Origin of the sequence: Glaciibacter kafniensis (assembly GCF_039538945.1) — a bacterium.
GTDB lineage: Bacteria > Actinomycetota > Actinomycetes > Actinomycetales > Microbacteriaceae > Cryobacterium > Cryobacterium kafniensis.
Window position 1 is genome coordinate 1 of record NZ_BAABCN010000009.1, and the last position, 57,671, is coordinate 57,671.

Annotated in this window: 50 protein-coding genes (1 of these 50 running past the window's edge); 39 read left to right on the top strand and 11 right to left on the bottom strand. The window is 65.1% G+C overall.

All coding sequences use genetic code 11. The features are described from left to right. Nucleotides 1–426 precede the first annotated feature (426 nt). Nucleotides 427–1,383 carry a type I pantothenate kinase gene (coaA, locus tag ABD791_RS14195; protein ID WP_345067888.1) on the bottom strand — a complete coding sequence of 319 codons (957 nt, stop codon included), beginning with the start codon at nt 1,381–1,383 and terminating at the stop codon, nt 427–429. A gap of 33 nt (nt 1,384–1,416) precedes the next feature. Here coaA and glmS point away from each other — a divergent pair, with 33 nt between their 5' ends. From glmS to ABD791_RS14245, 10 genes are all read left to right on the top strand, one after another. Further along, the gene (glmS, locus tag ABD791_RS14200; protein WP_345067889.1) at nt 1,417–3,267 is read left to right on the top strand and encodes a glutamine--fructose-6-phosphate transaminase (isomerizing); all 1,851 of its coding nucleotides are present in this window, start codon (nt 1,417–1,419) and stop codon (nt 3,265–3,267) included. Between the two features lie 19 nt (nt 3,268–3,286). Continuing rightward, nucleotides 3,287–3,643: a holo-ACP synthase gene (locus ABD791_RS14205; protein ID WP_345067891.1), complete on the top strand. Its 357-nt coding sequence runs from the start codon at nt 3,287–3,289 to the stop codon at nt 3,641–3,643. After that, the gene (gene alr, locus ABD791_RS14210; RefSeq protein ID WP_345067893.1) at nt 3,640–4,794 is read left to right on the top strand and encodes an alanine racemase; all 1,155 of its coding nucleotides are present in this window, start codon (nt 3,640–3,642) and stop codon (nt 4,792–4,794) included. Before ABD791_RS14205 ends, alr begins: the two co-directional genes overlap by 4 nt. Nucleotides 4,795–4,820: 26 nt before the next feature. After that, nucleotides 4,821–5,366: a tRNA (adenosine(37)-N6)-threonylcarbamoyltransferase complex ATPase subunit type 1 TsaE gene (gene tsaE, locus ABD791_RS14215; protein ID WP_425562257.1), complete on the top strand. Its 546-nt coding sequence runs from the start codon at nt 4,821–4,823 to the stop codon at nt 5,364–5,366. Between the two features lie 189 nt (nt 5,367–5,555). Further along, nucleotides 5,556–6,188 (top strand): tRNA (adenosine(37)-N6)-threonylcarbamoyltransferase complex dimerization subunit type 1 TsaB, encoded by a 633-nt coding sequence (gene tsaB, locus ABD791_RS14220; RefSeq protein ID WP_345067897.1) that lies wholly within the window; start codon nt 5,556–5,558, stop codon nt 6,186–6,188. After that, nucleotides 6,188–6,799 (top strand): ribosomal protein S18-alanine N-acetyltransferase, encoded by a 612-nt coding sequence (gene rimI, locus ABD791_RS14225; protein WP_345067899.1) that lies wholly within the window; start codon nt 6,188–6,190, stop codon nt 6,797–6,799. Before tsaB ends, rimI begins: the two co-directional genes overlap by 1 nt. Next, the gene (gene tsaD, locus ABD791_RS14230) at nt 6,796–7,911 is read left to right on the top strand and encodes a tRNA (adenosine(37)-N6)-threonylcarbamoyltransferase complex transferase subunit TsaD (protein ID WP_345067900.1); all 1,116 of its coding nucleotides are present in this window, start codon (nt 6,796–6,798) and stop codon (nt 7,909–7,911) included. Before rimI ends, tsaD begins: the two co-directional genes overlap by 4 nt. A 129-nt stretch (nt 7,912–8,040) precedes the next feature. Further along, nucleotides 8,041–8,496: a DUF4190 domain-containing protein gene (locus ABD791_RS14235; protein WP_345067902.1), complete on the top strand. Its 456-nt coding sequence runs from the start codon at nt 8,041–8,043 to the stop codon at nt 8,494–8,496. A gap of 55 nt (nt 8,497–8,551) precedes the next feature. Next, on the top strand, nt 8,552–9,436 hold the full coding sequence (locus tag ABD791_RS14240) for a DUF4190 domain-containing protein (RefSeq protein ID WP_345067904.1): 885 nt from the start codon (nt 8,552–8,554) through the stop codon (nt 9,434–9,436). 41 nt (nt 9,437–9,477) lie between these two features. Then, on the top strand, nt 9,478–9,894 hold the full coding sequence (locus tag ABD791_RS14245; RefSeq protein ID WP_345067906.1) for a hypothetical protein: 417 nt from the start codon (nt 9,478–9,480) through the stop codon (nt 9,892–9,894). Nucleotides 9,895–10,057: 163 nt separating this feature from the next. Here ABD791_RS14245 and ABD791_RS14250 read toward each other — a convergent pair whose 3' ends face one another. Then, complete coding sequence (locus ABD791_RS14250) at nt 10,058–11,245, bottom strand: class I SAM-dependent methyltransferase (RefSeq protein ID WP_345067908.1); 1,188 nt, start codon at nt 11,243–11,245, stop codon at nt 10,058–10,060. A gap of 284 nt (nt 11,246–11,529) precedes the next feature. On the opposite strand from ABD791_RS14250, the gene groES reads away from it, so the two are divergent. The 8 genes from groES to guaB all read left to right on the top strand — a co-directional run bounded on the left by groES (nt 11,530) and on the right by guaB (nt 19,923). Beyond that, on the top strand, nt 11,530–11,826 hold the full coding sequence (gene groES, locus ABD791_RS14255) for a co-chaperone GroES (protein ID WP_345067910.1): 297 nt from the start codon (nt 11,530–11,532) through the stop codon (nt 11,824–11,826). Between the two features lie 151 nt (nt 11,827–11,977). Then, nucleotides 11,978–12,928 carry an EamA family transporter RarD gene (gene rarD, locus ABD791_RS14260; protein ID WP_345067971.1) on the top strand — a complete coding sequence of 317 codons (951 nt, stop codon included), beginning with the start codon at nt 11,978–11,980 and terminating at the stop codon, nt 12,926–12,928. 245 nt (nt 12,929–13,173) lie between these two features. After that, nucleotides 13,174–14,400, top strand: a complete 1,227-nt coding sequence (locus ABD791_RS14265; protein WP_345067912.1) for a branched-chain amino acid ABC transporter substrate-binding protein — start codon at nt 13,174–13,176, stop codon at nt 14,398–14,400. 118 nt (nt 14,401–14,518) lie between these two features. Continuing rightward, a complete protein-coding gene (locus ABD791_RS14270) occupies nt 14,519–15,523 on the top strand; it encodes a branched-chain amino acid ABC transporter permease (protein ID WP_345067914.1) in 1,005 nt (334 codons plus the stop codon). Further along, nucleotides 15,520–16,722: a branched-chain amino acid ABC transporter permease gene (locus ABD791_RS14275; protein ID WP_345067916.1), complete on the top strand. Its 1,203-nt coding sequence runs from the start codon at nt 15,520–15,522 to the stop codon at nt 16,720–16,722. The genes ABD791_RS14270 and ABD791_RS14275 overlap by 4 nt, the downstream gene beginning before the upstream one ends. Further along, nucleotides 16,719–17,603, top strand: a complete 885-nt coding sequence (locus ABD791_RS14280; protein WP_345067917.1) for an ABC transporter ATP-binding protein — start codon at nt 16,719–16,721, stop codon at nt 17,601–17,603. Before ABD791_RS14275 ends, ABD791_RS14280 begins: the two co-directional genes overlap by 4 nt. Then, nucleotides 17,590–18,303: an ABC transporter ATP-binding protein gene (locus tag ABD791_RS14285; RefSeq protein WP_345067919.1), complete on the top strand. Its 714-nt coding sequence runs from the start codon at nt 17,590–17,592 to the stop codon at nt 18,301–18,303. The genes ABD791_RS14280 and ABD791_RS14285 overlap by 14 nt, the downstream gene beginning before the upstream one ends. Nucleotides 18,304–18,420: 117 nt before the next feature. Next, on the top strand, nt 18,421–19,923 hold the full coding sequence (gene guaB / locus ABD791_RS14290) for an IMP dehydrogenase (protein ID WP_345067921.1): 1,503 nt from the start codon (nt 18,421–18,423) through the stop codon (nt 19,921–19,923). Between the two features lie 260 nt (nt 19,924–20,183). Here the strand turns inward: guaB and ABD791_RS14295 are convergent, their stop codons facing one another. Further along, on the bottom strand, nt 20,184–21,326 hold the full coding sequence (locus ABD791_RS14295) for a MalY/PatB family protein (protein ID WP_345067923.1): 1,143 nt from the start codon (nt 21,324–21,326) through the stop codon (nt 20,184–20,186). 177 nt (nt 21,327–21,503) lie between these two features. On the opposite strand from ABD791_RS14295, the gene ABD791_RS14300 reads away from it, so the two are divergent. The 8 genes from ABD791_RS14300 (at nt 21,504) to guaA (ending at nt 33,220) form a co-directional block, all read left to right on the top strand. Next, nucleotides 21,504–22,622, top strand: a complete 1,119-nt coding sequence (locus tag ABD791_RS14300; protein WP_345067973.1) for a GuaB3 family IMP dehydrogenase-related protein — start codon at nt 21,504–21,506, stop codon at nt 22,620–22,622. Between the two features lie 41 nt (nt 22,623–22,663). Next, nucleotides 22,664–24,394: a glycerol-3-phosphate dehydrogenase/oxidase gene (locus ABD791_RS14305; protein WP_345067925.1), complete on the top strand. Its 1,731-nt coding sequence runs from the start codon at nt 22,664–22,666 to the stop codon at nt 24,392–24,394. 320 nt (nt 24,395–24,714) lie between these two features. After that, nucleotides 24,715–28,083 (top strand): InlB B-repeat-containing protein, encoded by a 3,369-nt coding sequence (locus ABD791_RS14310; protein WP_345067926.1) that lies wholly within the window; start codon nt 24,715–24,717, stop codon nt 28,081–28,083. 230 nt (nt 28,084–28,313) lie between these two features. Beyond that, nucleotides 28,314–28,841 carry a cation:proton antiporter regulatory subunit gene (locus tag ABD791_RS14315; RefSeq protein WP_345067928.1) on the top strand — a complete coding sequence of 176 codons (528 nt, stop codon included), beginning with the start codon at nt 28,314–28,316 and terminating at the stop codon, nt 28,839–28,841. A 4-nt stretch (nt 28,842–28,845) separates the two neighbouring features. Then, nucleotides 28,846–30,222, top strand: coding sequence for a cation:proton antiporter (locus ABD791_RS14320; protein ID WP_345067930.1), 1,377 nt, complete (start codon nt 28,846–28,848; stop codon nt 30,220–30,222). 5 nt (nt 30,223–30,227) lie between these two features. Further along, the gene (locus ABD791_RS14325) at nt 30,228–30,998 is read left to right on the top strand and encodes an SURF1 family protein (RefSeq protein ID WP_345067975.1); all 771 of its coding nucleotides are present in this window, start codon (nt 30,228–30,230) and stop codon (nt 30,996–30,998) included. A gap of 192 nt (nt 30,999–31,190) precedes the next feature. Next, a complete protein-coding gene (locus tag ABD791_RS14330) occupies nt 31,191–31,637 on the top strand; it encodes a DUF3817 domain-containing protein (protein ID WP_345067931.1) in 447 nt (148 codons plus the stop codon). 2 nt (nt 31,638–31,639) lie between these two features. Beyond that, entirely contained in the window at nt 31,640–33,220 is a 1,581-nt protein-coding gene (guaA, locus tag ABD791_RS14335; protein ID WP_345067976.1) for a glutamine-hydrolyzing GMP synthase, read from the top strand. 667 nt (nt 33,221–33,887) lie between these two features. Here guaA and ABD791_RS14340 read toward each other — a convergent pair. Next, a complete protein-coding gene (locus ABD791_RS14340; RefSeq protein ID WP_345067933.1) occupies nt 33,888–34,820 on the bottom strand; it encodes a LysR family transcriptional regulator in 933 nt (310 codons plus the stop codon). A gap of 169 nt (nt 34,821–34,989) precedes the next feature. Between ABD791_RS14340 and ABD791_RS14345 the strand changes: the two genes are divergently transcribed. Both ABD791_RS14345 and ABD791_RS14350 read left to right on the top strand, forming a co-directional pair. Next, nucleotides 34,990–36,072 carry a P1 family peptidase gene (locus ABD791_RS14345; RefSeq protein WP_345067935.1) on the top strand — a complete coding sequence of 361 codons (1,083 nt, stop codon included), beginning with the start codon at nt 34,990–34,992 and terminating at the stop codon, nt 36,070–36,072. A gap of 50 nt (nt 36,073–36,122) precedes the next feature. Next, the gene (locus ABD791_RS14350; RefSeq protein ID WP_345067937.1) at nt 36,123–37,481 is read left to right on the top strand and encodes a C1 family peptidase; all 1,359 of its coding nucleotides are present in this window, start codon (nt 36,123–36,125) and stop codon (nt 37,479–37,481) included. Between the two features lie 104 nt (nt 37,482–37,585). Here ABD791_RS14350 and ABD791_RS14355 read toward each other — a convergent pair whose 3' ends face one another. From ABD791_RS14355 to ABD791_RS14385, 7 genes are all read right to left on the bottom strand, one after another. After that, nucleotides 37,586–38,389: a serine hydrolase gene (locus ABD791_RS14355; RefSeq protein WP_345067939.1), complete on the bottom strand. Its 804-nt coding sequence runs from the start codon at nt 38,387–38,389 to the stop codon at nt 37,586–37,588. Nucleotides 38,390–38,394: 5 nt separating this feature from the next. Continuing rightward, nucleotides 38,395–39,228 (bottom strand): serine hydrolase, encoded by an 834-nt coding sequence (locus tag ABD791_RS14360; RefSeq protein WP_345067941.1) that lies wholly within the window; start codon nt 39,226–39,228, stop codon nt 38,395–38,397. Continuing rightward, a complete protein-coding gene (locus tag ABD791_RS14365) occupies nt 39,225–40,181 on the bottom strand; it encodes a S66 peptidase family protein (RefSeq protein ID WP_345067943.1) in 957 nt (318 codons plus the stop codon). Before ABD791_RS14365 ends, ABD791_RS14360 begins: the two co-directional genes overlap by 4 nt. Next, nucleotides 40,178–41,824 (bottom strand): ATP-binding cassette domain-containing protein, encoded by a 1,647-nt coding sequence (locus ABD791_RS14370; RefSeq protein WP_345067944.1) that lies wholly within the window; start codon nt 41,822–41,824, stop codon nt 40,178–40,180. The genes ABD791_RS14365 and ABD791_RS14370 overlap by 4 nt, the downstream gene beginning before the upstream one ends. 3 nt (nt 41,825–41,827) lie before the next feature. Then, nucleotides 41,828–42,751, bottom strand: coding sequence for an ABC transporter permease (locus ABD791_RS14375; protein WP_345067945.1), 924 nt, complete (start codon nt 42,749–42,751; stop codon nt 41,828–41,830). Further along, nucleotides 42,748–43,791, bottom strand: coding sequence for an ABC transporter permease (locus tag ABD791_RS14380; protein ID WP_345067947.1), 1,044 nt, complete (start codon nt 43,789–43,791; stop codon nt 42,748–42,750). The genes ABD791_RS14375 and ABD791_RS14380 overlap by 4 nt, the downstream gene beginning before the upstream one ends. Nucleotides 43,792–43,862: 71 nt before the next feature. After that, nucleotides 43,863–45,653: an ABC transporter substrate-binding protein gene (locus ABD791_RS14385; RefSeq protein ID WP_345067949.1), complete on the bottom strand. Its 1,791-nt coding sequence runs from the start codon at nt 45,651–45,653 to the stop codon at nt 43,863–43,865. Between the two features lie 598 nt (nt 45,654–46,251). On the opposite strand from ABD791_RS14385, the gene ABD791_RS14390 reads away from it, so the two are divergent. The 11 genes from ABD791_RS14390 to ABD791_RS14440 all read left to right on the top strand — a co-directional run. Next, nucleotides 46,252–46,956: a MurR/RpiR family transcriptional regulator gene (locus ABD791_RS14390; RefSeq protein WP_345067950.1), complete on the top strand. Its 705-nt coding sequence runs from the start codon at nt 46,252–46,254 to the stop codon at nt 46,954–46,956. Continuing rightward, nucleotides 46,953–48,062, top strand: coding sequence for a dipeptidase (locus ABD791_RS14395; protein WP_345067951.1), 1,110 nt, complete (start codon nt 46,953–46,955; stop codon nt 48,060–48,062). Before ABD791_RS14390 ends, ABD791_RS14395 begins: the two co-directional genes overlap by 4 nt. A gap of 2 nt (nt 48,063–48,064) precedes the next feature. Beyond that, nucleotides 48,065–48,787: a type 1 glutamine amidotransferase gene (locus ABD791_RS14400; protein ID WP_345067953.1), complete on the top strand. Its 723-nt coding sequence runs from the start codon at nt 48,065–48,067 to the stop codon at nt 48,785–48,787. A 44-nt stretch (nt 48,788–48,831) separates the two neighbouring features. Continuing rightward, a complete protein-coding gene (locus ABD791_RS14405; RefSeq protein WP_345067955.1) occupies nt 48,832–50,265 on the top strand; it encodes a serine hydrolase domain-containing protein in 1,434 nt (477 codons plus the stop codon). 157 nt (nt 50,266–50,422) lie between these two features. Continuing rightward, the gene (locus tag ABD791_RS14410; RefSeq protein WP_345067957.1) at nt 50,423–51,286 is read left to right on the top strand and encodes a hypothetical protein; all 864 of its coding nucleotides are present in this window, start codon (nt 50,423–50,425) and stop codon (nt 51,284–51,286) included. A 1-nt stretch (nt 51,287) separates the two neighbouring features. Beyond that, nucleotides 51,288–51,923 carry a MurR/RpiR family transcriptional regulator gene (locus tag ABD791_RS14415; RefSeq protein WP_345067959.1) on the top strand — a complete coding sequence of 212 codons (636 nt, stop codon included), beginning with the start codon at nt 51,288–51,290 and terminating at the stop codon, nt 51,921–51,923. Next, complete coding sequence (menC, locus tag ABD791_RS14420; RefSeq protein ID WP_345067961.1) at nt 51,923–53,035, top strand: o-succinylbenzoate synthase; 1,113 nt, start codon at nt 51,923–51,925, stop codon at nt 53,033–53,035. Before ABD791_RS14415 ends, menC begins: the two co-directional genes overlap by 1 nt. 8 nt (nt 53,036–53,043) lie before the next feature. Continuing rightward, nucleotides 53,044–54,531 carry a diaminopimelate decarboxylase gene (lysA, locus tag ABD791_RS14425; RefSeq protein WP_345067963.1) on the top strand — a complete coding sequence of 496 codons (1,488 nt, stop codon included), beginning with the start codon at nt 53,044–53,046 and terminating at the stop codon, nt 54,529–54,531. Nucleotides 54,532–54,551: 20 nt separating this feature from the next. Further along, the gene (locus tag ABD791_RS14430) at nt 54,552–55,367 is read left to right on the top strand and encodes a M55 family metallopeptidase (protein ID WP_345067965.1); all 816 of its coding nucleotides are present in this window, start codon (nt 54,552–54,554) and stop codon (nt 55,365–55,367) included. A gap of 21 nt (nt 55,368–55,388) precedes the next feature. After that, nucleotides 55,389–56,585, top strand: a complete 1,197-nt coding sequence (locus tag ABD791_RS14435) for a M20/M25/M40 family metallo-hydrolase (RefSeq protein WP_345067967.1) — start codon at nt 55,389–55,391, stop codon at nt 56,583–56,585. 210 nt (nt 56,586–56,795) lie between these two features. Then, nucleotides 56,796–57,671: part of a DUF222 domain-containing protein coding region (locus ABD791_RS14440; RefSeq protein ID WP_345067969.1), annotated on the top strand (this coding region is incomplete at its 3' end). Its footprint extends 195 nt past the window's final position; the window shows 876 of its 1,071 annotated nt.

Here is a 57,671-nt window from a genome sequence, read left to right on the forward strand (position 1 = left end):
GAGCTTCGACCTATGGCAGCATAGAAAATCTATCCACAGGACACTGACCGGAATCCCTGGGTCGGCCCAGGCTGGTTTGCTCGGCGTGTTGCAGAATCTCCTCCTTTACATGCTTTATGTACCGGTCAGGTAGACGGATGCCGGCGGTCGGGCCCGTCGGCCAGGTCACCGGGCTCGACCGACGGGTCCCAACAGGCTCGACCACCGAATTGGTGACGCGCGTGTGGGGTGCCGCTGCGCGCGTTGGGGCCAGCCAGCGCGGCGGCACCCGACCCGCGCCGCGGCCCTTCGACCAGCATTTGGAGATCGGCTCACGCGGTTTCGACAAGCTCGACCGACGGAACGAGACAAGCTCGACCAACGGAACGTGACAAGCTCGACCAACGGAACGAGTCAAGCTCGACCAACGGGTGCGAAGCAGTCGGCTCAGACCTTGCGCAGAAGCACCTTCGACACGGCGTGATCCGAGTCCTTACGCAGCACCAGGGTCGCGCGCGACCGGGTGGGGCGGATGTTGTGCAACAGGTTGGGCTCGTTGATGCGGCCCCAGATGTCTTGCGCTTTCGCTCTCGCCTCCTCCTCGCTGAGGGTGGAGTAGCGGTGGAAATAGGATTTCGGGTTGCTGAACGCCCCGCGCTGCAACTTCAAGAAGCGCTCTTCATACCACCGGGCGATGTCACGCGTGCGGGCGTCGACATAGACGGTGAAGTCGAAGAGGTCGCTGACGGCGAGGCCGTGCCCCTGCCCGGGAGGCTGGAGAACGTTCAGCCCTTCAACAATGAGCACATCGGGCTGGCGAACGACGATCTGGGCGTCGGGAACGATGTCGTAGCTGAGATGGGAGTAGAACGGTGAGCGCACCTCGGTGGCGCCGCTCTTGATCGCGCTGACGAAGCGCAGGAGCGCGCGGCGGTCATACGACTCCGGAAAGCCTTTGCGCTCCATGAGACCGCGCCGGGCCAGCTCGGCATTCGAGAACAGAAAACCGTCGGTGGTCACCAATTCGACCCGCGGGGTGTCTTCCCAGCGGGCGAGCAGCTCACGCAGCAGCCGGGCGATCGTCGACTTGCCGACGGCCACAGAACCGGCCACACCGATCACAAACGGCGTGCGCTGCGCCCGTTCGCCGAGAAAGTCGCTGGTCTGCCGGTGCAGCTGGCGGGCGCCGGCGGCATAGAGGTTCAGGAGGCGACTGACCGGGAGGTAGACATCCGTCACCTCGTCGAGGTTGAGCGGCTCACCCAGCCCGCGCAGCTGCACCAGCTCGGTCTCCTTGAGCGGGAGATGCGTGGTGGGGGCGAGGGCAGCCCAGTCGGCGCGGGACAACTCGACAAAGGGGGTCACGTGCGAGTGGTTCGCTGCGCTCGCACCCTGCTCGGACATTCCCCCAAGCTTAGTCCGACTAAAATCAAGCGCATGTGCGGAATCGTGGGATATGTCGGAGACAACAAGAGCATCGAGGTCCTGATGGGAGGACTGCGGCGCCTTGAGTACCGCGGCTACGACTCCGCAGGGATCGCCGTGATCGATGCCGCCGGTCGGCTGAACACCGCGAAGCGATCCGGCAAGCTCGTCGCTCTGACCAACGAATTGGCCGCCCATCCCATCAACGAGGGATCCACCGGCATCGGGCACACGCGCTGGGCGACCCACGGTGGGCCGACCGATCAGAACGCTCACCCGCACCTCGGTGACAACGGCAAGCTCGCGCTCATTCACAACGGCATCATCGAGAACTTCGCCCCGCTGCGCGATGAACTTCTCGCCGAAGGATTCACTTTCGCGAGCGAAACCGACACCGAGGTCGCCGCCGTGCTGCTCGGTCGTGAATACCAGCGCACCGGTGACCTGGGGGAGGCGTTCCGCGCCATCGTCGGTCGCCTCGACGGCGCCTTCACTCTTCTCGCCGTGCACCAGGACCAGCCGGGCGTCGTCGTCGGTGCCCGGCGCAACTCGCCGCTCGTGATCGGCCTCGGCGATGGCGAGAACTTCCTCGGCTCGGATGTCGCGGCGTTCGTCGAGTACACCCGTCGCGCTGTGGCGATCGGTCAAGACCAGATCGTCACCATCACCCCCGAGCTCGTGAGTGTCACGGACTTCGCCGGTGTGCCGGTCGAGGTCGAGGAATTCGAGATCGCGTGGGATGCCTCGGCCTCCGACAAGGGCGGCTGGTCAAGCTTCATGGCCAAGGAAGTCTCTGAGCAGCCCGACGCCGTGGCCAACACTCTCCGCGGGCGCATCGTCGACGGCGTCGTCGCGATTCCCGAACTGACGGCGTTCGGCGACGACGTGCTCGCCGGCATCAATCGCATCGTGATCGTCGCCTGCGGCACCGCGTCGTACGCCGGCCAGGTCGCGAAGTATGCGATCGAGAAGTGGGCGCGCGTGCCCGTCGACGTCGAACTCAGCCACGAGTTCCGCTACCGCGAGCCCATTCTCACCGACGACACCCTCGTCGTGTCGATCAGTCAGTCGGGCGAGACCATGGACACGCTGATGGCCGTCAAGTACGCCCGCGCCGAGGGCGCCAAGGCCATCTCGATCTGCAACACCCAGGGCGCGACGATTCCGCGCGAGTCGGATGCCGTCATCTACACACACGCCGGACCAGAGGTTGCGGTGGCGTCGACGAAGGCATTCGTCGCCCAGATCACGGCGCTCTACCTCTTCGCCTTGCACTTCGCCCGCGTGCGCGGAAGCTTGACCGTGGCAGAGCTGGCCGAACAGGCCGCCGAGCTGCAGGCGATCCCCGACAAAATCGCCACGGTGCTGCTGCAGGGTCCCGCGGTGAAACAGCTCGCCACCTGGATGAGCGACACGCGTGCCGTGCTCTTTCTGGGGCGTCACGTCGGCTTCCCGATCGCGCTCGAAGGCGCCTTGAAGCTCAAGGAGCTTGCCTACATCCACGCCGAGGGATTTGCCGCCGGCGAGCTCAAGCACGGTCCGATTGCCCTGATTGAACCGGGCCAACCCGTGTTCGTCGTGGTGCCGAGTCCGCGCGGATCCGCGCATCTGCACCCCAAGGTCGTCTCGAACATTCAGGAGATCCGTGCCCGCGGGGCGCGCATCATCGCCATCGCCGAGCTCGGGGATGCCGCGGTGCTGCCATTCGCCGACACCGTCATTCACATTCCGCTGGCCGCACCGTTGTTCGAGCCGCTGCTGGCCGTCGTGCCGCTGCAGCTTTTCGCGATGGAGCTCGCCGTGGCGAAGGGACTGGATGTCGACCAGCCGCGCAACCTCGCCAAATCAGTGACTGTCGAATAGTCGCGGTTTCGCGGATTCAATGATCAAGGGAATTGGCGTCGACATCGTCGACCTGGCGCGCTTCGCCCGCCAGGTCGAACGAACGCCGAAGCTCATCCCTCGCTTGTTCGCTGAGAGCGAACGCGGATTGTCGGTGAACTCCCTCGCCGCGCGGTTCGCAGCGAAAGAAGCGCTGATCAAAGCCCTCGGCGACAGCGCGGGTGTGTCGTGGCAAGACATGGAGATCGTTCCCGACGCGCTCGGCAACCCGGGCTTCGTGCTGCACGGCAGTGCCCAGGCCGTGCTCACCCGGCGGGGAATCACGAGTCTGCACCTCACGATGACCCACGATGCCGGGGTGGCGTGCGCCTTCGTTGTCGCAGAAGGAAGCGCATGACTCAGTTCAGAGAAGCGGTGGTCGATCTCGACGCCATCGCCGCAAACATCCGTCACCTAGCGCAGGTGGTGGGCGGGCCAGACGGCGGACCGCTGGTTCTTGCCGTGGTCAAGGCGAACGCCTACGGGCACGGCGCCGTTCCGGTGGCGCGCACCGCGTTGGCCGCCGGCGCACGCTGGCTCGGTGTTGCCGACATCCAGGAGGGGCTCGAGCTTCGTCGCGCCGCAATCGTTGCTCCGATTCTTGCGTGGCTGCACGGGCCCGACGCCGACTTCGCGGCTGCCATCGCGGCAGAGATCGACCTTGGCCTGTCGTCACTCGCGCAACTTGACCGGGCCGCCGATGCGGCAGCGCTACTCGGACGCAGCGCCGCCGTGCAGCTGAAGCTCGAGACCGGTCTCAGCCGCAACGGCGCAGCGCCGGACGAGTGGGCCGAGCTGTTCGCCCGTGCTGCGGTGCTCGAACGAGAAGGCCGTGTGCACGTGCGCGGAATCATGAGCCACCTCTCCAATACCTCTCCGGCCGACGACGCGGAGTCGATCGCATGCTTCGACAGAGGTATTGCCTCGGCCCGAGCGGCGGGACTGGCTCCGGAGCTCATTCACCTGGCCGCAACAGCCGGCGCTCTGCGCGTGCCCGAATCACGCTATTCGATGGTGCGACTGGGCATTGCAATCTACGGTCTCTCGCCCTTCGATGACGCCGACTCCAAAGACCTCGGACTCATCCCGGCGATGAGCGTACGCGGGCAGATCGCTGCGGTGCGCCGCGTGGCGGCCGGCGCAGGGGTGTCATACGACTACACCTGGCGGGCGCAGGTCGACTCGACGTTGGCTCTCGTTCCGCTCGGCTACGCCGACGGCATTCCCCGGCAGTCTTCGGGGCGAGCCGAGGTGCAGATGGGCACCTCGCGCTATCCGGTCGTTGGCCGGATCGCAATGGACCAGTTCGTCGTGAACCTCGGGCAGGACACGGCTGAGGTCGGCGACGAGGTCGTGCTGTTCGGGGACCCGGCCAGTGGCGTGCCGAGCGCCACCGACTGGGCGGATGCCGCACTCAGCGTGAACTACGAGATCGTCACCCGGATCGGCCATCGCGTCACGCGCAGCTACCGGGGCGGCCCCTCGACCGAGGTGGACGCACAACAGTGAAGCTGACGATCCCCGACGCCGAAGCGATGCACGCCTTCGGTCTTGACCTCGCCAGGGGACTGACCGCCGGCGATTTGATCGTGCTGACCGGCCCGCTCGGAGCAGGAAAAACCACCCTGACGCGCGGCCTCGGCGAGGGGCTCGGCGTGCGCGGCGCGGTCACCAGCCCGACCTTCGTGCTCGCCCGCACGCATCCGAGTCTCATCGGTGGCCCGCCCCTCGTGCACGTCGACGCGTACCGGCTGTCGAGCGCACTGGAGTTGGACGACCTCGACATCGATTTCGCCCACTCGATCGTCGTGATCGAGTGGGGGCGCGGTCTGCTCGACGGGATCACCGACTCGTGGCTCGACATCGAGATCGAACGTCCGCTGGGGGCATCGCAGGCAGTGCCGCCGACGGATGCGCCGCTCGGGGCCACCGCCACCGCCGCCGCCGCCGCCGCAGCGGCCGACGGCGCAATCGAGGTGCTCGACCTCGACGAGCCGCGCATCGTCACCATCACGGCTCACGGCCCCCGCTGGGTCGATGCCCCCGGTTTCGAGGTCTCGCACCCGTTGGCCCGGCCCTAGCGTCGTTTGCGCCCGCGAGCTGACGACGGCGCGCAGACGACGGCGCGCTGAACGCCGATACGCGGGTTGAAAACCGCTACGCCGGTTGAGTTGACGGGGCGTCGCGGTGTTCGACCCTCGTGGCGCCCGGCGCGACCTGGCGTGTGCACGCGCGGAGAGCATCCGTCAGAAACGAATAGGCTGAACACCGTGCTACTTGCCATTGATACCTCAGCCGGCACGAGCGTTGCCGTCGTCGACCGCGACCGTGGTGTGCTCGCCGAGCGCGGCATTCCCGACACTATGCGCCACGCCGAGGTCGTCGGAACACTGATCGACGAGTGCCTGCGCGAAGCGGGAGTCGCGGTGTCTGAACTGTCCGGTGTGGTCGGAGGCATGGGGCCTGGGCCCTTCACCGGGCTGCGAGTCGGCATCGCCACGGCGCGGGTCTTCGCCCTCGGAGCCGGCACACCGTTCGTGCCGCTTGTCAGCCACGACGCCATCGCCTACGGGCGCTACCAGGCGGGTGAAACGGGGCCGCTCGTCGTTGTCACGGATGCCCGCCGCCGCGAGGTCTACTGGTGTGTCTACAGCGGCGCCGACGACGCTGGACTGCCCCTGCGCATCGGGCAGCCTCACCTGGCTAAGCCGGCGGAACTGCTGGAGCCGACCTGGGAGTACATCGACGTGCCCCGCTTCGACGCCGCCACCGTTTCTGCCGGTGACCTGGGCATGGTCGCCGAGCTCTCGTGGGCGAGCGGTAAACCATTCGCGGCCGACGAACCGCTCTACTTGCGCTCGCCAGACGTCACCCTTTCTGCCGGTCCGAAACGAGTCAGCTGATGGTGTGGCAGCTGCGCCGCGCGACGGTTGACGACGTTGACGCCATCATGGTGCTCGAGACGGCGCTGTTCGAGAATGATGCCTGGTCGCCGACCATGATGGCCAGGGACATCGCCGACCCGAGTTGCTACTACCTCGTCGCGTTTCCGCCGGATGAACCGCACCGCATTGAGGCCTATGCCGGGCTGCTGGCCCCGAAGGGTGCCTCGCAGGGCGACATCCAGACCATTGGCGTGGCCGAGTCGGCGCGCGGCCAGGGGCTCGGTCGCACCCTGATGCAGGCTCTGATCACCGAGGCGCACAAACGCGGGTCCCGTGAGATCTTCTTGGAAGTGCGTGCCGACAATCCGACGGCGCAGCGCCTCTACCTCCGGCTCGGTTTCGAAGAACTCGGCGTGCGGCGCGGCTACTACCAACCCGACAACGTCGACGCGATCGTGATGCGCCTGCAGATACCGGAGCCGCGCACGCAGCTTGCCGAATCAGGCGCCGACGGCAATGCTGCGTCCTCCGCTGCAGCCGGCGCCGCAACCTCCGTTACAGATGACGCCGCATCCGTCACGAACTACAGCCCCAACTCCGACACTTCGACCCCAAAGGCATCAGCATGAATCGGGACAACCCGCTTGTTCTCGGCATCGAGAGTTCCTGCGACGAGACGGGCATCGGAATCGTGCGGGGAACAACCCTGCTCTCGAACACGATCGCCTCGTCGATGGACCAGCACGCCCGTTATGGGGGCGTCGTGCCTGAGGTCGCCGCGCGTGCACACCTCGAAGAGATGATCCCCTCGATCGAGGCGGCGGTCGCCGAAGCCGGCATCCGTCTCGCCGACCTCGACGCGATTGCGGTGACCAACGGCCCCGGCCTCGCCGGCGCGTTGATGGTCGGCGTCGGGGCGGCCAAGGCACTCGCCGTCGCGCTCGGCAAACCGATCTATGCCGTCAACCACCTGGTCGGTCACGTCGGCGCCGACCTTCTGCATGTTCCGGCGGCGGATGCCGCGCATCCCGATCAGAGCGCTCCGGCCGGTCCGGCGCTGGCCGGCTCCGAACCGCTCGAATACCCGACGATCGCTCTGCTGGTCTCCGGCGGGCATACCTCGTTGCTGCTCGTGCGTGACCTCGTTTCCGATGTCGAGCTGCTCGGCGAGACGATTGATGACGCGGCGGGCGAAGCGTTCGACAAGGTTGCCAGAGTGCTCGGCTTGCCCTATCCAGGTGGCCCGCAGATCGACCGGGTCGCCGTCGACGGAAACCCGAAAGCGATCAGGTTTCCGCGCGGGCTGAGCCTGCCGAAGGACATGGCGAAGCACCGCTACGACTTCTCGTTCTCCGGGCTCAAGACGGCCGTCGCCCGCTGGGTGGAAGCCCGCCAGGATGCCGGTGAAGAGGTTCCCATCGCAGACGTCGCCGCGAGTTTTCGTGAGGCGGTCGTCGATGTGCTGCTGACCAAAGCGGTCGCGGCCTGCCATGACCACGACGTGCCGCGCCTGCTGCTGGGAGGCGGCGTGATCGCGAACGCCCGATTGCGTGAGGTTGCCAAGCAACGCACGGATGCCGCCGGTATCGCGCTGCGCATCCCCCCGCTTTCACTCTGCACCGACAATGGGGCGATGATCGCCGCGCTGGGCGCCCAACTCATCATGGCTGGCCACGCACCCTCGTCGCTGGAGTTCGGCGCGGACTCCACCCTCCCTGTCTCCGAGATTCAGGCGTCCTAGCCGGTCATAATGCCCGTTCGGCGGTGATTAGCGGTATTCTGACGCGTGGGGGAGAGGCGTCTGCGACGCCGGGTACCCCGAGACGGGTGTCACCTCGGCGCCGCTGCATCGATTGAAGGAGTTCATCGGATGACCGACCCTAACCTGCCGGCAGTTCCCCCGAACGATGGCGTTGGGTCAACCCCGCCGAGTGCCGCACCACAGTACGTGCCGGCACCGCCCGCAGCCGACGCCTATCCGCCGGCCCCGCAGCCCGGATACGGCCAGCAGCCCGCCGGCTCCGCACCCTACGGCGCTCCGCAGTATGGAGCTCCGCAGTACGGCGCTCCGGTCGCCGAAGAGAAATACAACGTGCTGGCCATCGTCTCGTTGGTGTCTGCCTTCTTCGTCAGCCTGGTTGCCATCATCACCGGGCACATCGCACTCAGCCAGATCAAGCGCACGGGTGAGAAAGGGCGGGGACTCGCCATCGCCGGCCTCGTTCTCGGCTACGTGTCGTTTGTCGCCGGACTCATCGTGCTCATCGTGATGATCCCCTTCATCATTTACGTGCTCTCCCACCCCGAGCAATACAGCACCTCCTAGCAGTGGCTGCCGACGGCAGTCGATGACAGACGGAAAGTGAAAGGAACGAACTCTCATGAGCGATCCGAACACGCCGAACGGTCCGAGGATCCCCGAGGTTCCTGACGTGCCGCAGGTTCCTGACGTGCCGCAGGTGCCAGAGGTACCTGATATTCCACAGGCGCCCGATGTTCCGGACATGCCGTTCCCGCTCGATGCCACGGTGGCCGAGGCGTCGCCGGCACTCGGCGTGCCGGTGGACAGCGTGACGCCGGCCGACCCGCCCGCCGACCCGCCCGCCGACCCGCCGGCCGACCCGCCGGCCGACCCGCCGGCCGACCCGCCGGCCGAGGAGTCAACGCCGGCCGAGCCAACGCCGGCAGTACCGCCGGTCGAGGCCACCCCGGTGGCACCTGTCGCTCCACCGGCTGCTCCGGCTGCTCCGGCCGCCGCCCCACCAGTGCCTCCGGCAGGCGCCGGTGCTCCGACGACGCCACCGGCGACGCCGCCCGATTCCTCCGCTCCGGTCAGCCAGCCGCCCGCCTACGGCAGCCCGCCGCCGGTCTACGGTGCCCCACCGGCGGGTGCTCCGAACGCCAGTGTTCCGCCCGCTCCGCCGGTGCCGTCGCCGGGAACCTCGGTCTACGCGCCCTACGCGACAGGTCCCGCTGTCAAACAGCCCGTGCTCAGCATCATCTCGCTGGTTGCCGGCATCATCGGATTGATCGGGTTCCCGGTGATCGCTTTCATCCCCATCGTCGGCGGCGTTCTCGGCCTGTTCATCCCCGCTGCCGCAGTCATCCTGGGCTTCCTGGGAAAGAAGAAGGAACCGAAGGCGAAGGGGTTCTGGCTGACCGGCATCATCACCGGATTCGTCGGTATCGTGTTGGCGCTCGGCAGCATCCTGATCTGGATACTGATCTTCGCGGCGGGCTTCGGCTCGTCAAACTACATCTACTAGACACCGCTGCAGAGCGGGCACACACCGAAAGAAGGTGAACGATGAACGGCGCACGTCACGGGCAGCAGCCGGGAGCCGGCGCCTCCGTGGGTGACTTCACGCGAGAACCGGCAGCGATTACCGGGCAGCTTGACTACGAATCCACGTTCACCGCTCCCACCGAGTGGGTGCCCTACGTCTACACCGACGCCGAGCTGCAGACGATCGAGTCGCGTCGAGGAGTGTCGGTTGCAGCGCTCGTCTGCGGATCCGCCGGACTCGTGATCGCCATCTTCGGGGTGTGGGGAGCGCCCCTGTCGTTTCTTGCGATTGTGCTCGCGCTCTGGGCGCGCAGTACCGAGCGTCTCGCCACGCCGCGCTGGGGCTACAGTCTGGCCCTCGGACTGACGGGGCTCGTTTTCGTCGGCATCTGGATCGCCATCATCTCCGCGGCAATGGATTCCCTGACGTCGGCGTAGCTGCGGTGCAATGCGTCGCGCGGGTCGAATGCCGGTCCGGTGTCCGCTCAGTTTCGGGCGGAATGCCGCTGCGCGGGTCGGATGCCGCTACGCCGGTGGGGGCCAACCCGCGCCGCGGCATCCGACCCGCGCGCCGGGGAATCGCCGGACGGATGGGTGACGGTTACGCGACGCGCTCGACCAGCAGTGAGACCCGGTGCCCGGCCATCCGGGTCACAATGAGCGTGCCGGAGCCGCTGCCCTTGAGCTTCAACCGGGTGCGGAGTGCCGCCGGATCGACGTCGACGCCGCGCTTCTTGATCTCCAAAGTGCCGATTTTGCGCTCCTGAAGTGCCAGGCGCAGCTTCTTCTCATCGAACGGGAGCACCTCGAGCACCCGGAAAGCGCTCGCGAACGGTGTCGGCGTGACGGCGTCAGACGTAAGGTAGGCGATGCCATCCGACAGCATTCCCGCGTCAAGCTGCCTGGCCAGATCGCCAATCAGTCTGGCGCGAATCACCGCGCCGTCCGGCTCATAGACGTAGCTGCCGAGTTCGCGCACCTGTGCATCTTCGCTGTCAGCCTCCGCTGTCAACTCGGCGGGGCCATCCGCTCGCAACAGCAGTGCAGAGCGACGGATGCCGTCGCGCGCGAGTGCGCCGAACCAGAGGCCCATCTCGACGAGCGACCCGTTCACCGAAATCCATTGCGCCTCGGCTTCCGCCGGAATCTGATCACGATCGTGGCCGGGGCCGAGCTTGACCCCGATCGGCAGGCGCTTCGCCAGGGCGAAGACGAAATCGAGCGAGGGGGAGTAGTCCTCTGCGCGCAGACGTGACGTGTTGCCGTGTCCGGCGGTGCGCCGGGCGGGGTCGAGCCAGGCGGCATCGAAACCGGTCAGATCGAAGTCTTCGGCATCGCAGTGCTCAACCGACGCGCCAGGGAAGGGAGCCAGGTTGAAGCTGGCCATCGTCGCGGTGACCTCGTCGGCATCGACAGCGGTGACGGCCAGGTCCAGCGCGGCCATGGCCATGGCGTCCCCACCGATTCCCGAGCCGAGATCGGCGACGCGGTGGAGCCCCGCTGTGACGAATCGGCCGGCGTGCAGCGCAGCCACCTGCAGCCGGGTGGCTTGTTCGAGTCCGGCCTCGGTGAAGAGCATGCGGCTGGCGAACTCCCCGAACTTCGGCACGGCCTTCGCCCGCAGTTTCGACTGAGTGAGCACGGCGGAGACGAGCGCGGGCGGGTGGCCGGCCTTGCGCAGGTCGCCCACCATTTTCACGACATCGAGTGCCGCATCGTAGGGAGGGAGGGAATCGAGAAGACGCAATCCCTCGGGTGACAACAACTCGACGAGCTCAGCGCGATCCATCCCGCAAATCTACCAAGGCTGTCTGTCAGCTCCCATTCGACGGAGATTCTGGCGCGCGTCTCATTCCGCGCCGCCAGAACACGCGGTTGCACCGCCGCGACGCTGAAAATCTCCGTCGAATGGGGGAGCGATGACAGGCAAACGGATGCCTCGCGACGTCACGACAGGACACATCGCTGGCACTCACGTTGCGTGAGTGCCAGGTTCGCCCTAAACTCGAGTTAGCACTCTCGACGTGAGTCTGCTAACCGAATCTTTGTCAAGAAACAAGAAAGAGGTCAACCGTGTCGGTCTCCATCAAGCCGCTCGAGGATCGCATCGTCATCAAGCAGGTCGACGCCGAGCAGACAACTGCTTCTGGTCTTGTCATTCCTGACTCCGCCAAGGAGAAGCCCCAGGAGGGCGAAGTTATCGCTGTCGGCCCCGGCCGTGTCGATGACAACGGAAACCGCATCCCCCTCGACATCGCTGTCGGCGACAAGGTGATCTACTCCAAGTACGGTGGAACCGAAGTCAAGTTCGACGGCGACGACCTGCTCGTACTGTCGGCTCGCGACGTGCTGGCTGTCGTCGTTCGCTAGTCTCAGCTCACTTCGAAAGACCCGGATGGCTTCGGCCAGCCGGGTCTTTTGTCGTCCTGACGCGCTCGAGGGGGATTTGAATATTGTATACAGAGCGTAGAATCTAGACGTGTCAATTTCCAACGGGCCACAGCTTAACGACGAACCACGCATCAGCCCCTCCGCGCAGGCGCCTGCGGCGACTCGGAAAGCCACTGGCACCAGTCGATCCGGCCTGATCTTCGCCATTGCCTCCTATCTCATCTGGGGCTTTCTGCCGCTCTTCTTTCTCGCGCTCGCCCCGGCCGGCGCCTTCGAGGTCGTGGCATGGCGCATCGTCTTCTCGCTGGTCTTCTGCGCGCTGCTCCTCGCCGTCACCCGCAAGTTCAAGTCGTTTTTCCGGCTGATGGCCCGTCCGCGCATCTCGCTCACCATGGCCGTCGCCGGCGTGCTGATCTATGTCAATTGGCAAACCTACGTCTACAGCACACTGAGCGGGCAGGTCGTCGAAGCCTCACTGGGCTACTTCATCAATCCCATCGTCACCGTGTTTCTCGGCGTGTTCTTCTTGCGCGAACGTCTGCGGCTCGCCCAATGGATCGCCGTCGGGGCCAGCCTCGTCGCGGTGGTTGTTCTGGCCGTCAGCGCCGGCAGCGTGCCGTGGATCGCACTCACCCTCGCCTTCTCGTTCGGGCTCTACGGTTACATCAAGAAGCGGGTCGGCAACACGGTCGACGCCGTCGCCGGGCTCACGATGGAGACGCTGTGGCTGCTGCCGATCGCCATTGTGCAACTCGTGATCGTTGGCATGACGGCCGGGCTGACAATCGGCACGATCAGTGGCTGGCACACGACGCTGCTGCTCGCCGCCGGAGTTGTCACAGCGGTTCCGTTGCTGTTCTTTGCCGCAGCCTCACGCCGACTGCCACTGATCTACATGGGCTTCATTCAGTATCTCGGCCCGATCATCCAGTTCTTCGTCGGTGTGCTGATTCTGCACGAACCGATGTCGCCAGAGCGGTGGGCCGGTTTCTCGTTGGTCTGGCTCGCGCTGCTCATTCTGACTGTCGATGGCTTCGTCGGTGCGCGACGCAACCGTCGAGCGGTGCTCGAACTCATCTAGGCGGACCTGACTCCTCCATCGCTCTGCCTTGCGACGCGGTGCGCGGGCTTCTCAGCCCCAATTCTCAGCCCCACAGAGGAGTCAGGTATCGGCCCCAGCGCGAACACCATGCGCTGATCGTTATCAAAAATGCTCTTAAATACCTCATGAGTGAAACTCGGATGCTTGTATGCTCAGTCACACATTCGAGGTAGGGCCCGCAACGTTGCGGACCGTAGCGCATTCAGGTCGAGAGGCAGAATCACATGTTACGAAAGAAAGTCCTAGCAAGTTTCGCCCTAGCAGCAGCAGCCGGCCTCGTGCTGGCGGGTTGTGCAAATCAGCCGACAACCGGCGGAGCCACGACCGCAGCGGCGAGCGGCAGAGTGAATCTTCCCGCGGCAACATCCGTTGAGGTTCCGGCCAACGCAGTTCTCCCCGCCGGGGATGGCAAGGCCACCTGTCCGGCCGGACTCGACATCGCCTATATCGGCGCGGAGACCGGTCCCAACGCTCAGCTCGGCATCAACATCTACAACGGCGTGCAGCTCGCCATCGACCAGCACAACGCGGCGAACCCCGGTTGTCAGGTCAACTTCACCAAGTTCGACACGGAAGGTGACCCGAACAAGGCAACGGGCCCTGTGACTCAGGCCGTCAACACGGAGTCCATCATCGGCGTCATCGGCCTCCCGTTCTCCGGCGAGTCGAAGGCGACAGGAAACATCTTCGAGCAGGCCGGCCTGGTGCACATCACACCATCGGCCACGAACCCCGACCTGACCAAGAACGGCTGGAAGACCTTCTTCCGTGGCCTGGGCAACGACGCAGTTCAGGGACCGGCAGCAGCCTCGTTCATGACCGGCCCGTTGAAGGCCAAGACCGTGTATCTCGTTCAGGATGACTCGGACTACGGTATCGGCCTCGGCACCACGACGACGGAGGCGTTGGGCGATGCCCTCGTCGGCAGCGACAAGGTGATCACCGGCCAGAAGGACTTCTCGGCCACGATCTCCAAGATCATGAACGCCAAGCCCGACGCCGTTTACTACTCGGGTTACTACGCAGAGGGTGCACCGTTCGACCAGCAGCTGGTTGCCAAGGGCTTCACCGGAACCTTCGTCGCACCGGATGGTGTGAAGGACGACCAGTTCATCAAGCTGGCCGGTGACGCGTCAGAGAACGCGTACTTCACCTGCCCCTGCACGCCCGGTGAGCTGATCCCCGAATTCCAGAAGGCATACAGCGCGGCCTTCAGCATGGAACCGGGAACCTACTCCATTGAGGGTTACGACGCCGCGACGGTTCTGCTTTCCGGAATCGGCCAGGGCAACATCACCCGCCCCGACCTTCTCAAGTGGGTCACCGGCTACGACGCCGACGGTCTGAGCAAGCACTACAAGTGGGACTCCACCGGTGAGCTCGCGACGCCGGCCGTCTACGGCTACCGGGTGCTCGACGGAAAGATCGTTCTGACGGGGGTCATCGGATAGCGCCGATCGAATAGTGCCGTAGGGGCGTGCAGTCAGCGCCCCTGCGGCATTCTCGAATCATCGTTGCGTGTCCCCTGAGACAGTGGCGTCTCAGGCAGTTTTAGAAGCGGATATCTGAATGCTCGCTCTTGTACTTCACCCCGTGCTCGACAACGGTTGGATCTCTTTCGATGTCCCGTCGCTGATTCAAAACTTTTGGAGCGCCACCTTCGACGGCCTCACCTTCGGGGCCATCTACGGACTTGTCGCAGTGGGATACACACTCGTCTACGGCGTACTCAACCTCATCAACTTCGCCCATTCCGAGGTCTTCATCATGGGCTGCTACGGCGTCGTGTTGGTGCTGACAACGCTCGGCTTCGGGCCCAACGCTCCGAACTTGCCCATCTGGCTGATCATCCTCGACCTGCTATTGGCGTTGCTGGTCGCGATGCTCGTGGCGGCGGCCACCGCCTACATCGTCGAGCGGGTCGCCTATCGACCGTTGCGCAAGCGCAACGCCCCGCGCCTGGCCTTTCTGATCACTGCGATCGGCGCCTCCTTCGCGATCCAGTACACGATCTTCCTCATCCGCGGCGGCAACCCGGAGCCGGCCGTCACCATGTTCGTGCCAGTGCCGGTCTTTGATGTCTTCGGCACGATCATCAACAGTCAACAGATCATCATCGTGATCGCGGCCCTTCTCACGATGATCCTCGTCGACCAGTTCATCCGAACGTCCCGCACCGGACGCGGCATCCGTGCCGTGGCGCAGAACCCCGACGTGGCGACGCTGATGGGCGTCGACAAGCAGCGGATCATCGTCGTCACCTTTCTGATCGGCGGCGCCGTCGCCGGCGTCGGCGCCCTCTTCTACGTGATGCTGATTCCATCAGGGGTGCTGTACACCGGCGGGTTCATCCTGGGAATCAAGGCCTTCGCGGCTGCGGTTCTCGGCGGGATCGGCAACGTGCGCGGTGCGCTCCTCGGTGGGTTCTTGCTCGGGCTGATCGGCAACTACGGCCAAATTCTGCTCGGCAACTCGCAATGGACGGATGTCGTCGCCTTCGTGGTTCTGGTTCTGGTGTTGCTCGTCAAACCCGAGGGAATCCTCGGGACCTCACTCGGACGGAGCAGAGCATGAGTTTCATTGACGGGCCGAAAATTTTGCCCGACGCCGAATCCGAGCGCGAAAATATCGATGCCGAATCGCAGACGAAGAAAAAGGGCCGCTGGACGCAACCGCTGCGTGACCGCTGGAACCTGCTTCCGCGTCAGGTGCAGTGGCTCTGGCTGCTCATCGTTGTCGGGCTGGCCTACCTGCTGCCGGTCTTCAACATTCCGCTGCTCACCACCGAACCCGGCAACGACTGGCCGTTGGCCTGTTTCAGCATGGCCAGCTTCGCCCTGATCGCCGTCGGTCTGAACGTCGTGATCGGTTACGCGGGTCTGCTCGACCTCGGCTATGTCGCATTTTTTGCGGTCGGCTCCTATACCGCGGCCATGCTGACCAGCCCCGACTCGCCCTACCTGCACATTCCGTATCTCTGGACGCTGCCGGTTGCCATGGCGGTCGCCATGTTCTTCGGCGTGGTGCTCGGTATTCCAACGCTGCGTCTGCGCGGCGACTACCTGGCGATCGTGACTCTCGGCTTCGGTGAGATTGTGCGCATTCTGGCCACGATCATCCCGGCGCTGAAGGGACAGGTCGGTTTTCAGAACGTCGGTCACCCGCCCGGAGAGACTGCCGACGGCCAACCGATCTTCACGAACTCCAACGGCACGCCCTGGTACTGGATGACTCTGACGATCATCATCATCGTGATGTTGCTGGCCGGTAACCTCGAGCGCAGCCGGGTGGGCCGCTCGTGGATTGCCATCCGCGAAGACGAAGATGCCGCCGAGATCATGGGTGTTCCGACCTTCAAATACAAGGTCTGGGCCTTCGCAATCGGGGCGGCGGTCGGTGGGCTCTCCGGCGCGATCTTCGCCGGCCAGGTCGGCTTCGTGAACAACCAGAAGTTCGACGTGCAAACCTCGATCCTGTTCGTCGCGGCAGTGGTGCTCGGTGGTGCCGGCAACAAGGTCGGTGCCGTTCTGGGTGGCGCGCTCGTCGCCTATATCCCGCTCCGCTTCACCGCCATCGCCGACTACAAGTATTTGATCTTCGGGGTTGCACTGATCATCATCATGATCTTCCGCCCGCAGGGACTGATCCCGGCCCGCCAGAGGCTGTTGGCCTATGGCAGAAATGCGTATCACAAGATCGCTCGAAGAACGGCGTCGAAAGCATCGCCGCCTGACGCCCCGGCCCCATCGGCGCCGGAAGGAGAAGCATCATGAGCGATTCGACTGCTGCTGTCTCTGCCACGCCGCCGGAGCTCGCCGACGTCGCTCCCGAGGTCGCTGAGGCCGTGGCGCCCGACCGCGAGATCGCGGTCGAGGTCGGCGACAACATCATGGAGATCAAGAATCTCACGATGAAGTTCGGCGGGCTCGTCGCGCTCGACGACGTGTCGTTCAACATCAAACGCGGTGAGATCCTCGGCTTGATCGGTCCGAACGGTGCAGGCAAGACCACCTGCTTCAACGCGATGACCGGCGTGTACAAACCCACCAGCGGCGACGTGCTGCTCGAGGGAGAATCGCTCAAGGGAGTGAAGCAGCACAAGATCACCCGGCGCGGCCTCGCCCGCACGTTTCAGAACATCCGCTTGTTCGGCGAGATGACCGCTCTCGAAAACGTGGTGGTCGGGCTCGATGCCCGGCACAGGACGAGTGTGATCGGTGCGCTGCTGCGGCTTCCACGGCACACTCGCGAAGAGAAGTCGGCCGTCGAACGGGGGATGGCGCTTCTCGAGTTCGTCGGGATCGCCGACCATGCCGGCACCCTGTCCAGGCATCTGCCCTACGGGCACCAGCGCCGTTTGGAGATTGCCAGGGCGCTCGCCACCGATCCCAAGGTGCTCTGCCTCGACGAACCCGCTGCCGGGTTCAACCCGGCAGAAAAAGAAGAACTGATGGTGCTCATCCGTCGGATCAGGGCTGACGGCTACACGGTGCTGTTGATCGAACACGATATGAGGCTCGTGATGGGGGTCACCGACCGCATCGTGGTACTGGAGTTCGGCAAGAAACTTGCCGACGATACGCCGGTTGCCATTCGCAATGATCCGCGGGTTGTTGCCGCCTACCTGGGGGAGCCAGACGATGAGCCTGCTTGAACTGAAGAATGTCAGCGTTCACTACGGCCGCATCGAAGCGATCCACGACATGTCCTTCTCGGTCGAAGAGGGCGAAATCGTCTCGCTGATCGGTGCGAACGGCGCAGGCAAATCGACGACGATGAAGACCATCTCCGGGCTGCTGAACCCGTCGAGGGGATCGATCAGCTTCGACGGTGACGACATCACGAAGTTGAAGGCTCACCTGCGCGTGGTGCGCGGGATCTCACAGGCGCCGGAAGGCCGGGGGATTTTTCCGGGCATGACAGTGCTCGAAAACCTCGACATGGGCGCGTTCGGCCGCGCCGACCGCTCGGGGATGGCTGCCGACTACGAGCGGGTGTTCTCGCTGTTTCCGCGACTTGCCGAACGCAAGACGCAGTTCGGCGGAACCATGTCGGGAGGCGAACAGCAGATGCTGGCGATCGGGCGGGCGCTGATGAGCGCGCCGCGACTGCTGCTGCTCGACGAACCGTCGATGGGGCTCGCCCCGCAATTCATCAAGCAGATTTTCAGGATCATCGCAGAGATCAACGCGCAGGGCACGACGATTCTCTTGGTCGAGCAGAACGCCACCCAGGCGCTGTCCAAAGCCCACCGGGGATTCGTGCTGGAAACCGGGGCGATCACCCACAGTGGAACCGGCCGGGAGCTGCTCGCAAACCCGGCGATCAAGGAGGCCTACCTGGGCGTTGGCTAGGCGGACGGCAGGAAGAGGGAATGCGCGTGGCGTAATCTCGCTTAACATTGAAGAATCGGGATCATCGATCGCTCCCAGTCAACTTTTCTCTATTTCCTGCATACGCAAAGGGGTGACATGGATCAGCCAGATCCGTTCGGTTTCATTGGTCTTACCTACGACGATGTCCTGCTTCTTCCGGGGCATACAGATGTGATTCCGAGTGAGGCCGAGACCACGTCGCGCCTGACCCGACGGATCAACGTCGCGACGCCGCTGCTGTCGAGCGCCATGGACACCGTGACCGAGACGCGCATGGCGATCGCCATGGCACGTGAAGGCGGCCTCGGCATCCTGCACCGCAACCTCTCGATCGAAGACCAGGCTGAACAGGTCGACCTCGTCAAGCGCAGCGAATCCGGCATGATCACGAACCCGGTCACCACCACGCCAGACGCCACAGTGGCCGAGGTCGACGCCATCTGCGGCCAGTTCCGGGTCAGTGGCCTTCCGGTCATCGACTCCAAGGGCATCCTGGTCGGCATCATCACGAACCGCGACATGCGTTTCGTCTCTGAGACCAAGAAGCACACCACCCTCGTGCGCGAGGTCATGACGACATCGCCGCTGATCACGGGCAAGGTCGGCATGGCACCGATGGATGCCGTGGCGATCTTCGCCAAGCACAAGATCGAGAAGCTTCCGCTGGTGGATGACGCGGGCAAGCTCACCGGTCTGATCACGGTCAAGGACTTCGACAAGAGCGAGGAATACCCCTTCGCGACGAAGGATGACGCCGGGCGCCTGCGCGTCGGTGCGGCCATCGGCTTCTTCGGCGACGCCTGGCAGCGTGCCAGCCGCCTGCTCGATGCCGGAGTCGACGTGCTCGTCGTCGACACCGCCAATGGCGACAGCGCCGGGGTGCTCGAGATCATCCGCAAGCTCAAGAGTGACTCGGCTTTCAACGGTGTCGACGTGATCGGCGGCAACGTGGCGACGCGTTCCGGAGCCCAGGCTCTCATCGACGCCGGTGCTGACGCCATCAAGGTGGGCGTCGGTCCCGGCTCCATCTGCACCACGCGCATCGTCGCCGGTGTCGGAGTTCCCCAGATCACCGCCGTCTACCAGGCGTCACTCGCTGCGCGCGAAGCCGGCATCCCGGTCATCGCCGACGGTGGCCTGCAATACTCTGGCGACATCGCCAAGGCGCTCGTCGCCGGTGCCGACACCGTCATGCTCGGTTCGCTCCTCGCCGGCACCGACGAAAGCCCGGGTGAACTGGTCTTCGTCGGCGGCAAGCAGTTCAAGGCCTACCGCGGCATGGGTTCGCTCGGCGCGCTGCAGACTCGCGGCTCGAAGACGTCGTACTCGAAGGACCGCTACTTCCAGTCGGATGTTCCGAGCGACGAGAAGCTGATCCCCGAAGGCATCGAAGGCCAGGTTCCGTACCGCGGCCCCGTGGCTGCCGTGGCCTACCAGCTCATCGGCGGCCTGCGTCAGTCAATGTTCTACGTCGGGGCGCGCACCATCGAGGAGCTCAAGCAGAAGGGCAAGTTCGTGCGGATCACGTCGGCTGGCCTGAAGGAGTCGCACCCGCACGACGTGCAGATTGTGGTTGAGGCGCCGAACTACCGTCGGTAACGGCACCGTACGCGCGAGAATCGCCGTTTCTGCCGAGTGTTCCCGTTCTCCGGGCGACGCTCGGCAGAAACGGCGATTGTCGGTTGTGGGCTCACCTCTCGTTCGCGTGAGCCGACCGGTGGACCCGGGCATCGCATCCGTGTGTTCGCGCACGCGAGTTGTCACAGATGGCCCCGTGAACTCGATCGAAGGGGCCATCTGTGACAACTCGCGAACACGGATGGCGCGTGTGTGGGCGCGCGGCGACCGGATGGACCGAACTACTCGACCGCGGCCAAGCGTGAGATCGCTTCGGCGAGTACCTCGGGCGAGCACGCGAAGTTGAGCCTCACGAAACCTGCACCTTCTGCGCCGAACGTCGGGCCGGGGTTCAGCGCGACCTTCGCCCGCTGCAGCGCCGTCACCGACGGGTCTTCACCCCAGCCGAGCTGACGAAAGTCGAGCCAGGCCAGGTAGCTGGCCTTCGGCTGGTCGTAGCCGGCGCCAGGCAACTCGGCGTCGAGCAGGCCCGCGAGCAACACACGATTCGACTGGATCGCCGCAATTGCTCCGTCGAGCCACGGTTCGCTCTCGCTGAACGCGGCGATTCCAGCGATCAAGCCGAGCTGGCTGGTTCGCCACAGCACCTCTTCGGGGAGCCCGTCGAGAGCGGCGCGCATCCGTGCCGATGCTGTGATGATTGCCGCACATTTCAAACCGGCGAGATTCCAGGCCTTGCTCGCCGCGGTCACACAGATGCCGAATTCGGCGGCCTCTGGTGACACCGAGAGGAACGGCGTGAACGTGCCGTCGGTGTGCGTGAGCGGGGCGTGAACCTCGTCGCTGATCACCGTCACGTCGTATTGCGCGGCCAGCAGGGCGACGGCGCTGAGATCCTCGACGCTGTGCGGATGCCCGAGGGGGTTGTGTGGATTGCAGAGCAGGTAGGCACGCGCACCGGCTGCGAAGGCTTGCTCCAGTCCGTCGAGTTCCAGGCTCCAGCCGGTCTCGCTCAGCAGCAACGGAACCTCGTGCACCATTCCGCCGGCCTCGGGAATCAGATCGAAGAACGGCGGGTAGATCGGCGGATTGATCACCACGGTGTCGCCCGGCACAATCACCTGACGCAGACTCTCGACGATGGCGACGCTGACGTCGGTGGTGGTCGTGACGTGTGCCGGGTCGACCGACCACTGCCAGCGGCCGAGGGCGAACCCGGCGAAGGCATCCGCGAATCCATTCCGCTCGGCGACATAGCCGGAATCGCTGCGATCGATGGCCTCGTGCAGGACACGCTTGATTGGCTCGGCGAGGGGGTAGTCCATCTCGGCAACGAAGAGCGGCAAGACATCGTCGCCGTAGGTGCGCCATTTCTCGCTCGTGCGCCGGCGCAACAGGGACAGGGGATCTGCGATGACGTCCATGGTTTCATCGTGCCGCATTGCTCACTCCACGTCGAGCGAACAGATGCGCGAAACTGCCGTTGTCGGAGCTTCACGCGCGCTGAGGCCCCGACCACTGCAGGTTCGCGGGGAGTAGCGGGCGACGAACCTGCCGCCGGAGGGAGCGGCGAGCGCACGCCCTAGACTGGTTGGGTGACTATGGAGATTGAAATCGGCCGTTCCAAGCGCGCTCGTCGGGTTTACGCCTTCGACGACATCGCGATCGTTCCCAGCCGTCGCACCCGCGACCCCGAGGATGTCTCGGTCAGCTGGTCGATTGACGCCTACCAGTTCGCCATCCCGATCCTGGCGGCTCCGATGGACTCCGTCGTCTCGCCGACGACGGCCATCATGATGGGCCAGCTCGGCGGAGTCGGCGTTCTCGACCTCGAGGGTCTCTGGACCCGGTATGACAACCCTGAGCCGCTGCTCGCCGAGATCCGCACGTTGCCCGCCGACAAGGCGACGGCGCGGATGCAGGAGATGTACTCCGCCCCGATCAAGCCAGAACTCGTCACCGCACGCCTGGCCGAGATCCGCGCGGCCGGCGTCACCGTCGCCGGCGCCCTCTCGCCGCAGCGTACCCAAGAACTCTACGAAACCGTTGTCGCCGCCGGCGTCGACCTCTTCGTCATCCGTGGCACCACGGTGTCTGCCGAGCACGTGTCGCAGAACCAGGAGCCGTTGAACCTCAAGAAGTTCATCTACGAGCTCGACGTTCCCGTCATCGTCGGTGGCGCCGCGACCTACACTGCGGCCCTCCACCTCATGCGCACCGGTGCGGCCGGCGTGCTCGTCGGCTTCGGCGGCGGCGCGGCGTCGACCACCCGCGCGACCCTCGGCATCCACGCCCCGATGGCGACCGCTGTGGCGGATGTCGCCGGCGCGCGTCGCGACTACATGGACGAGTCGGGCGGTCGTTACGTGCACGTCATCGCCGACGGTGGCCTCGGAACGTCGGGCGACATCGTCAAGGCCATCGCCTGTGGCGCCGACGCCGTCATGCTCGGCTCGACTCTGGCGCGGGCGACCGACGCTCCCGGTGGCGGGTTCCACTGGGGAGCTGAGGCTCACCACTCGCAGTTGCCCCGTGGCAAGCGTGTCGAGGTTGGAACCGTCGCACCGCTCGAGGAGATTCTGTACGGCCCGGCGCCCGTCGCCGACGGCACCGCGAACCTCGTCGGAGCGCTCCGCCGTTCGATGGCCACCACCGGATATTCGGACTTGAAGGAGTTCCAGCGCGTCGAAGTAGTTGTCGCGCCGTACCGAGTGAACTAGCGTCGGGTTAAGCATCTTGCCGTTTGGATGGGAGTCCGCACATGGCCACGAGCAACTCGGTAACACGTTCCTCAAAACTGGGGCCTGAAGAACGAGCCGCCGCGCTCGCCCGGCTGAAAGACAAAGAGCTCGACATTCTGGTCGTCGGCGGGGGGATCGTCGGCGCCGGGAGCACTCTGGATGCGGTCACCCGCGGCCTGAGCGTCGGCTTGCTGGAGCAACGTGACTGGGCCTCAGGCACGTCGAGTCGCTCCTCGAAACTCGTGCACGGCGGCATCCGCTACCTCGAGCAGCTCGATTTTCGGCTGGTGCGCGAGGCTCTGATCGAACGTGGCCTGCTGCTGCAGCGCATCGCGCCCCACCTGGTCAAGCCCGTGCGGTTTCTCTACCCGTTGAAGAAGCGCATCACCGAGCGTGCCTATGTGGGCGCCGGCATGCTCCTCTACGACATTTTTTCGTACACCGGCGGTCGCCCGCCTGGTGTGCCGCACCACCGCCACCTCTCGAAGACGCAGGTGAAGAAACTCATCCCGAGCATCGCCGACAACGCGTTGGTCGGCGGCATCACCTACTACGACGCCCAGGTCGACGACGCACGCTACGTGTCGACGCTTGTGCGCACCGCCTCGTTCTACGGCGCCCACGTGGCCAGTCGGGTGCGAGTCGAAGGCTTCATCAAGGTTGGCGAGCGTGTCGTCGGGGTGCAGGCGCACGACCTGCAAACCGGAGAACGCTTCGAAGTACGAGCCAAGCAGGTCGTCAACGCGACCGGCGTCTGGACCGATGACACCCAGCGGATGGTCGGCGAACGCGGCACGTTCAAGGTGCGCGCGTCGAAGGGCATCCACCTGGTGGTGCCGCGTGACCGGTTCCAATCGGCGATGGGGCTGCTGCTCCGCACCGAGAAGAGCGTGCTCTTCGTGATTCCGTGGGGGCGTCACTGGTTGATCGGCACGACCGACACCGACTGGCATCTCGACAAGGCGCATCCGGCCGCCACGACCGCCGACATCGACTACCTGCTCGAACACGTCAACTCGGTGCTCAGCGTTCCGCTCACCCGCGAAGACGTCGAGGGGGTCTACGCGGGCCTCCGGCCGTTGCTGGCCGGCGAATCGGACCAGACATCCAAGCTGTCGCGTGAGCACCTGGTCGGCCACTCGGTTCCCGGTCTCGTCGTGATCGCCGGCGGTAAGTGGACCACCTATCGGGTGATGGCGAAGGATGCGATCGATGCAGCCGTTGATGCGCTCGACGGGCGCATTCCGCCGTCGACGACCCAGGACATCCCGCTGCTCGGCGCCGAGGGATACCAGGCGGCTTGGAACAAGCGCGGCAAGATCGCCCGCGCCTTTGGCCTGCACACGGCACGCGTTGAGCACCTGTTGAATCGCTACGGCACCCTCACCGACGAACTGCTCGACCTGATCAAGGCTGACCCGACCCTGGGGCATCCGTTGCCGGGCGCCGATGACTACATCGGGGCTGAGGTTGTGTACGCGGCTACCCATGAGGGGGCGTTGCACCTGGAAGACGTGCTCGCGCGGCGCACTCGGATCTCGATCGAAGCGTGGGACCGCGGCGTCTCTGCGGCGCCCGTCGCCGCCCGACTGATGGCCGGGGTGCTCGGCTGGGATGCTGAGCGGGAGGAGCGCGAGGTGGCGTTCTACCTCAAGCGGGTCGCCGCCGAGCGTGCGTCGCAGGAGCAACCCGACGACGAGTCGGCCGACCGGGTGCGGCTCGAAGCGCCCGATATCGCCTCGACGACGTAGCAGTACGGGCGGCGATCGACTCGCGATTCTCCTACTTTCGCTCCCCGGGACCTCCGCAGGCGATCCCGGGGCCGCGAGACACGCCGATCGCGGGGATTCGTCTGCCCCCTTTAGGGTTACAAAATGGGGGACAATTTTCGCGGTTTTACGCGGCGCTTCACGGTTGGGTTGCTCCGCGTTCGAGTTTTCTGCGGTTTCGAGGGTGATTCAAACCAATATCGTGGCGCGTGGGGGACGAAGGGATTTCGCAGCTGCTTCTGTTCCTCGTTGGTCGGCCGCCGTCGATCTACGATTTTCACTGCAGATTGGATCGGAATCTCATGGCTCATGAAAGACTCAAGCGCGGGATCGGTAGCTTTGTCGCTGCCGCGCTCGTGGTCAGCGGAGCGTCACTCGCGCTCGCCGCGCCAGCCAACGCCGCAGACAACACCGCAGACAACGCCGTCAGCGCGATTGCCCCGGACGAATCCAGTTACCTTGGCTGGCACGAAGGCACGACCAACGGAGCTTCGGTCTCTTCCCTGAAGTGGAACGGCTTGACGTTCGGCATCGGTAGCGACTCTCAGATCCTGAACGGTCTCGTTGACACGGGCGCGCAGGGCAACGAGATCGCCCCCACTGCTCTTGAATCGCTCATCACGAGCGCCAGCGTTGATATCACCGCCGGAGCAGTCTTGCTCCAGGTTCCGATCACCTTCGGGACTACCGGTTGGTCGACTCTGCGTCCGGCTGAAGTCGAAACCACATCCGCATCGCCCGACGCCGGTGATTTTTGGGTCTCGAGCAAGCCGATCAACGACATCGCAGCGAACACTCCCACGCCGCTCAGCTCCATCATCACGGAGCTGGCCGAGGCAGGCTCTCTACGCTACTCCGGCTTCGGCATGTATGCCCAGGCTTCAGCGCCGGCCACCGTGGAGTCGATGACGTGGGACGGCGACACCTACACGTTCGCTCGCGCCTACAACACGATCGCCGAGTCTTACACTGTCAAGGTCAAGTCCGGAGACATTCGCGACAACGAAGACACCTACACCGGCTGGCACGAGGGTTACGACAATGAGACGCCCGCGTTCTCAGTGCTGGCTGACGGCCTGCACCTGGGTGGCGTCGCCAACTCGCAGATCCTCAACGGTCTCGACACGCCGCTCGCCACAGCAGACCTGGCCAGCCTGATCGGATCTGCCGATGTGCAGGCCACCGGTCCCGCGTTCTTCCAGGTTGCGGTCACCTTCGGCACCGGCGACACTGCCGGCTGGTCGACCCTGCGTCCGGCAAACCCCGACACGACCTTCGCGCTCGACAGCGACTGGGTGTCGAGCAAGGACATCCCGGCCACGGCGTCCACCGCAGGCATTGCGAAGAACACGCCTGTCGCATTGGGTGATCTGGCTGCCGCCGTTGAGGCGCAGTTGAACGTCAGTGTTGGCGGCTTCGGCGTTCTCGCCGAGTCCGGTGCGCCGGCCGTCGTCTCGAGCCTGCTTTGGAACGGTGTGCGCTACAACTTCGTTCCCGTTGTGGTCACGCCGCCGGTCACGTCGACCGTCAGCGCGATCGCCCCGGACGAAACCAGTTACCTTGGCTGGCACGAGGGCACGACCAACGGAGCTCAAGCTTCTTCCCTGAAGTGGAACGGCTTGACGTTCGGCATCGGCGGCGACTCACAGATCTTGAACGGTCTCGTCGCCACGGACGCGCAGGGAATCGCGATCACCTCCGCCGATCTTGAAGAGCTCATTACCAGCGCCAGCGTTGGCATCACCGCCGGAGAGGCATTCCTCCAGGTTCCGATTACCTTCGGGACAAGCGGCTGGTCGACCCTGCGTCCGGCTGTCGGCGTGGCAACATCCGCAGCGCCTACCGCCGATGACTTGTGGGTTTCGAGCAAGGCGATCAACGAGATTGCAGCGAACACCCCCACGCCACTCAGCGACATCATCACGGAGCTGGCCGACGCAGGCTCTCTGCGCTACTCCGGCTTCGGCTTGTTTGCCCAGACTTCAGCGCCGGCCACTGTGTCGTCGCTGACGTGGGGCGGCGACACCTACACGTTCGCTCGTGCCTACACCTCGATCGTCGAGTCTGGCGCCGTCGAGGTCAAGGCCGCAGAGATCCGCGAAAACGAAGAAACCTACGCCGGCTGGCACGAGGGTTACCCCAACTCGTCGCCTGCGTTCGAGGTGTTGGCTGACGGCCTGCACCTGGGCACCACCACCGCTCACTCGCAGATCCTCAACGGTCTCGACACGCCGCTCGCCACAGAAGACTTGGCCAGCCTGATCGGATCTGCCGATGTGCAGGGCGACGGTTCCGCGTTCTTCCAGGTTGCGGTCACCTTCGGTACAAACGGCGGTTGGTCGACCCTGCGTCCGGCAAACCCCGACGCTCCCTTCACCGTCAGCAGCAGCTGGGCGTCGAGCAAGGACATCCCGGAGACGGCGAGGACCTCGGCCATTGCGAAGAACACTCCTGTCGCATTGGGTGATCTGGCTGCCGCCGTTGAGGCGCAGTCCAACGTCAAGGTTGGCGGCTTCGGCGTTCTCGCCGTCTCCGGTTCGCCGGCCGTCGTCTCGAGCCTGCTCTGGAACGGTGTGCGCTACACCTTCGTTCCCGATGCGATCACGCCGCCGGTCGTCACATGGACGATCACCTTTGACACGCGTGGCGGCAGCGATGTTGCCGCAGTAATCGTGGACAACGGAACGGTTATCACGTCTCCGAAGTCGCCCACACGTACCGGCTACAGTTTTAAGGGTTGGTACACGGCGGCCTCAAACGGCTCGGCGTGGAACTTCGCTACACCGGTGACGGCGGATGCCACGGTGTACGCGCAGTGGACGGCGGAGAAGCGCACGGTCACCTTTGACGCGCAGGGCGGCAGCAAAGTCACTGCGCTGAGCACCGACTACAACACTGCGGTCAAGGCTCCGAAGTCGCCGACACGCACGGGCTACACCTTCGCTAACTGGTACACGAAGTCCACCGGCGGCAGCGTCTGGAACTTCGCGACCACGGTGACGAAGAATGTCACGGTGTACGCGCAGTGGACGGCGGAGAAGCGCACGATCACCTTTGACGCGCAGGGCGGCAGCAAAATCACTGCGCTGAGCACCGACTACAACACTGCGGTCAAGGCTCCGAAGTCGCCGACGCGCACCGGCTACACCTTCGCTAACTGGTATACGCAATCCACCGGCGGCAGCGTTTGGAACTTCGCGACCACGGTGACGAAGAATGTCACGGTGTACGCGCAGTGGACGGTGCAGAAGCGCACGATCACCTTTGACGCGCAGGGCGGCAGCAAAATCACTGCGCTGAGCACGAACTACAACACTGCGGTCAAGGCTCCGAAGTCGCCGACGCGCACCGGTTACACCTTCTCGGGTTGGTACACGAAGTCCACGGGCGGCAGCTCCTGGAACTTCAACGCCAAGGTGACCGCGAACGCCACCGCGTACGCGCACTGGACCGTGTTGAAGAAGAACGTGACGTTCAACTCACAGGGTGGCAGCAAGGTCGCCACGGTAACCACGAACTACAACACCGCGATCAAGGCTCCGAAGTCTCCGACCCGCAGTGGCTACACCTTCTCGGGCTGGTACACGAAGTCGACCGGTGGCAGCGTCTGGAAGTTCACCTCCAAGGTGACGCAGCACACCACGGTCTACGCACACTGGAAGAAGAAGTAACCCAGCGACCGTCGGTCGAGCTGACCGAGAACCGCTGACCGAGTCTCGATACTCGGTCGCGTGATCCCGACAGGCTCGATCACCGGCTAGCTCAACCGAAGGGGCCCGTCCAACCGGACGGGCCCCTTTGTGCATGCCTCGCGCGACGCGGCCGACGCCCGCTGGGCATCCGCTCGACAACGCTTCGATAGACTGGAGATCCTTCCCCACAACCCTCAGGAGTCACAACCATGGTCGATGTTCGGCGGGTCAAACTCCCCGGCGTCGGTGTGCTGCACACCTTCGTGACGGATGACGGCGGCAAAGTCGGCGTCATCGCCCACCGGTCGGGACACAGCGACCTGATCACCTTCGCCGACGAAGAGGGCGGGCCCGACGCGGCCAAAGTGTCTCTGCGGCTGAGCGAAGACGAGGCGCGCACCCTTGCCGAACTGCTCGGCGGAACCCAGATCACCGAGTCGCTCACCGCGCTCGACCAGATTCCCGGGCTCTCAATCGACTGGTTCACCGTCGACTATGAGGATCACATCGCCGGCCAGGCGCTAGGCAACCCCGCCGATCGCGGCATTGCAGGTCTGACCGTCGTCGCCGTCGTGCGCGGTGAATCGGCCAGCCCAGCCCCCGCCGCCGACTTCAAGGTATTTCCGGGCGACACCCTCGTCGTTGCCGGTTCGCCCGAGAAGGTGGCCAAGGCGTTCGCGTTCTTCCGTACCGGCGAAGTGAAGGCGAAGGCCGTCGACTCTCCGCCCGGAGGATAACCGGATGCATCTTGGCGAAGACCTTCTCACCCTCGGCATACTGCTGGTTGTCGCCTACGTTCTGGGGCGACTCGGCAAGCTGATCGGGCTGCCCTCAATTCCGATCTACATGATCGTCGGCCTGCTGGCGAGCCCGCATTCCGGCTGGTTCCCGCTGAACTTTCACTCGGCCGATATCGAGCTGATCGCAGTCTTCGGGCTCATCTTGTTGCTCTTCAGCCTCGGCCTTGAGTTCGATCAAGAGGAGTTCTTCGATAACGCCGGAAAACTGCTGATTTCGGGTGGCTCGTATGTGCTGATCAATATGGGGCTCGGCTTTGCCTTCGGCATGATGGTCGGCTGGGGCACCCGCGAAGCGCTCGTCATCGCGGGCATGACCGGAACCTCGTCGAGCGCCATCATCACCAAGCTCTTAATCGAGCTGCGTCGCCTCGCCAACAAAGAAACCCCGATGATCCTCGGGGTGACGGTCGTCGGCGACATCTTCATCGCCATCTACCTCGCCATCGTCTCGGTTGTGCTGAGCGGCAAGACCGAGGTCTGGCCGATCGTGCTGCAACTCGGCATCGCCTTCCTCTTTTTGATCGTGATGTTCTCGCTTGCGAGGTGGGGCGGCAAAGTGGTCTCCCGGCTCGTACGCACCAAAGACGACGAATTGTTCACCATCCTCTTCTTCGGTCTGGCCGTGCTGTTCGCCGGCATCGGCGAGATCATCGGGGTGACGGATGCGATCGGCGCGTTCCTGATCGGAGTCGTGCTCGGGGCGAGTTCGTATCGGGCGAAGATCGAGCGGGTGGCTGTGCCGCTGCGCGATGTCTTCGGCGCGTTCTTCTTCTTGAACTTCGGACTTGCGTTGAACGTCGCCGAGTTCGGCTCCGTCATCCTCGTCGTTCTCATCGCCGTCGTGATGACCTTTGTGCTCAACCTCGCCTCCGGAATGCTGCTCGCCCGGCTCAACCAGATGGGCGTCGTCGAAGGCATGAACGCGGCGGGCATCCTGGTCAACCGCGGCGAGTTCACGCTGATTCTTGCGACGCTGTCGGTCGGGGCAGGGCTTGACCATCGGCTACAACCGTTCGCCGGTCTCTACGTGCTCACCATGGCCATCCTCGGACCGCTGTTCGCCTCACGGTCCGAACGCATCGGTGCGGCACTGACCGGCGGCCGAAAGAAGAACAGGCGCCCGCCGACGCCCCGCGACCGGATGCAGGCCGAAGAGATCGCGCTGGTCGAAGCCGCCACCGCGAAACCCGCGTCTCACCCGCCAGAGAGCGTCGAGCGCGAAGCGCAGGAAACCGGCGACCCCATGATCGATTTCATCACCGAACACCGTCCTCCCCAGAAGAAGAGGCAGGACGATCGCACAGAGGACTATTCGTGATTCAGATGATGCTGCGCCCCCGCTGGGTGGCAATGCTCGTGCTCGCCCTGGCCATTGCGGCGGGATTCGCCCTTCTCGGACAGTGGCAACTGTCGCGGGCCATCGAATCCGGGGTCGTCGTAGAACGCAGCACCGAGAAAGTGCTGCCGCTCAATGAGATTGTGCAACCGGACGGGCCGCCCTACGACTCGGCGAACGGCCAGATGGTCACGGTCGACGGTTTCTGGGTTGCCGGTGACGAGCAGCTCATCGCCGATCGGTTGAACGGGGGAGAGAGCGGCTACTGGGTGGTCAGCCACTTCATCACCAGCGAGGGCGCGCATATTGCGGTCGCCAGGGGCTGGGCTCCCGACAAGAAGTCGGCCGAAGCGGCGCGCGAGAATCTGCAGGTCGGAACCGCGGTCGAGGTGACCCTGAACGGTCGATTCGTCGCGGCCGAGGCGCCAGAGTTGCCGAAGGATGGCCGGGACTCGCACGAGATGACCACGGTTGCACCTGCCGCGTTGATCAACATCTGGAAGGGCTTCACCGACCAGTCGGTCTACTTCGGCTACATCGTCGATGCCAAAGCCGCGCCGGGGCTGGCTGTCATCGACTCCCCGGTTCCCCTTGAAGACGCTGCATTGAATTGGCTCAACGTGTTCTACGCGCTCGAATGGGCAGTGTTCGCCGGGTTCGCCGTGTTCCTCTGGTTCCGACTGGTGAAGGATGCCGTCGAACGCGAAGAAGAGGAGGCGGCGATCGCGGCTGCCGGTACGCCCGACGCGCTGCCCTGATCTCCTCCCGCTGAACGTGCAGGGTCTCGTGTGGCTCAGCTACAAGTCTGCGAACTGTGGCAGATGACCATTCTTCCGCCGAAAAATGGTCATCTGCCACAGTTCGGCGAGCGGATGGCGTGGGCTGGGAGGCGGGGAGAGGCCACGAGTCGGCTGGGCTCGCGCCCAGAAATAGGCACGTAGAATTGACTCATGCCTCTTGCACCCAAGCCCGCCGACATCCCCAGAATTCCCGGCGCGCTCCGGCTCTACAAGGTCGCCTCCATCATTACCGGCGTCTTTCTGCTGCTGCTCTGTGCCGAGATGGTCGCGAAATACCTGCTCGGATACGAGCTCGAACTCGGCGGCCCGAACGGTTTTCTTGCGATGGTTCCCCGCGACACCGTGACAGCCGTCAACCTGAGCACCGGCATCCTGATGGCACACGGCTGGTTCTATGTGCTCTACCTGTTCGCCGACTTCCGGCTCTGGAGCCTGATGCGCTGGCCGTTCTCGCGCTTCGTGCTGATCGCCCTCGGCGGCGTCGTTCCCACACTTTCCTTCTTCGTTGAGGTGCGCGTCGCCCGCGAGGTCAAAGCATTCCTGGCTGCCCGTGAGGGCGCCGCAACCAACGAAACCGTGCAGGAGGCCCGCGCGTGAGCGTGACCGAACAAACCACCGCCCGCCCTGTGCTCGTCGTCGACTTCGGCGCGCAGTACGCGCAGCTGATCGCTCGACGCGTGCGTGAGGCATCCGTCTATTCGGAGATCGTGGCCCACTCGATCACCGCGGACGAGGTGAAGGCGAAGAACCCGATCGGCCTGGTGCTGTCGGGCGGACCGTCGAGCGTCTATGCAGAGGGTGCACCGAGCTTCGACCCGGCCATCTTCGACCTCGGCATCCCCGTGCTCGGTATTTGCTACGGCTTCCAGGTCATGGCCACCGCTCTCGGCGGTGAGGTCGCCCACACCGGCGCCCGCGAGTACGGCTCGACCCCGGTGACCGTGACGGATGGCGTCAACGCGTTGCTCGCCGGCCAGCCCGCCGAGCAGACCGTGTGGATGAGCCACGGCGACTCCGTCTCGAAGGCGCCGGAGGGCTTCACCGTTCTCGCCTCGACCGAGTCGACCCCGGTTGCCGCGTTCGCCAACGACGAGCGCAAGCTCTACGGCGTGCAGTGGCATCCAGAGGTCAAGCACTCCGAGCACGGCCAGCACGTTCTCGAGAACTTCTTGCACCGCGCCGCCGGCATCCCCGCCGACTGGAACAGCGGAAACGTCATCGCCGAGCAGGTTGCCCGCATTCGCGAGCAGGTCGGCACCGGCAAGGTACTCTGCGGCCTCTCCGGTGGAGTGGACTCCTCGGTAGCCGCCGCCATCGTGCACAAGGCCGTCGGCGACCAGCTCGTCTGCGTCTTCGTCGACCACGGTCTGCTGCGTGAGGGGGAGCGCGAGCAAGTTGAAATTGACTACGTTGCTTCCACCGGTGTGCGTCTGATCACGATCGACGCCCGCGAGCAGTTCATCAATGCCCTGGCCGGAGTCAGCGACCCCGAGACCAAGCGCAAGATCATCGGCCGCGAGTTCATTCGCTCGTTCGAGCAGGCGCAGGCCGACCTCATCGCCGAAGCGCGTGCCACCGACGGCGACCCGATCCGTTTTCTCGTGCAGGGCACGCTCTACCCGGATGTCGTCGAGTCCGGCGGCGGCAGCGGCACCGCGAACATCAAGAGCCACCACAACGTCGGCGGCCTGCCCGAAGACCTGCAGTTCGAGCTCGTCGAGCCGCTGCGCACCCTGTTCAAGGACGAGGTTCGTGCGATCGGTTCAGAGCTCGGCCTGCCCGATGTCATCGTGCAGCGTCAGCCGTTCCCTGGCCCCGGCCTCGGCATCCGCATCGTCGGTGAAGTGACGCAGGAGCGTCTCGACCTGCTGCGCAAGGCGGATGCGATCGCTCGCGCCGAGCTCACCGCCGCCGGTCTCGACCGCGAGATTTGGCAGTGCCCGGTCGTACTGCTGGCCGACGTGCGCTCGGTGGGCGTGCAGGGCGACGGCCGCACCTACGGTCACCCGATCGTGTTGCGCCCGGTGTCGTCTGAAGACGCCATGACCGCCGACTGGACTCGTCTGCCCTACGACGTGCTGGCGAAGATCTCGAACCGCATCACGAATGAGGTCGACGGAGTCAACCGCGTGGTGCTCGACGTCACGTCGAAGCCGCCGGGGACGATCGAATGGGAGTGAGGGTGTCGCGGTGACGTCGTCACCCGCTCCTCAGCTCAAACAATGACACGAAAGGCCGGGCCCCACCGGTTTGCAGATCGGGTAACGAACTGCAGACAGGGACCCGGCCTTTCGTGCCATAACTCGACACCCCGCGAAACGCTCACTCCCCGCCCAAGGGAGGGGGGGTAGTGAGTTGCACTGGCGGACGACATTCGCCGGTAGAGGGCCCGGCCTTTCCTGTCAAAACTCGACACCCCGCGAAACGCTCACTCCCCGCCGAGGGAGGAGGGGGTAGTGAGCTGCCCGACCGAATTTCGCTCGGAAGCGGCGGGGCCGGCCATCCCGTTGATCGAGGAGCAGCCGACGAAGGAGGCCGCGTCTCGAGATCTCGCGAGCCAATCCTTGAACTCGGGTTGACTTCGAACATCGGCTCGCGAGGTCTCGACCCGATCGCGGGCGGCCTCCTCGACCACCGAAATGGTCAGATTCGTTCACCACCATGCCGCGCAGCGGCCTTACCGCTCGAGATCACGCGAGTTGACCCGTGAACCGTGGTCGCGTGTGAGGGCGGCTCACTAGGGTTCGAGACAGGGGCTCGCTCGGCTCGCTCCTTCCTCAACCAACGAAGCGGTGAGCACACGAGCGCCGACCTGAATCAGACCGAGGCCAAGAAGCCCGTGAGGATCTAGGTGGCGGCCAGCCCAGCATCGAGGATGCCCGCGTCGGGGAGCGCCCGGCGCACCGCGTCGAGCAGAGAGGTCGTCGCAGCGGCGGGAGCCGTGGGGGAGACCAGCGCGTGCACTGTGCGGGCAAGCGACAGGCCCGGAACGTCGATCGCCACGACCCCGGCGGGGGCGAGTCGGGCGACAGAGCCGGGCACAAACGCCGCAGCAGACCCCGCGGCGACCAAGTCCAGGATGACCTCGAACTCGTCGCTTCTGACGCGGTACCGGGGGTGGATGCCGCCCGTCCGGAAGGCATTCTCGATCGCGGTCGCGTCGCTCGACCCGGCGTGCAGGCCCGCCCAGTCCAGGGCGGAAAGCTGCTCGACGCTCGGCGGCGCACCCAGGTGCAACCCCCAGCTCGCCGGACACACGAACCGATAGGGGTCGGAACCCAGACCGACCTCGGTGACCAGGGCCGGCCAGGCGAGATCGCTGCTCGTGTACCGGTAGACGAAACTGACGTCAGGCCAGCCCCCGTCGCTGAGCGAGCGGATTGCACTCGACGGGTTGCGCACCGAGAGTCGGAGTCGAGTGCCATCAGCAACAAACGCTTCGTCGTGTAGCACGCGGGGCAGGATCGCACGGGCCAGGCTCGAATAGAGCACCACGTCGAGCTCCCCACTTCGGGCTTCGTCGGCGTGCCGCGCGGCCTCCAGGATCGCGTCGAGATCCGCAAATACCGGCACCGCGGCCCGTGCCATGGCCCGCGCCGCGTCGGTCGGGTGGGCGCTACGCGCGGTGCGTTCGAACAGGGCAACACCCACGGTCTGCTCGAGCGCCGTCATCTGCTGCGACACCGCGGAGGCCGTGTAGCCGAGCCGATTCGCCGCGGCGGCAAAAGACCCCTGCTGGACGACCTCGAGCAGGGTGCGGAGGTGAATCGGATTGAGCACAAGGTCTCCTTTTTCTCACCCTGAGGAATCCAGGACGAATGGAATTTGAGGATCGAATTCCCTCCGCTCTATTGTTGCTAATAGCCGATGGGCTACCAAGGGGAGCGTGAGCAAAACTGATGGTCAACATGCTATACGCCCATCCGCGGCCACACGCAAGGAGAAGACCATGAGCCACAACGAACCCACCCCAGAGACGAGTCGGCAACGGGTGCACGCGATGACCACCCTTGGCGAACGACCCCGGCTGCACGACCTGGGCATTCCCTCCGGATCCGCTCCGAGGGGGCCAGGGAACGCGATCACCGACGTGCCCGGCGTGCGGGTGGGGCACTCGACGCTGCTCACCGAGACGCTCAGCACAGGCGTCACCGCGATCGTGCCCGATGCGCTGGGCTCGGGGCGGCGGTCGCTGCCGGCAGGCCTGGCCGTCGGAAACGGCTACGGCAAGCTCATCGGCGCAACCCAGCTCCAGGAGCTCGGCATGATCGAGACCCCAATTCTGCTCACCAGCACGCTGTCTGCTTTCCGGGTCGCGGACGCGTTGGTCGGTATTCTGCTCGAGCAGCCCGAACACGAGCACACGACCACGCTGAATCCGATCGTCGGTGAGACCAACGACGGTTACCTCTCAGACATCCGCAGCCGCCCCGTCACCGAAGAAATGGTGCGCGAGGCACTCACCACCGCGGCGCCGGGACCCGTGGCCGAGGGCGGCGTGGGTGCGGGAACCGGAACGGTGGCCCTGGGGTACAAGGGCGGGATCGGCACCTCCTCCCGGGTGGTATTGGTCGGAAACGTCGAATACACCTTTGGCGTGATCGCGCAGACCAACTACTCAGGCACGCTACGCATCGACGGGGTCGCGATGCCCACCGAGGAGCTGCTCGACGAGGAGCCCGCGGTCGGCGACGGAAACTCGTGCATGATCGTGATCGCCACCGACGCGCCGCTTGACGCTCGTCAGCTCGGTCGGATCGCCAACCGGGCGATCTTCGCGCTCAGGGGCACCGGATCCGACTTCGCTCAGGGCAGCGGCGACTACGCGATCGCGTTCTCGGTGGGCGACGACCGGGCCCCCGACGACGAACTGCTGTCCCCGGCGTTCCTTGCCACCATGGAGGCAACCGAGGAGGCCCTCGTGAACTCGATTCTGCAGGCGGAGACCCGACAGGGCTTTGGAGGACGCATCGCCAGGGGTATTCCGATTGAGAAGGTGCTGTCGCGGCTGAGTCCGAAAGCTCGACGATAGATACGTTTCGAATACTCGCTTAGATTGCCTTCGATCGATAGGCTTTCTTCATGAATATCCATGATGATACGAAACGTATAAAGGGGGCGCTTGCTCCTGAGCGCCTGCAAGCGTGGGACGCGGAGTTCGCCGCAGACCCGGCGGGCCGCCTCGCAATGAACGCCGTGACCCGTACCTCGGTCGACGAGGTCGCTCTTGACCGGCAGCGGCTGCTCGGCGTGCAACTGAGCATGTCGAACCGGCTCGACAATTGGGATGCCGCCGATCAGAAGCGATCCGGTCGCTGCTGGCTCTTTGCCGCGCTCAACCTGCTCCGATCCGACGCCCGGAAAAAGCTCGGCGTGAAGAACTTTGAGTTCAGCCAGAACCACGCGATGTACTGGGACAAGATCGAGCGCGCGAACTACTTTCTCGAGGACATGATCACCCTCGCCTCGTCAACACCTGACGACCGGGTTCCCATGTTCCTGCTCGGCAACGTGCTCGACGACGGGGGGCAGTGGAATATGGAGGTTGCGGTCTTCGACAAGCACGGTGTGGTGCCGAAGTCGCTGATGCCAGAGACCGAGTCCTCCTCCAATACCTCTCGGATGAACGCCTCGCTACGCACCCTGCTGCGCAAAGGGGCCCGGCTGCTGCGCGAGGCCGTCACCGAAGGCGCGAGCGAGTCGACGATCGACGACATGAAGCAGTCCATCCTGAGGGACACGCACCGAGTGCTGACGATCCACCTCGGCGTTCCCCCGCAGAGCTTCGACTGGCGGTGGAACGACGACGACGGCGGCTTCCACGACGGCGGTAGCCTCACCCCGCAGCAGTTCCTCGCCGAATACACCGAGATCGCCCTGAGCGACTACGTCTGTCTGGTCGACGATCCCCGTGCCGAGCACCCGAAGGGGCGCGCGCTCACCGTGGCCCACCTCGGCAACGTGGTCGGCGGGGACCCTGTGCTGTACCTGAACACCGACCCCGACACGATGAAGCGCATCGCAGCGGAGGCCATCGTCGCCGGAGAACCCGTCTGGTTCGGTTGCGACGTTGACCCGCAGATGGAGGGCAAGCAGGGTATCTGGGCCGCTGACCTGATCGACTACTCCGCGGTCTACGGCGTTGACCTCGCCACCACCAAGGAGGAGCGGGTCAGGTACGGCGACTCAGCGATGACCCACGCGATGCTCTTCACCGGCGTCGACCTCGTCGACGGGGCGCCCCAGCGCTGGCGCGTCGAGAACAGCTGGGGCACCGAGAAGTTCGACAAGGGCTTTTGCACGATGGACGACTCCTGGTTCGACGAGTACGTCTTTGAGGTGGTGGTGCAGAAGGACCGGCTCCCCGAGGAACTGCGTGCGGCGCTCACGGAAGCGCCGATCGTGCTCAACCCCTGGGACCCGATGGGGGCGCTCGCCTAGGTCTCACTCGTCCGGCTTCACCACGTCGCGTAGCGACGGCCGTGGCCCCCGACCGTGACGGTACGGGGGCCACGGCCGTGTGCGTGGGCTGCGCGCGAGGGGATTCAGTCGCGCAATGACGTGCGGATGAGCTCGCCCACCTCGCGCATCGAGGCGAGCACGCCGTCGCGGGCATCCGCTCCGGAGCGCCAGTTCGCCAGCACGGCGTAGGCGATCCGGCGCGTGCCGCTCATCACCAGTCCCATGTCAGCGCGCACGTTGGAGATCGTGCCGGTCTTGTTCCAGAGCCAGATGTCCCGGTCGAAGAAGTAGTGCGCGAGTGGGTCCAGGCCAAAGGCCGAGGCGGTCATGGAGAGGTCCATGCCCGCGCCCAGCCAGCGCTGCAGCGTGTCCGCAGACGCCGGGGACAGGTCCTCGGCGCGGGCGGTGCGTGCGACAAAGCGCACCAGCTCCTCCGCGTTTGCGTGCGAGAGCGTGCGCGGGGCCCCTGGCGGCAGCGGCCAGCGCACGACGTCGTCGAGCGCAGACTGGGAATAGCCGAGCGCTCTGGTGTGCTCCTGCACCGTGGGCAGGCCGATCATTCGGCAGAGCGTATTGGTGGCGGCGTTGTCGCTCACCGCACCGACGAGTGCCGCAGCGTCGTAGAGGGACAGGGTGTCGGCCTGCAACAGGTACCAGAGACCCGAGTTGTCCATCCACTCGACCGGCCGCCGGGTGACCCGGTCCTCGAGCGAGCGGATGCCGGCGTCGGCCTCGGTGAGCAGACGGTGCAGCATAAAGATCTTGCCGACGCTGGCGGTGTCCAGCACCCGGTCAGCATCGAGCCTGACCAGTTCCTCCCCCGAATCGATGTCGACCGCGAGCACCGACCATTGGGTGTCGTGTTCGGAAAAAAAGTGTGGGGTCATCCGTTTCATTCCTCTCGTGCGCGGCCGGTCACGTGGTGACGGATCTGTTCACCGATCGCGCGCATCGCGTCGATGACGGGAGCGCGCAGATCGGCCGCGACGCCCTTCCAGTTCGCGGCAACCGCGTAGGCCACGGCACCCATCGGGCCAGAGACATGGCCCACATCGATCCGGGCAAAATTGGTGGTGCCGGTCTTGTGCCGCAGCACCATGCCCTGGTACTCGGCGTCGACATGGGCGAGCGGATCGAGCAGAAACGAGTCAGCGACCAGGGAGGTATCGGCGTCGGAGGCGAGCCAGTCGAGCACTCGCTCGCTCACCGCGGGGGAGTGGATGTCGCCGGAGGCCAGGCTCCGCATCACGTCGGCGAGCTCGCGCGCCGTGCCAAAGGACGGCGTCCAGGGCAGATCAGGGGTGCGCTCGTTGCGGATGTAGTCATGCAACGAGGTCTGGGTGTAGCCGAGCCCTGGCGCGACCGCCCGCACCGCTTCGAGGCCGCAGAGGTGCAGCAATGTGTTGGTGGCGAGGTTGTCGCTGAACGCCCCGACGAGCAACGCTAGGTCGTCAACGCACAATTGTTGATCTCGCATCCGATACAGGATGCCGGAATCGGCGACCGCGAACTCCGTGGGGACCTCAACGAGCTGCGAGAGCTGGAGAGTGCCGGCGTCGATTCGGCGTGCCACCTCAATCAAGAGGAAGATCTTGCCGATGCTGGCGGTCTCGCACTGAGTGTCGGGGTGGTGCTCAAGCAGCGGTTCGTTGGTCTCGCCGTCGATCACCCGCACGCTCCAAATCGCGCGGTCATCGAGCTCGGGGAGCTGCCAGGAAACGGTCATCGAGTCGAACCCGAGACCGTCAGTCGCGGAGTGTCACCGCTCGCGTCGAGCACGCCGTCGACGTTCATCGGCACGCTCAGCGCGTGCGGATCATGGCCAAAGCCCTGCTCCCAGAGCACGGGCACACCGAGGCCGCCGAGGTACTCATCCAGCAGATCGCGGATCTCGTCGGAATCGCCGCACCCGTGCCAGGATCCCAACACGATGCTCTCGGCCGAGGCGAGCCGGCCGGCGCGCTGCAACTGCACGAGGAGGTTGTCCAGGCGGTAGATCTCCTCGTCGATGTCTTCGAGAAAGAGGATCCCGTCGATATTCTCTGCGGCCTCCGGCGCGCCGAGCGCGGCGGAGAGCAGACTCAGGTTACCGCCGGTAAACCGGCCCTCGGCAATACCGGGAACCAAGACCGCGGTCTTCGGCCCGATCAGTTCGCGTCCCGCCCACGGCTCGAAGAGCCAGCGGTGCACGTCGGCCCGCACGAACTCGGAGTCCCGGAACACGTCGTTGCCCGGCATCGGACAGAACAGGCCAGCCACGTCCAGATGCACGCGGAACGCCTCGTGCAGCGCGGTGATGTCGGAGGAGCCGGTGAGTAGTGTGGGGCGTCCATCCCCGCGCAGCATGCCGTGCTTCATCGCCGGCCAGTCGATGCCGTCGAGCAGGCGCATGGCCCCATACCCGCCCCGGAGACAGACCACGGCGTCGACCGCTGGGTCGGTCCAAGCGGCGACAAGATCGGCACGGCGGGCATCGTCCTCGCCGGCGAGGTGACGGGAGCGAGAATGCCGGTCTAGCACGTGCTCGCCCACGACCACGTTGAGCCCCCAGGACTCGTAGTAGCCGACGGCACGGTTCAAGCCGGCCCTGGTACTCGGCCCGGAGGGGGCGACGATCGCGACGGTGTCGCCGACGGCGAGGGGCGCGGTGCTGAGGTAAGCGGTGCGGTGGTCGCTCATACGGAGACTTTCCTGACGCTTGGGGCTGCGGCGAGCAGCTGTCGGGTGTAGCTGTGTTGCGGGTTGAGCAGCACGGACTCGGTCGGACCCTGCTCCACGATCTCGCCGTGGTACATCACGGCGACCCGGTCGGCGATGTTCCACGCCAGGCCCAGGTCGTGGGTGATCACCAAGGCGGACAAACCCAGGCGTTTCTTGAGTGAAAGCAGCAGGCCGAGGATCTCGCCGCGCACCGAGGCGTCGAGCGAGGCGACAGGCTCGTCGGCGATGATCATCTCGGGGTGCAGCGCGAGCGCGCCCGCGATGACCACGCGTTGGCGCTGGCCCCCCGACAGTTCCTGGGGAATCGCGCCGAAGTAGTTCTCCGGCGGGTAGAGCTCCGCGTCGATGAGGGCCTGTGCCACCCGCTCGCGCTCGTCGCCGGGAATGCCCTGCACACGCAGACCCTCGGCAACCGACTCATAGACGGTGAGCTTTGGGTTCAGCGCTGCGGAGGGATCCTGCAGCACCAACTGCACCCGGCGGCGAAACTTCTTGAGCTCCCTTCCCTTGGTGGGCAGGGGGTTGCCGCCGAAGGAGATAGCGCTGCCAGGATCGGTGTGCTGGAGGCCCATCAGTGCGCGGGCGAGGGTCGTCTTGCCCGAACCGGACTGGCCCACGAGCGCCACGATCTCACCGCGCCGTACCTCGAGGTTAACGTCGCGCACCGCTCGCAGATGCCCCGAGCCGTGATAGGTGACGTTGACGCCCTTCGCGGAGAGCAGCACCTCGTCGCTCGGCTCGGAAGTACCGGGCTCGTCCGCGCCCGCGCCGTGCCGGGTCACTGGCCGCATCCGAGAGGCCGGGTCGCCGATCGTCGGAAAGGCTTCGGTGAGCTTTCGCGTGTACGGTTCGTTCGGCTCCGTGCAAATCATCCGAGACTCGCCGATCTCCACGAGCGAGCCGTTCCGCATGATTGCGATTCGCTCGCACGCGGTGGAGAGTACAGAGAGGTCGTGACTGATCATCAACAGGGAGATGCCCCGCTCGGTGACGAGCCGGGAGATCATATCGAGAATCTGCTTCTGCACGATCACATCGAGCGCAGTCGTGGGCTCGTCGGCGATGATGATCTCGGGCTCGCAGGCGAGCGCCATCGCGATCATCACCCGCTGCTTCTGCCCGCCCGAGAGTTCGTGCGGATAGGACTGCGCCTTCTCCGGCGCGAGGTCCACGATATCGAGCAGCTCCCGCACGCGGGACTCCCGTGCGTGCGGAGTCTTCCAGCGGTCGGTGATGTGGATCTCCAGCGCCTCGGTGATCTGCTCGCCGACTGTGTGCACCGGGTTGAGCGAGTGCATCGCCCCCTGGAACACGATTGACGCCTGCGCCCAGCGTAGGGCGCGCAGCTCGCCGAAGCTCAACGTGGCCACATCGGTGTCGCCGACGAGCACCCGGCCGCCCAGACGGGCGTTCTTCGGCAGCAGCCGCAGCGCGCTCATCGCGAGCGTCGACTTTCCGGAGCCCGACTCTCCGGCGATGCCGAGGGTTCCGCCCGCGGGTAGCTCGAGGGTGACCGACTTCACCGCGGTAACCTCGCCGCGGCTGTTGGGGCCCGAGGTCTGGTAGGTGATCGAGACGTCTTCGAATTTCAGATCAGGCATGGCTCAACGGCTCCTCAGCGTGGGGTTCACAATTTTCTCGACCGCGCGACCCATCAGAGTGAACGCAAGAACCACCAGGACAATTGCGATACCGGGCGTGAGCACGTACCACCAGTAGCCGCTCGTCGCGGCGGAAGCATCCATGGAACTCTTCAGGATCGAGCCCCAGGACTGCACCGTGGGGTCACCGAGCCCCAAGAAGGCGAGCGTCGACTCTGCAATGATCGCGGAGCCGACCGTGAGCGTGGTGTTGGCAAGCACCAGCGGCAACACCCCGGGGAGGAGGTGCTTCACGATGATGTGCCAGTGCCCGGCGCCGAGAGCGCGGGAGCGCTCGATGTAGTCGCGGGACTCGACGGTCAGCGTCTGAGACCGCACGATCCGGGCCGTGGCGGCCCAGGAGGTGAGACCGATCGCGATGATGATGGTGAGCACGCCCCGGCTGAGCACAGTGGAGAGCACGATCGCGAGGATCAGAGACGGCAGCACCAGGAAGAAATCGATCAAGCGCATCAGGATGGCCCCGGACATGCCGGTGAAGTGGCCGGCGGCGATGCCGACGAGCGTGCCGATGATCATCGACATCGCCGTCGCCGCGAGACCGACAAGCAGGGAGACGCGGGCGCCCCACACCATGCGCACCCAGAGTTCGCGTCCTTGCTGGTCGGTGCCAAGCGGATGCTGCAGGGAGGGCGGGGCGAAGCGCTCCGGGTCAACGAGTTTGGTGACGTCGAGCATGTGCGCCGGCGCGATGACCGGTGCGAGGATTGCGATCAGCGCGACCAGGATCAGAAATCCGAGTCCGATCATGCCGGCTCGGTGCTGGCGAAACTGATGCCAGAAGTCGCGTAGCGCCGCCCGGCGACGGGCCCAGGCGAAGTACCGCGGGGAACGTTGGCGGCCGGTCTGGACGGTGAGCGTGTTCATGCGCGCCTCACTCTCGGGTCGAGCTGACGGTAGATGAGATCGGCAATGAGGTTCATCGCGATGATGATCGCCGAGAACACCACGAAGGTCCCTTGCAGCAGAGGAAGGTCTGGACCGCTGATCGCCTGGTAGGTGAGCTTGCCGAGCCCGGGCCAGGAGAAGACGGTCTCAACGGTGACCGCGCCCGCGATGAGGCCGCCGAGGTGCATGAAGATGAGCGTCACGGTGGGCAGCATCGCGTTCGGCACCGCGTGTCGGCGGCGCACCTGGTCTTCGCGGAGCCCCTTGGCCCGCGCGGTCGTCAGGTAGTCGGCGCTCATCTCCTCGATGAGTGAGCTGCGCATCACCATGAGGTACTGGGCGTAGACCACGGCGACCATCGTGATCACGGGGAGCACCATGTGCGAGGCGATATCAAGGGCAGCGCCCAGCGGGTCGGTCGGTGGGTTCGGCGAACGCATCCCACCAGTGGGGAACCAGTGCAGCGTGCCGCCGAAGACCATCAGCAGAATGAGGCCCAGCCAGAAGGTCGGCACCGACCAGAGCACCAGCGAGCTGGAGGAGACCATCTTGTCGAAGCGTGAGCCGTGCTTCCAAGCGGCCTTCTGGCCAAGCCAGAGCCCGAGCGCAATGGCGAGGATCGCCGCGGTGCCGGTGAGCAGGATCGTGGGCCAGAAGTACTGGCCGATCAGGCTGGACACGGACGTCTTGTAGACGTAGCTTTCGCCGAAGTTGAGGGTGAAAACATTGCCGATGTAGTCGACGAATTGCTGCCAGAGCGGCTTGTTCAGCCCAAACTGTTCCCGGAGTAGGTCCATCTGTTCGGATGTCATCTGCCGTTGGCGTGCGATCGTGGCGACGGGGTCGCCGGGCAAGATCTTGAAGGCGAAGAAGCCGAGCAGGATCACCATCGCGAGGCTGATGCCTGCTCCGCCAAGTTTGAACAGAAAGTAGCGAATCGCGGAGACGTCGCGGGGGCGTTCCTCCGCGTTCGCGCTGGTCGCGATGGCCGTTGTAGAAGGGGGCACCGAGTTCGTCATATGAGTTCCTAAGAGAGGGGTCCGAAACGGTGATGCCGCAGCTCCAGAGGAGCTGCGGCATCACCGCCTATTTACTCGACGTCGGCCTGCGTCTTACGTCTGCTTCGCATGAACAGGATGCCACCGATCGCGACCAGCACGACCACGCCGCCCACGATGTAGAGGCCGATGTTGGCGCTCTGGCCAGAGGAGCCTTCGCTGCCCTCGACCGGGGCGACAGTCAAGAAGCCCCAATACCCGGCCTGGTTGGCAATGATGCCGCCCTTGGCGGGCTGCAGGGTGAAGCCGTCGAAGCGGTCGGAACGGTATGCCTCGAGACCGTTGGCATACCAGGTCGCGACCTGCACGGTGTCCGTGTAGTTCATCGCGAGCATCTGCTGAACGATCTCTTCACGCTTGTCCCCGTCGAGTTCGGAACGCTGCTGGGTGTAAAGCTTGTCGAACTCAGGGTCGCAGTAGCCGTCCTGGGAGGTGCCGCCCGAGCCGTCCGCGTTGGTCGGCAGGTTCGTGCAGGTGTTGATGCCGAGCTGGTAGTCGGGGTCAGGGTTCACCGACCACCCGCTGAAGTACATGTCGTAGTCAGCCGAGATAGCCTTGGCGCTGACGGTATCGGAGTCGGTCGACTCGACATTGATAGCGACGCCGATGTCCTTCATCCACGGCACGAAGAACTCGGAGATCGATTGTTCCAGCGGCTCGGTGGCGTCGATCAGCAGGCGCAGCTCCAGCTTCTGACCGTCTTTCTCGCGGATGCCGTCGGCGCCGGCGATCCAGCCGGCCGCGTCGAGTTTGGCCTGGGCCGCCTCTGGATCGAACGTCACGAGGGCCGAATTGTCATCGGCCAGGTGCCACTTCGGGAAGGAAGCAGGGATGAAGCTCGTGGCCAGCACGCCCTTGCCCTCGAGGACCTTGTCGAGCAGGGTCTTGGTGTCGGTGCCGAGGCGGATCGCCTGGCGTACCTCGACGTCTTTGAGCGCTTCGGAACCGGAGCCGAACGCTGTGCCGTCGCGGGTCTGCATACCCGGGTTGATGCTGAGCGAGTGGTAGCGGCGGCCCTCGCCGGAGTGGGTCGTCACGCCCTCGACGTTCTCAAGCGCGGCGAACTGGGTCGGGGTCAGACTCGTGACGAAGTCGACGTCGCCGGCCTTGAGCGCCTGCACCTGGGCGTCGGAGTTCGTGTAGTAGACGTACTGGAGTTCGTCGATCTTCGGGGCGCCGCGCCAGAAATTCGGGTTGGCCTTCAGCACGATGGACTCGTTCGCCTTGTAGCTCTCGAGCACGAATGAGCCGGAGCCGACGACGTCCTTGTCGTTGGCGTACTCGGAGGGGTTGTCGATCTTTTCCCAGATGTGCTGGGGTACCACGGGGATTTCGGAACCGGGGTTCGGCGCTTGGGGCGTCTTCAGATTGATGACGAGGGTGAGGTCGTCCGGGGCCTCGATCGAGTCAAAGTTCGTGACGAGGTTGCCGTTTGCGTTGCCCAACTCGGGCACGGTCATCATCTGCTCGTAGGTGTACTTGATATCGGCGGACGTGATCGGCTCACCGTCGGACCACTTCATGTCTTTGTGGAGCGTGTAGATCCACTTCGTGCCGCCATCCTCCGTCGTCCACGACTCGGCGAGACCCTCGGTCGGCGAGCCGTCTTCTGAGCTGTTCTGTACGAGTGACTCGTACATATACCGGATGGAGTTTGTCGGCAGCAGGTAGATCGACATGAACGGGTTGAAGCTGTCGACGAAGCCCGACGTGGCGATTCGGAACGTCGTGGCCGAGGCCTCCGCGGCCGGGGTTGCTTCGGTGAACACCGGTGCGGCAAAGGCCGCAGTCGGCGCGATCGCGACCGCCGCGCATGCGAACACGGCACCAACTGCAAGTGTGCGGAGCCGATGTTTACGTGGAGGAGTGTGCATGTGCTGGCATCCCTTCGATTGCGACCGCTCTGGGCTGTGAGGTGCGGTCGGTGTGCCTATGCAACCCCAAAAACCGAAAATGGTCAATAGATTTGTTTCGTATCTTTCAAGAGAATAGTGAATCGTGATGTGAATATTTGTCGCCATCGAGGCATTTCTCGAATTGTAAACCGGTGGAAATCAAGCCGTATTGTCCCCGAAACAAGGTAATCAACAGATTTCCTTCTGCTCAGCATCGTTCGGCGTGTCCCTTCCGCATCTCCAAAGATGCGTTTCGTATCCTCTGAAGATGCGCTACGTATCCGTTTCAGGTGCGGTCACAATGATTGGCGAGCGCGGCCCGCTGCCCCGCGGGTGGCTGTTCGTGTGCTTATGAAACGTATCTCAGGCTTGCGATCGGTACAGTGCCCTTATAACATCGTCGCATTCGTCGACAAATTCCGAGATATAGGAAACATATGATTCCGTCCATCCTCTCTGCCCCAGTGTTCGAGTCTCCGGCGGCCGGCGGGTATCTCGTGGTGCCATCTCGTCGCAAGGGCACCGAATGACCGACCGCGCGGCGAACATGAGCAAGAATGGGTCTGATCGCGCGCTGAACTCCCCACAGGATCGCTTCGGGGAGCAGTTTCGGGCGAACCTCTCGGCCGAGACGATCCAGGCACAGGTCATCGAGAGTGAGACGAGATCGCTTGCGCTCACCCTCGAGGAGCTCACGGCGAATGGCGAGGTGCCCCGAGCCGCGGCGCTCATTCTGGGGGCGCGGCGGCGCTACATCGGCGGAGAGGGCAAGAGTTCGGCCTACGCGCAACTGTTGAACGCTGACCTGTCAGCCACCCTGTCCAACGTGTTTCTGATCGACGGCCGCGGGCTGTCTCCGCTCACGCTGCTCACCGACGTTCGCTCCAGCGACGTGCTCATCGTGTTCTCGATGCGGCGGTATCGCACGGAGACGATCCGGCTGGGCCGGCTCTTCCACGAGGCGGGTGGGCAGCTGGTGGTTGTCACCGACAGCGACGACGCGCCGCTCGCGGGCCTGGCCAGCGCGTTGATCCGTGTGCACACCGAGTCGGTGTCCTACGCTGACTCGCCCACCGCGGTGGCCGCGGTGTGTCACCTGCTCAGCGCCCTGACCACGGCGAGCGCGAAGGGTGCTCGGCGACGGCTCTCCGGCCGGGACCGGTACGCGGCAGAGCTGGGGCTGTATCGCCCCGAGCACGAACCGACTCAACAGCTGGAGGAGCTCCGATGACCGACACACGCATGCCCCGCTACCCGGTGATCGACGGGCACAACGATCTGGCCTGGGCGTGCCGCGAACACCGCGGCTACTCGGTCGCGGGACTCGACGTCGCCGCTCCCACGCTGCACACCGATCTGCCGAGGCTCGCCGCCGGCGGGGTTGCCGGCCAATTCTGGTCGGTCTGGGTCGATCCCGAGCTTGCCGGGGCTGAGCAGGTCGTGGCGACGCTCGAGCAGATCGATTTTGTGCAGCGACTTGTCGCGGCCTATCCCGAGCGGCTCCGGCTGGCCCGCACCGCCGCCGAGGTCCGAACAGCGATGGCGCACGGCCGCATCGCCTCCCTGATCGGTGTCGAGGGCGGTGCGCAGCTGAACAATTCGCTCGGCACGCTCCGGCAGTACGCCCGACTCGGCGCTCGATATCTCACACTCACCTGGTCGCGCACGATCGACTGGGCGGACTCGGCAACCGACACGGCGCGGCACAACGGCCTGACCGCGTTTGGTCGTGGGGTCGTACGGGAAATGAACCGGATCGGTATGCTCGTCGACCTGGCGCATGTGGCGCCGGCGACGATGCGCGATGCGCTCGAGGAGAGCAGTCGTCCCGTACTCGTGAGTCACTCGGGTGCCTGGGAGCAATGCCACCACGCGCGCAACGTTCCGGACGACGTGCTGCGAGAAATCGGTGAGCGTGACGGAGTGGTGATGCTCGCCTTCGTGCCCTCTTTTCTCTCGGAGGAACGCCGGTTGTGGGTTGAGGCGGGTGAGGAAGGCGAGCCGCCACCCGTGGGGATCAGCCACGTCGCCGATCACCTCGAGCACATCCGTGAGGTTGCCGGGGTGCACGCGGTGGGCCTCGGCGCCGACTACGACGGCACCGATGCGATGCCCTCCGGTCTCGATGACGTCTCGGGGTACCCCCGGCTGTTTGAGGAGTTGGAGCGAAGGGGCTGGTCGGAACGGGAACTCAGGGGACTCGGCTCGGAGAACGTGCTCCGCGTACTCGAGGCCTCGGACGGCGACTACATCAGCTTTCTCGCGGGCGAAGCGGGGGAGCCAGAACCTCTGGCGATCGCACCCGCGATCGACACAACAACAGTGAAAGTAGGCTAACCGTGGCTGCATCCCCTCGCGTACTGGCAGTGGTGAATTCCCCGGGTTCGGGGCCCAGACGGCTGGGCGCCTGGCTCGAGGAGAGCGGGGTAGAAGTTGTCGAGCGGTACGGGGCGGACGGCCTCCCCGAGACGCTCGACGGTTTTCATGGCCTCGTGCTGCTGGGCGGCGGGTTGATGCCGGACGACTACGAGAAGGCCGGGTGGCTCCGGGCCGAACGACGACTCACCGAGCAGGCCATTGAGTTGGACCTTCCGACCCTCGGCATCTGTCTGGGCGCGCAGGTGATCGCCGACGTCGCCGGCGGCGAGGTGCGCGCGAGCTTCGGCCCGAAGGAGCGCGGGAGCACCCTCATTCGCGCCACCGAGGAGGGACGGCTCGACCCGGTGCTGGCCGCGATCGGCGAGGCCGCGCCGATGATCGAGAACCACGAGGATCTGATCACACGGCTGCCGCCCGGTGCGGTGTTGCTCGCCTCGAGCGACGCAGTGCAGAATCAGGCATTTGTGCTCGGCCAGCACGTGCGCGGGGTGCAGTTTCACCCCGAGGCGTCGGCAGCGAACCTGGCCCGCTGGAACGACGCCGCCCTCCGCGGCGAGGGGTACGACGTCGCGGCGCTCGTCGCCACGGCGGAGCAAGACGACGAGGCGAACACCCGCGCCAGCCGACTGCTCATCGATGCCTTCGGCGATGAGGTCCGCGCGTGGGCCCTGGGCAAGCAATGACCACGGAGTCGCGCTCGCCCGTCTCCACGTCGGAGGCGGCCGCAGTGGCACTGGACGCCGCCTTCGACGCGCACAACCTGCACATGGCGCCAGCCGCGCTCGCCGCAGTCTTTGACCGCACCGGCGTGATTGCCTGGCGGGCCGCGGGCGAGCCTCGTCGGGACGGCTCCGCGACTGACCGTCATACCGTGTTTCGGATCGCCTCGATGTCGAAGAGCTTTCTCGCGGCGACGGCGCTGAGCCTGCGTGATGAGGGCCGGCTCGAGCTCGACCGTGCGATCACGGACTACGTTCCGGGCGTTCGTTTTCTGCTCGACGGACGGGACATGTCGGTCACCCTGCGACAGCTGCTCACGAATCGCTCCGGCATGCCAGAGGACAACGCCTGGGGCGACCGTCAGCTCGGGGCCCCGCGCGAACAGATCGCGGCGCTGGCCAGCGAGGGGTTTCGGCTCACCGCAGAGCCGGGAGAACGTTACCAATACTCCAACCTCGGGATGTCGCTCGTCGGCCGCGCGATCGAGGCCGTCACCGACCATCCGATCGAACAAGAAATCGCGACGCGCTTTCTAGAGCCGCTCGGCCTGGTGCACACGCGCTTCGAGGCGAGCGACTACCCGGGCGGCGGCACTCTGGCGGCGGGTTTTCGCACCTTTGACGAGGGAGCGACCTTCGCGGACGAGCCATTCGTCGGCTCCGGCGCGCTCGCCTGCATCGGCGGCCTGTTCAGCACGATCGACGACATCGCGGCGTGGGCCGCGTTCCTCGCGTCGGCATTCACCGACGAACCGCGCCGCGCCGAGGTGTTGTCCGCGGCGAGCCGCCAGGAGCTGCAGCGGGTGCACACCATGATTCCGATCGGTGCCGCGCGCACGCACCAGGAGCTCGACGCGGTCGGCTATGGAATGGGCCTGGTGGTCGAGCACGATCGGCGGTTCGGCCACATTGTGCAGCACTCCGGGGGGCTGCCCGGGTTTTCTTCGCACATGCGCTGGCATACCCCGACGGGTCTGGGTGTGGTCGTGTTCGGCAACTCCGACGAGTTCTTGGCCGCGCAGCTGGCGATCCGGTGCCACGCCGGGGTACTCGACAGGATCGACGCGCCTGCGGAGGTGGTCCGCCCGTGGCCGGAGGCCCTCGATTTCGCACAGCGAATCGATCGTGCCCTGCGCGCGGACGAGCCCCTCGCCGGGCTCGACAACGTGTTTGCCGAGAACGTGATGCGGGATGTCCCCGCTGACGTTCGGGAACGGCGATTGGCCCAGGCGCTGGACTCGCTCGGGCCGATCGATGCGACTCAGAAGCTACTGAGTGCCCGAATCCGCTCATCCGCCAGTCCGGCCGACCTGCGCTGGATTGTCGAGTGCCAGCGCGGCGCCCTGCTCTGTGAAATTCGGCTGGTCGGCATACGCCGCCCCCTGGTGCAGAACCTGGAGGTGTCGCCGATCGAACCGCCCCCCGAGGCGCTCCGTCTGTGAGGGCTCAGTCATGTCCACAGGCAGGCACGTTCACGGGCGGGGAATGTAGATATACGTTACGTATCTTTCTTCCGTTTTCTCGCATAACGGTCTAAAATAGAAGTTGCACTACCGAGTTCCACGCAATTTACGTTTCATATCTCAGAACGGAGCGACTGTGATCGCCACCGACATCCCGCCGGCCACTGTGCGTCCGACCGTGCGTGCCACCGCGGGGATCTCCATTGTGAACCTGGACACCCCGCGGCAGCAAGAGCAGGCTGCGGACCTCTACCGCACCGTTTTCGGCTACGCCGATGGTGCGACCGGCGTGAGCCCGAAGCTCTTGCGCGGTTTGCTCGAGAACAGCGGTTCGGCGCTCGGCGCTTTCGATTCCGACGGTCGCATTCTGGGATTTTGCTATGGCTTCAGCGCGGTCGACAACTCGGGTCAGCAGGCAGTGATCTATCACTACTCCCAAGCCACCGCCATCGCCGCCGACGCTCAAGGGCGAGGCGTGGGCCGTCTGCTCAAGCGCGCGCAGGCGGATGTCGCCCTGCGACAGGGCGCAGCGACGATGCGTTGGGCCTATGACCCCTATCTTGCAAGAAACGCCCACTTCAACCTGAACACCCTCGGTGCTCGGGGACGTTGGTTCGTTCCGGATTTCTATCGCGAGCCAGACTCCGATCGCATCGTCGTCGAGTGGGAGCTGGACGAGGCTCACGCCGCAGCGCGGAGCGCCGACGCCGGTCGCCGCCTGCGCGCCGTCATTCCCCAGATTGAGGATGTCGTGGCACACGATGCCCCGTACGCTGTGCACAACGGGCAGGCCGGCGACGAGCGTTGGGTTGTCTTCCCCTCGACGTCGAACGCGCACCATCACACAGGTAAAGCCTCTGCACGCGAAGCACTCCGGTCGATCGTGGCCGGGTACTTCGCCTCCGGATTGGTCGCCGTGAGCTGCGGACGACTTCACTCGGCGGCACGAGCGCAGTCCGATGGCGACGATCGATCCATCTACATCTTTGGGAAGGACTGACATGCAAGAACACGAGCTCACAAGTCCGCACGAACGCTTCGATGCGCGCGTGCAACGACGGTCCGCCCTGGTGCTCAAGAACCGGGTTCTCGACCAGGAACAGTCACAATTCGAAAGCACAGTGGCCTGGGCCAGAGCCGATCCCGGACTCGAGCGCATCGCCGGGTTGGTTGTGGCGGCCAGGCGCCGGTTCATCCTCGGCGCGGCGAAGTCGTTCACCTATGCGTCGCTGCTCGCGATGGATCTGAGTGCTGGCCTCGCCAACGTCGCCCTGATCGACGGAACAATCGTTCGGCCCCTCGACGTGCTGAGCGATGTGCGGTCGACCGACGTGATGGTTGCCATCTCGTTGTCCCGCTATCGCAAGTACACCGTCGAGGTGGCCGAACGGTTCAGCCGGGCGGGCGGCACCCTGATCGTGATCACCGATTCCGCGGATGCCCCGCTGGTGTCGCTCGCCCAGGAGAGCCTCATCGTCAACACCGCCAGCGCATCCTTCGCAAACTCCCCAACCTCGGTCGCCCTGGTCATTCATGTTCTGGCCACACTGACCACGGCCAGCGCGAAGGGCGCCGGTCGCCGATTGCGCGAGCGCGATCGGCTCGGGAGAGACCTCGGCCTCTACGTGGAGCACTAATGCGGATCACCGACGCACGGTTGCAGCGAGTGCGCCTTCCCCTGGTGCACGAGTTCAAGACGAGCTCACACAGCAAGACCTTTTTGGAGCACATCCTCGTTCGAGTCCGAACCGACGACGGCCACACCGGGTGGGGAGAGATCGCGTCGCCGAGCTCGCCCTACTTCGGGGCGGAAACCGTCGACACCTGCTGGTCGATTGCCGAAGACTTCCTTCTCCCGTCTCTCATCGGTGTGGACTGGGAGACCCCGGCCGAGGCAGCGGCCTCGTGGTCGAAGGTGCGCGGAAATCGTTTCGCTGCTGCGGGGATCGACATGGCGGTCTGGTCGGTGGCTGCCCTGGCCGCAGGGCTCCCACTCGCGCGCGCGCTCGGGGGCACGGCACGCACCGTCAGCGCCGGCGTCTCGCTCGGGATCGAGCCGACCATCGCCGGCTTGCTTGACCAGGTGCGCTCCCACACGGCTGCTGGGTACAAGCGTGTCAAACTCAAGATCGCACCGGGCTGGGACCTCGAGCCGGTTCGGGCCGTTCGCGCGGAGTTTCCGACCCTTGATCTGCACGTCGACGCGAACGCGGCCTATCGTTGGATTCCCGAACACGTCGACGCTCTGATTGCACTCGATGTGTTCGGGTTGACAATGATCGAGCAGCCCTTCGATGCCCGAGATTTTCTGGCCCACGCACAGCTTCAACAACGGATCGACACTCCGATCTGCCTCGACGAGTCAATTGAGACCCTCGCCGATCTGCAGACGGCCCTTCACCTAGACGCCCTGCGGATTCTGAACATCAAGGTGTCCCGAATGGGTGGGTTGACTGCCGCCGTCGCGGCTCACGATCTGGCCGTGTCGGCCGGTGTGCCGGTGTGGTGCGGGGGCATGCACGAATTCGGGGTCGGGCGGGCAGCCAATATCGCCGTGTCGAGCCTGCCGGGATTCGTTCTTCCTTCGGATGTCTCTGGTTCCGACAAATATTACGCACGCGATGTCACCACCGAACCCATCGTCGCCGTCGACGGAACCGTCACCGTGTCCGAGGTTCCGGGACTCGGCGTTGACATCGACGAGGATTTCGTCGCAGCGCACACCGTGCAGAGCATCGACCTGAACTGAGAGACCCCATGCAGAATCCGCAGCACGCGCCAGACTGGCTGGAGTTTCCTCACGACGCGAATGAGCTTCATCCCAGCCTCTGGTCACGAGGCACAACGCGGTCACGCGACGGCGAAATCGTGGTGGCCGGTCTAGGAGCCGGTGAACTCGCGCAGCGATTCGGCACCCCGCTCTACGTTGTCGACGAAGACGACGTGCGGGCACGGGCCGCCGAGACGCTCGCCGCGTTCCGCACTGCGTTCGCCCGGGTGGGCGCCCGCACCGCGGTGTACTACGCGGGCAAGGCATTTCTCAGCATCGAGATTGCCCGCTGGATGTCCGAGGCCGGCCTCCGCATCGACATCTGTAGCGGCGGCGAGCTTGCGGTGGCCCTGGCGGCGGGCATCGACCCGGCAGATCTGGGTTTTCATGGCAACAATAAATCGGTGGCCGAGATCGATCGAGCGGTGTCGGTCGGCGTCGGCGTCATCGTGCTCGACAGCCTGCATGAAATCGAACGGGTCGCCGCAGCTGCACGCCGACACTCACGCATCCAGCGCGTTCGGTTGCGGGTCAACAGTGGGGTGCACGCGCACACCCATGCCTTTCTCGCCACAGCCCACGAAGACCAAAAGTTCGGGATCACCCTGGAGCAGGCTCCGGATGCCGCTGCGCGGATCCGCGCGGAATCGAGCCTTGAGTTTCTCGGCTTGCACTGCCACATCGGCTCGCAGATTTTTGGCGCAGACGGCTTTGCCGAGTCGGCCCGACGGTTGCTCGCCGTGCACGCGGCCTTGCTGTTGCAGGGGCCGGTGCCCGAAATGAACCTCGGCGGCGGGTTCGGAATCGCGTACACCGCCAACGACGATCCGACTCCCATCGGTGAGATCGCCGAGCGGGTTGCAGCGGTCGTGGCCGATGAGTGCGAACGGCTCACAATCGACATCCCGCTCGTCGCTTTCGAGCCGGGGCGGTCGATTATCGGCCCGTCGACTTTCACCCTCTATTCGGTGGGCACGATCAAAGCCGTCGCGCTCGGCGGCAGCACCGAAGCCGGCGCTACCTGCACGGATGCGGCATCGGTGCGAACCTATGTCAGCGTCGATGGCGGAATGAGCGACAACGCCCGCCCGGCGCTCTATGACGCCGACTACTCGGTACGGCTGGCGAACCGCATGTCGACCGCCGAACCGATTCTGGTGCGCATCGCCGGCAAACACTGCGAAAGCGGGGACATCATCGTCAACGCCGACTACCTTCCGGGCGATGTAGCGGCGGGCGACCTTCTCGCCGTTCCCGCGACCGGGGCCTATTGCTGGTCGCTGGCGAGCAACTACAACTATGTTCCTCGCCCGCCCGTCGTCGCTGTGCGCAGCGGGCACGCACGCGTGCTGATTCATGGTGAAACCGAGGCAGACCTCCTGCGCCGCGACGCGGCATACTTCGCTGTCGACGAGACGTCTTCCGCTCTTCTCCCACTCCGGGAACCCGCGACAACGAACGGACAGCTGCAATGAGTGCCGAACACCCTCTTGTCATGATTTCCGCCGACATGGAAGGCGCCACCGGGGTCACCGGCCCACTCGACGTCAAGCCGCGCGGCGACGAATGGCACCGGTTCCGAAAGCTCTTCACCGCCGACGTCAACGCGGTCGCGCTCGGGTTTCTCGATGCCGGGATCGACGACATCCTGATCAATGAGGCTCACTCTTCGATGCGCAACCTGCTCATCGAGGAGCTCGACGACCGGGTGCGTCTGCTCACCGGCAGGCACAAGCCGCTGGGCATGATGCAGGGCGTGCACGACGCGGATGCGGTGGCTTTCGTCGGCTATCACGCCGGCGCCGGCGCGCGCGGCGTTCTGTCCCACACCTACCAAGCCAATTCGATCACCGGCGTCTGGCTTGACGGGCAGCCGGCCAGCGAAGGCTACCTCAACGCTTCTCTCGCCAGGGAGTTCGGCGTTCCCGTGGTCTTTGTGAGCGGCGATGACCTGACCTGCACTGATTCCCTCAGCTACGCTCCCGACGCTGAACGCGTCGCAGTCAAAGAGTATGTGAGTCGCTACGCGGCCATCTGCCTCCCGCCCGCGCGAACCGTGGCTGCGCAGCGCGCGGCAGCTGCGCGTGCGGCGGCGCTGGTCGGTCGCGGCGCACCGAATGTGAGTTCGCACCGGGTCGAGGTTGAATTCGACGCCGTTCACCTCGCCGACGCCACCTCGATCATTCCGACCGTGGAACTCATCGGGGAGCGCCGCATCGGTTACGACGCGGCGAACATGACCGAGGCGATGAATGCCTTCAAGATCGTCTCGGCCATCACCTCGTCGGCGATGGAACCCGAGTACGGCTGATCGATGGAATCGAGTGGGGCAATGGAAACTGACGACTCTCGGGGCGTTTCGAGCGCAGTCGGAAGGCTGATCGAAACCTGGCGTGACGACATCCTTCAACGAATTCACGGCTATGTGGAGTTGGAGACTCCCACGTCCGATGGCCCGGCACTCAACACGCTGGCCGATGCACTACAGCACCGATACTGCGCCCTGGGCGCCGACGTCACCGTGGTACCCGTCGGCGCTGAGGGAGCAGCCGGCAGTCATGTTCTGGCCGAGCTGCCCGGTCGTGGGCAGCTGGCGGATGCATCGACGGTTCTTCTCCTCGGCCACAGCGACACCGTCTGGCCCAGGGAGACCCTGGCCGGCATGCCCTGGTCGGTCGATGGCGACCGCGTCGCCGGACCCGGCAGCTTCGATATGAAGAGCGGTCTGGTCGTGATCGAGACCGCGCTGGAGGTCATCCGTACTCTGAATCTGCCGCATCGGCCGGTTCGGATCGCCATCGCCGCCGATGAAGAAATCGGTTCCCCGAGTTTTCAGCCCCTTCTGGCCACCATGCTGGACACCGTCGGATGCGCGCTCGGCTTTGAGTCTCCACACCCGGACGGCGCTCTGAAGAGAGGGCGCTGGGGGAGCACGCGCATCGACCTGACCGTGATCGGGCGCGAATCCCATGCGGCGCTCGACCCTGATGGAGGGGTCTCCGCGATTGACGAGCTGGTGGACCAGCTGCGCCAGGTGCGCGCCATCGTCGATGCGGCGAATGAGGGGGCAGCGTCTCCCGCGGTCCTGCTCAATGTGGGAACTATTTCGGGAGGGACACGGGCGAACGTCGTGGCAGGAACGGCCAGCGCGCTGATCGGACTCCGTTTTCTCGATGCGGCCGTCGAGTCGACGGTGCTTGAGCAGATCCGCGGCGTGAGGGCCATGCGATCGGGTGCCGTCATTGACATCACCGTGCTCTCCTCCCGCCCCGCCTGGATCCCGACTGCAGCGAATGACAGGCTGCTCGAGCGGATGACCCACGCCGCGGCATCCTGCGGATTGACGTTGTCAGCCCGGGCGGCGGCCGGCGCGGCCGACACCAATTTGCCGGGGGCGAGGGGAGTGCCCACCCTTGACGGCCTCGGTCCGCGCGGTGAGGGAGCCCACGCGCGCACCGAGAGTTTCAGTATCGAGTCGCTCCTTGAGCGCATCGCGTTGCTCGTCGCCTTCCTCACGCTCGCGGAGTAGCGCCCCGCCCGTCTGATCGCGGCGCCATTCCGTTAGTCGAGCTGTCGCGGCCTCGCGAGTCGGCCTCTGAATGTGACCCTCTCGGCACCCGTCAGGGCGCAGTTCTCCACAGATATACCTGCGAAAAGTTATCCACCGATCCTGAGAAATGCTCGCATTCCAGTTCCCATTTTGGGAGAATTGAGCTATGGAGTCAGAGCCTGTTTCCCCATGATCGCCCCGACCACCGACACTCCGGTGGCCGCGGTCATGCTGCAGGTGCAGGCTCTGACGGCCGGGCTTTCGACCGCTGAAACCCTCGAGGTTTCCGCGATGATGGCGGCCGGGTTCTCCACTGCTGACTCTCTCGAGCTTGCCGCCACCGTTATGGCCGATGTGATGACCAATCTCGACGCGCACCTCCGCTCCGACGATGACCTGCTGAGCCTGCTGGGGTCGATGGAAACGGTGGGCCGGTTAGCGGATGCGGGTCGGGTCGCCCTGGCCGCCGACGTCGAGGTGCGCTCGGACACGAGAATTCAGACGGTGTCCCTGGCGCGCACGCGTGGCAGTGTCACCGGCACCGACTTGATCACGACGCTCACCCGCGTCTCGGCCCGGGAGGTGAAGCGGTGGGTCAAGCTCGGTGAGAAGACCCGGGTCCGTCAGACGGGCGGCAGCGTGCTGCCACCGCGCTACCCGGTCGTCGCCGACGCCCTGACTTCCGGAACCATCGGCGTGGATGCGGCCGAAGCGATCGTCACCGGGCTGAGCGACCTGCCGAGCTACCTCGACCCCACGAATGTCGAGGCCGCCGAGCGGGGCCTGGTCGCTTCCGCGACCGGTGTCATCACCGCGGAGAACGAGGGCCTGCCGAACGCCGGGTTCGCATTCTCGGCTGACCTGATCCGGGGGCAGATGCAACAGTGGAAGGCGCTCCTGGACCCCGACGGCACCGCCCCAAGCGAGGGCACCGTGCTGGCCGCCCGCAGCAGCTTCGGCTTCGGCCAGTTCCGCGACGGGCTCTACCCGCTGCGCGGTGGGGTCACCCCGGAGCTCCGCGGAATCATGAACGGCATCTTCGACACCTTCCTCAGTGCTCACTCA

What these genes read in the sequence shown, in the direction of transcription:
- coaA (WP_345067888.1), bottom strand. Translation starts at nt 1,383, where the DNA reads ATGTCCGAGCAGGGTGCGAGCGCAGCGAACCACTCGCACGTGACCCCC.
- glmS (WP_345067889.1), top strand. Translation starts at nt 1,417, where the DNA reads ATGTGCGGAATCGTGGGATATGTCGGAGACAACAAGAGCATCGAGGTC.
- ABD791_RS14205 (WP_345067891.1), top strand. Translation starts at nt 3,287, where the DNA reads ATGATCAAGGGAATTGGCGTCGACATCGTCGACCTGGCGCGCTTCGCC.
- alr (WP_345067893.1), top strand. Translation starts at nt 3,640, where the DNA reads ATGACTCAGTTCAGAGAAGCGGTGGTCGATCTCGACGCCATCGCCGCA.
- tsaE (WP_425562257.1), top strand. Translation starts at nt 4,821, where the DNA reads ATGCACGCCTTCGGTCTTGACCTCGCCAGGGGACTGACCGCCGGCGAT.
- rimI (WP_345067899.1), top strand. Translation starts at nt 6,188, where the DNA reads ATGGTGTGGCAGCTGCGCCGCGCGACGGTTGACGACGTTGACGCCATC.
- tsaD (WP_345067900.1), top strand. Translation starts at nt 6,796, where the DNA reads ATGAATCGGGACAACCCGCTTGTTCTCGGCATCGAGAGTTCCTGCGAC.
- ABD791_RS14235 (WP_345067902.1), top strand. Translation starts at nt 8,041, where the DNA reads ATGACCGACCCTAACCTGCCGGCAGTTCCCCCGAACGATGGCGTTGGG.
- ABD791_RS14240 (WP_345067904.1), top strand. Translation starts at nt 8,552, where the DNA reads ATGAGCGATCCGAACACGCCGAACGGTCCGAGGATCCCCGAGGTTCCT.
- ABD791_RS14245 (WP_345067906.1), top strand. Translation starts at nt 9,478, where the DNA reads ATGAACGGCGCACGTCACGGGCAGCAGCCGGGAGCCGGCGCCTCCGTG.
- ABD791_RS14250 (WP_345067908.1), bottom strand. Translation starts at nt 11,245, where the DNA reads ATGGATCGCGCTGAGCTCGTCGAGTTGTTGTCACCCGAGGGATTGCGT.
- ABD791_RS14265 (WP_345067912.1), top strand. Translation starts at nt 13,174, where the DNA reads ATGTTACGAAAGAAAGTCCTAGCAAGTTTCGCCCTAGCAGCAGCAGCC.
- ABD791_RS14270 (WP_345067914.1), top strand. Translation starts at nt 14,519, where the DNA reads ATGCTCGCTCTTGTACTTCACCCCGTGCTCGACAACGGTTGGATCTCT.
- ABD791_RS14275 (WP_345067916.1), top strand. Translation starts at nt 15,520, where the DNA reads ATGAGTTTCATTGACGGGCCGAAAATTTTGCCCGACGCCGAATCCGAG.
- ABD791_RS14280 (WP_345067917.1), top strand. Translation starts at nt 16,719, where the DNA reads ATGAGCGATTCGACTGCTGCTGTCTCTGCCACGCCGCCGGAGCTCGCC.
- ABD791_RS14285 (WP_345067919.1), top strand. Translation starts at nt 17,590, where the DNA reads ATGAGCCTGCTTGAACTGAAGAATGTCAGCGTTCACTACGGCCGCATC.
- guaB (WP_345067921.1), top strand. Translation starts at nt 18,421, where the DNA reads ATGGATCAGCCAGATCCGTTCGGTTTCATTGGTCTTACCTACGACGAT.
- ABD791_RS14295 (WP_345067923.1), bottom strand. Translation starts at nt 21,326, where the DNA reads ATGGACGTCATCGCAGATCCCCTGTCCCTGTTGCGCCGGCGCACGAGC.
- ABD791_RS14300 (WP_345067973.1), top strand. Translation starts at nt 21,504, where the DNA reads ATGGAGATTGAAATCGGCCGTTCCAAGCGCGCTCGTCGGGTTTACGCC.
- ABD791_RS14305 (WP_345067925.1), top strand. Translation starts at nt 22,664, where the DNA reads ATGGCCACGAGCAACTCGGTAACACGTTCCTCAAAACTGGGGCCTGAA.
- ABD791_RS14310 (WP_345067926.1), top strand. Translation starts at nt 24,715, where the DNA reads ATGGCTCATGAAAGACTCAAGCGCGGGATCGGTAGCTTTGTCGCTGCC.
- ABD791_RS14315 (WP_345067928.1), top strand. Translation starts at nt 28,314, where the DNA reads ATGGTCGATGTTCGGCGGGTCAAACTCCCCGGCGTCGGTGTGCTGCAC.
- ABD791_RS14320 (WP_345067930.1), top strand. Translation starts at nt 28,846, where the DNA reads ATGCATCTTGGCGAAGACCTTCTCACCCTCGGCATACTGCTGGTTGTC.
- ABD791_RS14325 (WP_345067975.1), top strand. Translation starts at nt 30,228, where the DNA reads ATGATGCTGCGCCCCCGCTGGGTGGCAATGCTCGTGCTCGCCCTGGCC.
- ABD791_RS14330 (WP_345067931.1), top strand. Translation starts at nt 31,191, where the DNA reads ATGCCTCTTGCACCCAAGCCCGCCGACATCCCCAGAATTCCCGGCGCG.
- ABD791_RS14345 (WP_345067935.1), top strand. Translation starts at nt 34,990, where the DNA reads ATGAGCCACAACGAACCCACCCCAGAGACGAGTCGGCAACGGGTGCAC.
- ABD791_RS14350 (WP_345067937.1), top strand. Translation starts at nt 36,123, where the DNA reads ATGAATATCCATGATGATACGAAACGTATAAAGGGGGCGCTTGCTCCT.
- ABD791_RS14355 (WP_345067939.1), bottom strand. Translation starts at nt 38,389, where the DNA reads ATGACCCCACACTTTTTTTCCGAACACGACACCCAATGGTCGGTGCTC.
- ABD791_RS14360 (WP_345067941.1), bottom strand. Translation starts at nt 39,228, where the DNA reads ATGACCGTTTCCTGGCAGCTCCCCGAGCTCGATGACCGCGCGATTTGG.
- ABD791_RS14365 (WP_345067943.1), bottom strand. Translation starts at nt 40,181, where the DNA reads ATGAGCGACCACCGCACCGCTTACCTCAGCACCGCGCCCCTCGCCGTC.
- ABD791_RS14370 (WP_345067944.1), bottom strand. Translation starts at nt 41,824, where the DNA reads ATGCCTGATCTGAAATTCGAAGACGTCTCGATCACCTACCAGACCTCG.
- ABD791_RS14375 (WP_345067945.1), bottom strand. Translation starts at nt 42,751, where the DNA reads ATGAACACGCTCACCGTCCAGACCGGCCGCCAACGTTCCCCGCGGTAC.
- ABD791_RS14380 (WP_345067947.1), bottom strand. Translation starts at nt 43,791, where the DNA reads ATGACGAACTCGGTGCCCCCTTCTACAACGGCCATCGCGACCAGCGCG.
- ABD791_RS14390 (WP_345067950.1), top strand. Translation starts at nt 46,252, where the DNA reads ATGACCGACCGCGCGGCGAACATGAGCAAGAATGGGTCTGATCGCGCG.
- ABD791_RS14395 (WP_345067951.1), top strand. Translation starts at nt 46,953, where the DNA reads ATGACCGACACACGCATGCCCCGCTACCCGGTGATCGACGGGCACAAC.
- ABD791_RS14415 (WP_345067959.1), top strand. Translation starts at nt 51,288, where the DNA reads ATGCAAGAACACGAGCTCACAAGTCCGCACGAACGCTTCGATGCGCGC.
- menC (WP_345067961.1), top strand. Translation starts at nt 51,923, where the DNA reads ATGCGGATCACCGACGCACGGTTGCAGCGAGTGCGCCTTCCCCTGGTG.
- lysA (WP_345067963.1), top strand. Translation starts at nt 53,044, where the DNA reads ATGCAGAATCCGCAGCACGCGCCAGACTGGCTGGAGTTTCCTCACGAC.
- ABD791_RS14430 (WP_345067965.1), top strand. Translation starts at nt 54,552, where the DNA reads ATGATTTCCGCCGACATGGAAGGCGCCACCGGGGTCACCGGCCCACTC.
- ABD791_RS14435 (WP_345067967.1), top strand. Translation starts at nt 55,389, where the DNA reads ATGGAAACTGACGACTCTCGGGGCGTTTCGAGCGCAGTCGGAAGGCTG.